At 67.0% G+C, this 43,885-nt stretch carries 47 protein-coding genes, 1 tRNA gene, 1 other RNA gene and 3 pseudogenes; 28 read left to right on the top strand and 24 right to left on the bottom strand.

The window, feature by feature from the left end; translation table 11 throughout:
- Window positions 1-401, top strand: a 401-nt coding sequence (locus tag C458_RS08190; RefSeq protein ID WP_008574751.1) for a DMT family transporter, incomplete at its 5' end; no start/stop codon positions are given.
- A 42-nt stretch (window positions 402-443) separates the two neighbouring features.
- Here C458_RS08190 and C458_RS08185 read toward each other — a convergent pair.
- Window positions 444-1,391: a DMT family transporter gene (locus C458_RS08185; protein WP_049896659.1), complete on the bottom strand. Its 948-nt coding sequence runs from the start codon at window positions 1,389-1,391 to the stop codon at window positions 444-446.
- A gap of 202 nt (window positions 1,392-1,593) precedes the next feature.
- Between C458_RS08185 and C458_RS08180 the strand changes: the two genes are divergently transcribed.
- Window positions 1,594-2,082 carry an Lrp/AsnC family transcriptional regulator gene (locus tag C458_RS08180; RefSeq protein ID WP_004041677.1) on the top strand — a complete coding sequence of 163 codons (489 nt, stop codon included), beginning with the start codon at window positions 1,594-1,596 and terminating at the stop codon, window positions 2,080-2,082.
- A 44-nt stretch (window positions 2,083-2,126) separates the two neighbouring features.
- Window positions 2,127-2,402 (top strand): hypothetical protein, encoded by a 276-nt coding sequence (locus C458_RS08175; protein ID WP_008574746.1) that lies wholly within the window; start codon window positions 2,127-2,129, stop codon window positions 2,400-2,402.
- Window positions 2,403-2,417: 15 nt separating this feature from the next.
- Here the strand turns inward: C458_RS08175 and C458_RS08170 are convergent, their stop codons facing one another.
- Window positions 2,418-4,526 (bottom strand): PAS domain S-box protein, encoded by a 2,109-nt coding sequence (locus tag C458_RS08170; protein ID WP_049896657.1) that lies wholly within the window; start codon window positions 4,524-4,526, stop codon window positions 2,418-2,420.
- 240 nt (window positions 4,527-4,766) lie between these two features.
- Between C458_RS08170 and C458_RS08165 the strand changes: the two genes are divergently transcribed.
- Window positions 4,767-5,150, top strand: coding sequence for an SHOCT domain-containing protein (locus C458_RS08165; protein ID WP_008574743.1), 384 nt, complete (start codon window positions 4,767-4,769; stop codon window positions 5,148-5,150).
- Between the two features lie 150 nt (window positions 5,151-5,300).
- Window positions 5,301-5,441 (top strand): hypothetical protein, encoded by a 141-nt coding sequence (locus C458_RS18415; RefSeq protein WP_008574740.1) that lies wholly within the window; start codon window positions 5,301-5,303, stop codon window positions 5,439-5,441.
- A 49-nt stretch (window positions 5,442-5,490) separates the two neighbouring features.
- On the opposite strand, the gene C458_RS08160 is transcribed toward C458_RS18415, so the two are convergent.
- Complete coding sequence (locus C458_RS08160; protein WP_008574738.1) at window positions 5,491-6,723, bottom strand: MBL fold metallo-hydrolase; 1,233 nt, start codon at window positions 6,721-6,723, stop codon at window positions 5,491-5,493.
- 85 nt (window positions 6,724-6,808) lie between these two features.
- Here C458_RS08160 and C458_RS08155 point away from each other — a divergent pair, with 85 nt between their 5' ends.
- Window positions 6,809-7,183, top strand: a complete 375-nt coding sequence (locus C458_RS08155) for a hypothetical protein (RefSeq protein WP_008574737.1) — start codon at window positions 6,809-6,811, stop codon at window positions 7,181-7,183.
- A 74-nt stretch (window positions 7,184-7,257) separates the two neighbouring features.
- Here C458_RS08155 and C458_RS08150 read toward each other — a convergent pair whose 3' ends face one another.
- The 4 genes from C458_RS08150 to rnpB form a co-directional block, all read right to left on the bottom strand.
- Window positions 7,258-8,490: a digeranylgeranylglycerophospholipid reductase gene (locus tag C458_RS08150; RefSeq protein ID WP_008574736.1), complete on the bottom strand. Its 1,233-nt coding sequence runs from the start codon at window positions 8,488-8,490 to the stop codon at window positions 7,258-7,260.
- 241 nt (window positions 8,491-8,731) lie between these two features.
- On the bottom strand, window positions 8,732-9,064 hold the full coding sequence (locus C458_RS08145) for a hypothetical protein (RefSeq protein WP_008574735.1): 333 nt from the start codon (window positions 9,062-9,064) through the stop codon (window positions 8,732-8,734).
- A gap of 84 nt (window positions 9,065-9,148) precedes the next feature.
- Window positions 9,149-10,294, bottom strand: a complete 1,146-nt coding sequence (locus tag C458_RS08140) for a zinc-dependent metalloprotease family protein (RefSeq protein ID WP_008577843.1) — start codon at window positions 10,292-10,294, stop codon at window positions 9,149-9,151.
- A 91-nt stretch (window positions 10,295-10,385) separates the two neighbouring features.
- An RNA gene (gene rnpB / locus C458_RS08195) (RNase P RNA component) lies at window positions 10,386-10,813 on the bottom strand.
- Window positions 10,814-10,963: 150 nt separating this feature from the next.
- Here rnpB and C458_RS08135 point away from each other — a divergent pair.
- On the top strand, window positions 10,964-11,566 hold the full coding sequence (locus tag C458_RS08135) for a TIGR00296 family protein (protein WP_004041686.1): 603 nt from the start codon (window positions 10,964-10,966) through the stop codon (window positions 11,564-11,566).
- A 93-nt stretch (window positions 11,567-11,659) separates the two neighbouring features.
- On the opposite strand, the gene C458_RS08130 is transcribed toward C458_RS08135, so the two are convergent.
- The 5 genes from C458_RS08130 to C458_RS08110 all read right to left on the bottom strand — a co-directional run bounded on the left by C458_RS08130 (window position 11,660) and on the right by C458_RS08110 (window position 16,717).
- A complete protein-coding gene (locus tag C458_RS08130; protein ID WP_008574732.1) occupies window positions 11,660-12,826 on the bottom strand; it encodes a nicotinate phosphoribosyltransferase in 1,167 nt (388 codons plus the stop codon).
- 77 nt (window positions 12,827-12,903) lie between these two features.
- Window positions 12,904-13,224, bottom strand: a complete 321-nt coding sequence (locus C458_RS08125) for a hypothetical protein (protein WP_008574731.1) — start codon at window positions 13,222-13,224, stop codon at window positions 12,904-12,906.
- Window positions 13,225-13,261: 37 nt separating this feature from the next.
- Window positions 13,262-14,707: an Hvo_1808 family surface protein gene (locus C458_RS08120; RefSeq protein ID WP_008574728.1), complete on the bottom strand. Its 1,446-nt coding sequence runs from the start codon at window positions 14,705-14,707 to the stop codon at window positions 13,262-13,264.
- A 45-nt stretch (window positions 14,708-14,752) separates the two neighbouring features.
- Window positions 14,753-15,196: a hypothetical protein gene (locus tag C458_RS08115; RefSeq protein ID WP_008574725.1), complete on the bottom strand. Its 444-nt coding sequence runs from the start codon at window positions 15,194-15,196 to the stop codon at window positions 14,753-14,755.
- Between the two features lie 90 nt (window positions 15,197-15,286).
- Complete coding sequence (locus C458_RS08110) at window positions 15,287-16,717, bottom strand: Hvo_1808 family surface protein (protein ID WP_008574723.1); 1,431 nt, start codon at window positions 16,715-16,717, stop codon at window positions 15,287-15,289.
- 152 nt (window positions 16,718-16,869) lie between these two features.
- Here C458_RS08110 and C458_RS08105 point away from each other — a divergent pair, with 152 nt between their 5' ends.
- Window positions 16,870-17,442 carry a cysteine hydrolase family protein gene (locus C458_RS08105; RefSeq protein WP_008574721.1) on the top strand — a complete coding sequence of 191 codons (573 nt, stop codon included), beginning with the start codon at window positions 16,870-16,872 and terminating at the stop codon, window positions 17,440-17,442.
- 58 nt (window positions 17,443-17,500) lie between these two features.
- Here the strand turns inward: C458_RS08105 and C458_RS08100 are convergent, their stop codons facing one another.
- Window positions 17,501-17,986 carry a PaaI family thioesterase gene (locus C458_RS08100; protein ID WP_004041693.1) on the bottom strand — a complete coding sequence of 162 codons (486 nt, stop codon included), beginning with the start codon at window positions 17,984-17,986 and terminating at the stop codon, window positions 17,501-17,503.
- Between the two features lie 237 nt (window positions 17,987-18,223).
- Between C458_RS08100 and C458_RS08095 the strand changes: the two genes are divergently transcribed.
- Together C458_RS08095 and C458_RS08090 are read left to right on the top strand one after the other, a co-directional pair.
- Window positions 18,224-20,809 carry a PAS domain S-box protein gene (locus C458_RS08095; protein ID WP_008574717.1) on the top strand — a complete coding sequence of 862 codons (2,586 nt, stop codon included), beginning with the start codon at window positions 18,224-18,226 and terminating at the stop codon, window positions 20,807-20,809.
- A 74-nt stretch (window positions 20,810-20,883) separates the two neighbouring features.
- Window positions 20,884-21,255: pseudogene (locus C458_RS08090) on the top strand (hypothetical protein); the annotation flags it as partial.
- 199 nt (window positions 21,256-21,454) lie between these two features.
- Here C458_RS08090 and C458_RS08085 read toward each other — a convergent pair.
- Entirely contained in the window at window positions 21,455-22,138 is a 684-nt protein-coding gene (locus C458_RS08085) for a helix-turn-helix domain-containing protein (protein ID WP_008574713.1), read from the bottom strand.
- 222 nt (window positions 22,139-22,360) lie between these two features.
- The gene (locus C458_RS08080) at window positions 22,361-23,272 is read right to left on the bottom strand and encodes a hypothetical protein (RefSeq protein ID WP_008574710.1); all 912 of its coding nucleotides are present in this window, start codon (window positions 23,270-23,272) and stop codon (window positions 22,361-22,363) included.
- Window positions 23,273-23,326: 54 nt separating this feature from the next.
- Between C458_RS08080 and C458_RS08075 the strand changes: the two genes are divergently transcribed.
- Window positions 23,327-24,013, top strand: coding sequence for a lipoate--protein ligase family protein (locus C458_RS08075; RefSeq protein ID WP_008574707.1), 687 nt, complete (start codon window positions 23,327-23,329; stop codon window positions 24,011-24,013).
- 88 nt (window positions 24,014-24,101) lie between these two features.
- On the top strand, window positions 24,102-25,391 hold the full coding sequence (locus C458_RS08070) for a dihydroorotase (RefSeq protein ID WP_008574706.1): 1,290 nt from the start codon (window positions 24,102-24,104) through the stop codon (window positions 25,389-25,391).
- Between the two features lie 24 nt (window positions 25,392-25,415).
- On the opposite strand, the gene C458_RS08065 is transcribed toward C458_RS08070, so the two are convergent.
- A complete protein-coding gene (locus C458_RS08065; protein WP_008574703.1) occupies window positions 25,416-25,868 on the bottom strand; it encodes a hypothetical protein in 453 nt (150 codons plus the stop codon).
- Window positions 25,869-25,994: 126 nt separating this feature from the next.
- Here C458_RS08065 and C458_RS08060 point away from each other — a divergent pair, with 126 nt between their 5' ends.
- A complete protein-coding gene (locus tag C458_RS08060) occupies window positions 25,995-26,522 on the top strand; it encodes a hypothetical protein (protein WP_008574700.1) in 528 nt (175 codons plus the stop codon).
- A 65-nt stretch (window positions 26,523-26,587) separates the two neighbouring features.
- Here the strand turns inward: C458_RS08060 and C458_RS08055 are convergent, their stop codons facing one another.
- Window positions 26,588-27,340 (bottom strand): DUF5806 family protein, encoded by a 753-nt coding sequence (locus C458_RS08055; protein ID WP_008574697.1) that lies wholly within the window; start codon window positions 27,338-27,340, stop codon window positions 26,588-26,590.
- A 120-nt stretch (window positions 27,341-27,460) separates the two neighbouring features.
- On the opposite strand from C458_RS08055, the gene C458_RS08050 reads away from it, so the two are divergent.
- Entirely contained in the window at window positions 27,461-27,829 is a 369-nt protein-coding gene (locus C458_RS08050; protein WP_004041703.1) for a universal stress protein, read from the top strand.
- Complete coding sequence (locus C458_RS08045; RefSeq protein ID WP_008574696.1) at window positions 27,826-28,380, top strand: GNAT family N-acetyltransferase; 555 nt, start codon at window positions 27,826-27,828, stop codon at window positions 28,378-28,380. Before C458_RS08050 ends, C458_RS08045 begins: the two co-directional genes overlap by 4 nt.
- Before the next feature lie 51 nt (window positions 28,381-28,431).
- Here the strand turns inward: C458_RS08045 and C458_RS08040 are convergent, their stop codons facing one another.
- On the bottom strand, window positions 28,432-28,887 hold the full coding sequence (locus C458_RS08040; RefSeq protein WP_004041708.1) for a universal stress protein: 456 nt from the start codon (window positions 28,885-28,887) through the stop codon (window positions 28,432-28,434).
- Window positions 28,888-28,988: 101 nt separating this feature from the next.
- On the opposite strand from C458_RS08040, the gene C458_RS08035 reads away from it, so the two are divergent.
- Together C458_RS08035 and C458_RS08030 are read left to right on the top strand one after the other, a co-directional pair.
- Window positions 28,989-29,450 carry a universal stress protein gene (locus C458_RS08035; protein ID WP_008574693.1) on the top strand — a complete coding sequence of 154 codons (462 nt, stop codon included), beginning with the start codon at window positions 28,989-28,991 and terminating at the stop codon, window positions 29,448-29,450.
- Between the two features lie 103 nt (window positions 29,451-29,553).
- Entirely contained in the window at window positions 29,554-30,837 is a 1,284-nt protein-coding gene (locus C458_RS08030; protein ID WP_008574692.1) for a DHH family phosphoesterase, read from the top strand.
- A gap of 63 nt (window positions 30,838-30,900) precedes the next feature.
- Here the strand turns inward: C458_RS08030 and C458_RS08025 are convergent, their stop codons facing one another.
- From C458_RS08025 to C458_RS08015, 3 genes are read right to left on the bottom strand one after another with little or no spacing between them, the layout of a single operon-like run.
- Window positions 30,901-31,329 (bottom strand): DUF5807 family protein, encoded by a 429-nt coding sequence (locus C458_RS08025; protein ID WP_004041714.1) that lies wholly within the window; start codon window positions 31,327-31,329, stop codon window positions 30,901-30,903.
- Window positions 31,330-31,383: 54 nt separating this feature from the next.
- Window positions 31,384-31,821 (bottom strand): hypothetical protein, encoded by a 438-nt coding sequence (locus C458_RS08020; RefSeq protein ID WP_008574691.1) that lies wholly within the window; start codon window positions 31,819-31,821, stop codon window positions 31,384-31,386.
- A gap of 24 nt (window positions 31,822-31,845) precedes the next feature.
- Complete coding sequence (locus C458_RS08015) at window positions 31,846-32,235, bottom strand: 30S ribosomal protein S6e (RefSeq protein ID WP_008574690.1); 390 nt, start codon at window positions 32,233-32,235, stop codon at window positions 31,846-31,848.
- 154 nt (window positions 32,236-32,389) lie between these two features.
- Here C458_RS08015 and C458_RS08010 point away from each other — a divergent pair, with 154 nt between their 5' ends.
- The gene (locus C458_RS08010; RefSeq protein WP_008574689.1) at window positions 32,390-32,692 is read left to right on the top strand and encodes a rubrerythrin-like domain-containing protein; all 303 of its coding nucleotides are present in this window, start codon (window positions 32,390-32,392) and stop codon (window positions 32,690-32,692) included.
- A 96-nt stretch (window positions 32,693-32,788) separates the two neighbouring features.
- Here the strand turns inward: C458_RS08010 and C458_RS08005 are convergent, their stop codons facing one another.
- Window positions 32,789-33,883, bottom strand: a complete 1,095-nt coding sequence (locus C458_RS08005; RefSeq protein ID WP_008574688.1) for an aminopeptidase — start codon at window positions 33,881-33,883, stop codon at window positions 32,789-32,791.
- Window positions 33,884-34,033: 150 nt separating this feature from the next.
- Between C458_RS08005 and C458_RS08000 the strand changes: the two genes are divergently transcribed.
- The 10 genes and pseudogenes from C458_RS08000 (at window position 34,034) to C458_RS17820 (ending at window position 42,014) form a co-directional block, all read left to right on the top strand.
- On the top strand, window positions 34,034-34,906 hold the full coding sequence (locus C458_RS08000) for a RimK family alpha-L-glutamate ligase (protein WP_008574687.1): 873 nt from the start codon (window positions 34,034-34,036) through the stop codon (window positions 34,904-34,906).
- A 93-nt stretch (window positions 34,907-34,999) separates the two neighbouring features.
- Window positions 35,000-35,899, top strand: a complete 900-nt coding sequence (gene gnd / locus C458_RS07995) for a phosphogluconate dehydrogenase (NAD(+)-dependent, decarboxylating) (RefSeq protein ID WP_008574684.1) — start codon at window positions 35,000-35,002, stop codon at window positions 35,897-35,899.
- 173 nt (window positions 35,900-36,072) lie between these two features.
- The gene (locus C458_RS07990) at window positions 36,073-36,654 is read left to right on the top strand and encodes a 2Fe-2S iron-sulfur cluster-binding protein (RefSeq protein WP_049896652.1); all 582 of its coding nucleotides are present in this window, start codon (window positions 36,073-36,075) and stop codon (window positions 36,652-36,654) included.
- 197 nt (window positions 36,655-36,851) lie between these two features.
- A complete protein-coding gene (locus tag C458_RS07985; RefSeq protein ID WP_333782711.1) occupies window positions 36,852-38,318 on the top strand; it encodes an MATE family efflux transporter in 1,467 nt (488 codons plus the stop codon).
- A 62-nt stretch (window positions 38,319-38,380) separates the two neighbouring features.
- Window positions 38,381-38,453: transfer RNA gene (locus C458_RS07980), tRNA-Arg, on the top strand.
- A 173-nt stretch (window positions 38,454-38,626) separates the two neighbouring features.
- Window positions 38,627-38,864 (top strand): annotated as a pseudogene (locus C458_RS18715) (hypothetical protein).
- An 88-nt stretch (window positions 38,865-38,952) separates the two neighbouring features.
- On the top strand, window positions 38,953-39,714 hold the full coding sequence (locus C458_RS18710; RefSeq protein WP_239638739.1) for a hypothetical protein: 762 nt from the start codon (window positions 38,953-38,955) through the stop codon (window positions 39,712-39,714).
- Between the two features lie 169 nt (window positions 39,715-39,883).
- A complete protein-coding gene (locus tag C458_RS18705) occupies window positions 39,884-40,573 on the top strand; it encodes a helix-turn-helix domain-containing protein (protein ID WP_239638738.1) in 690 nt (229 codons plus the stop codon).
- 315 nt (window positions 40,574-40,888) lie between these two features.
- Window positions 40,889-41,278, top strand: coding sequence for a type II toxin-antitoxin system death-on-curing family toxin (locus tag C458_RS07970; protein WP_008574678.1), 390 nt, complete (start codon window positions 40,889-40,891; stop codon window positions 41,276-41,278).
- A gap of 508 nt (window positions 41,279-41,786) precedes the next feature.
- Window positions 41,787-42,014 (top strand): hypothetical protein, encoded by a 228-nt coding sequence (locus C458_RS17820; protein ID WP_192815235.1) that lies wholly within the window; start codon window positions 41,787-41,789, stop codon window positions 42,012-42,014.
- Window positions 42,015-42,055: 41 nt separating this feature from the next.
- Here C458_RS17820 and C458_RS18085 read toward each other — a convergent pair whose 3' ends face one another.
- Together C458_RS18085 and C458_RS18075 are read right to left on the bottom strand one after the other, a co-directional pair.
- Complete coding sequence (locus tag C458_RS18085) at window positions 42,056-43,015, bottom strand: hypothetical protein (RefSeq protein WP_152418122.1); 960 nt, start codon at window positions 43,013-43,015, stop codon at window positions 42,056-42,058.
- A 789-nt stretch (window positions 43,016-43,804) separates the two neighbouring features.
- A pseudogene (locus tag C458_RS18075) lies at window positions 43,805-43,885 on the bottom strand (integrase core domain-containing protein); the annotation flags it as partial.

The following is a 43,885-nucleotide window of genomic DNA, read 5'->3' as shown; positions in this document are numbered from 1 at the left end:
GGCCGTCCATCGGGACGCTCCCGCAGACCGCGTGGGCGATGGCGGCCGCCGCCGTCGGCATCCACGCCGCCAGCCTCGGTCTCGGCGAGTCGGTCGCGCAGGTCGCGTGGTCGCCGGAGCTCGTCGCCGCGATTCTCTACGTCGGCATGCCCGCGACCGCCGCGGCCTACCCGGTCTACTTCGCGCTCCTCTCGGAGGCCGGCCCGGTCCGCGGCAACCTCGTCGCCTACGCGATGCCGGTCGTCGCCACCGTCACCGGGTGGGCGTTCCTCGGCGAGTCCGTCTCGCCGGCGACCGTCCTCGGCTTCGGCGTCATCCTCTCGGGGTTCCTCCTCGTCCAGCGCGAGAGCGTGGCCCGAGTGGTCGGCCTCCGGGGAAGCGTCCCCGCGGAAGCCGAATAGGGGAAAAAGAGAACAGCACAGAACTCGAAAGGCGGACCGACTTCAGGCGGCGACCCGCCGCCGGACCGCGACGGCGACCGAGACCAGCGTCTGTTTTTTCATCGCCGCGAAGCCGAAGAAGATGGCTCCGAAGCCGACGAGCGCCGTCGTGTCGATGACGTGGCCGAGGAGCACCCAACTCATGAGCGCCGCGACCACGGGCTCGACGTAGCCGATGAGGTTGAGTTCGGTCGGGCCGAGGCGGTCCAGAAGCTCGAAGTAGAGGAGGAACGCCACCGCGCCGGAGACGAGCGTCAGATAGAGGAACGACGCGATGCCGACGGGGGCGAGTTCGATGGCCGAAAGCGACTCGCCGTTGGCGAGCGCCCAGCCGTGGAGCAGGACGCCGCCGCCGAGCATCGCCCACGCCTGCATCGACTGGACCGGGAGGTCCGTCCGGAGCGGGCGGGTGAGGACCGCGCCGAGCGCGAACGACACCGCCGCGAGGAAGATGAGGACGATGCCGAGTCCCTGCGCCGACCCGGACGATCCCGAGAACGCCGAGACCGGGTCGGCCACGAGCACGGCACCGGCGAAGCCGGCGAGCAGCCCGACCGTCCCGGTCTTCCCCAGCGACCCCCTGGTGAGGAGAACGGAGGCGAAGACCGCAGTCAGGATAGGCGAGAGGCTAATGATGATAGAGGCCACCGCGCCGGGGACGTGTTCCTGTCCGAGGTAGAGCAGGCCGTGGTAGGCGGCGATGATGAACACCGCGCCGATGGCCGTCGCGAGCAGTTCGTCTCTGGTCTCGGGTCGCCAGCGGTCGGTGGAGTAGCAGGCGTACGCCAGCATCACGAGGCCGGCGAGTTCGTAGCGGAGCGCGGCGAAAGAGAGCGTCGGGAAGAACTCCAGGCCGACCTCGATGGCGACGAACGAGGTGCCCCACATCGCCGCCAGCGCGACGAAAAGCAGGGGCGTCGTCGGAACGTTTCTCCAAGTGGTTCGCGTCATAGTCGAATCTGTTTCAGCTCTCAGAGACGCACGCTGTTAAATCCTTCTACAAGAGATTTGTTTTGAGTTGGAGATTAGAATAGATATTCTATATTTTACTGTATTAAAAACTCTATAATTCGTGAAGATTCGAGAGCCCGCGAGAGGTGGCGAAAACGGCGGACAGAACAAGGACTTACGTCACCGACCGCAACGGGAGGGTATGGACGAACGCGACGTGCGCCTGTTGAAGGCCATCGCGGACCTCGGGACGGGCAGTCCCGAGAAGCTACACGAAGCGACGGACATCCCCGTGTCGACCATCCACTACCGCCTGAACAACCTGAAAGACGACGGCGTCATCGAAAACGACCTCTACGACATCGACTTAGAGGCGTTCGGACTCGGCGTCACCGTGGTCGTGGAAGTACTGGCGGATTACAGCGGGTCGTACGAGGAAGTCGGGAACAAACTGCTGGAGATAGAGGGCGTCACGCAACTCTACTTCACGATGGGAGAGACGGACTTCATCGTCGTCGCCCATCTCGCGGACTCCGACCGCGTGGAGCGCCTCATCAGCGACTTCGAGGCGACGCCGGAGGTCGAGCGAACGAACTCGACGTTCGTCATCTCCTCGATGCGCGACAGCCACCGGGCGCTCCAGAGCTACACGCTGGAGACGCTCCTCGACGAGTTGGGTATCGAGGACTGAGAATCGGCCGGGGGAGTATCACGGTTGGCCACGTACGACCGACCATGGCGAACGAGGTGCGGACGTGGCTGGTCGAACGGACCTACTCGGACGACGAACAGAACATCATCATCCTCGTGTACGCGACCCCCGACGGGACGCGCTACCACCGGAAGGAGCGCTCGCTGACGAGTTTCGAGTCCGACGTGCGCGACACCTACGCCGCCGTCGACGTACCCGAGGACGAACTGGGCCGCGTTGCCGACGAGGAGACGAGGGAGTCGTACGCGGCCGCCGCGACCGAGATTGCTGAGTCCCACAAGCCGACCGACACGGTCTGAGACCGGGCGGTCGGCTCAGTCCGCCGACGCGAGCGGGAGCGAGACGACGACGACCGTGCCCGTGGGTTCGTTGTCCTCGAAGTGGACCTCGCCGCCGAACGAGTCGACCAGCTGGTGGACGAGGTAGAGTCCGAGGCCGGTCCCGGTGCTTTCGAGTCCCTTTTCGCCCTTGCCGAAGACCACCGACTTCCGCGCGTCGGGGATGCCCGAGCCGTCGTCGGCGATGCGGATGACCGCCATGCCGGCGTCGTCTACGGCCGCCGAGACGGTGACGACGGTGTCGTCGGCGTTGTGCTGGACGGCGTTGTTGAGGAGGTTCCCGAGCACCGACGCGATGAGCGGGTTCGCGCGCACCGCCACGTCCGGTATCTCGCCGTCGACCGCGAACGTGGCGTTGGGAAACGCCTCGCGGCGGACCGCGAGCTCGCGGTCGACGGCGCTGGCGAGCGACATCGGCCGGGTCTCGACGCCGCCGCCGCTCATCGTCTCCATCAGGTCGCGGGCGACCTCGGTTATCTCGGTGGTGTGGCGACCCGTCGAGAGGATGCGCGAGAGGATGTCCGCACCCTCCTCGTCGACGTGTTCTCTGAGTAGCTCCGCCCAGCCGACGACGACGGCCATGTCGTTGCGGATGTCGTGGCGGACGATGCGGTTGAGCGCCTCCAGCTCGGCGTTCGTCCGTTCGAGTTCGCGCTCGCGGGTGCGACGGGCGGTCACGTCCTGTATCGTCCCCCTGAGGGCCGCCACGCGTCCGTTTCGGATGACCGGCTCGCCGTGGGTGCGGACCCACAGCTCCGCCCCCTCGGCGGTCACCAGTCGGAACTCTTCTTCCCACGGAACGCCCTCGGACCGACAGCGGTCCAACAGCTCGCGGATTCGGTCCCGGTCGTCGGTGACGTAGAACTCGATGGCGTCGTCGACCGTCGGCTCGTAGTCGAGCGGCACCTCGTGGATGCGCTTCGTCTGGTCACTCCACGCCAGCGTGTCGGTCACGAGGTCGAGTTCCCAGCCGCCGACTTTCGAGATGCGCTGGGTCCGTTCGAGGAAGTCGCGGCTCCGTTCGAGTTCGTCCTCGCGCGCTTTCTGCTCGGAGAGGCTCTGGAAGACGACGACGTTGCGGTCGCCTTCGAGGGACGTGATGGAGAACCGAACCGGGACGAGGTCACCGTCGTCGCGCCGGCGAATCGCCACCTCGCCTTGCCACTCGCCGTCGGCTTCGAGCGCGGGGGGAATCGTCTCTCTGAGGCGTTCGAGTTCCGGCTCGTCGTGGAGGTGGCCCCAGCCCGTCCCGAGCATCGACTCGGGGTCCGAGTAGCCGCAGATGTCGGCCGCGGTCTGGTTGACGTACACGTGTCGGTCGTGCTCCGTGATGGTGACCCCGGCGTCGACGGCGTCGACCGCCTCCTTGAACGCCGCGAGGTCGCGCTCGCGTCGGCGCTCTTCGGTCACGTCTTCGACCGTCGAGATGAGTCGGTCCCGCCCCGAAATCCCGGCGACGGTGAGGCTGACGCGAATCCAGACGGTGCCGCCCGACGCGCCCTCGATGGGCCACGTGAAGACGGCTCCGCCCTTTTCGCGGGCGGCCTCGACCTCGCGGAGAGCGCGCTCGGCGTCGTAGCCGGCGATATCCGCGGTCACGTAGAGGGGACTCGTATCGATGACCGACTGGCGGTCGATACCGAGGATGTCCAGATAGTGCTGATTGATGTCGACGAGTTCGAGCGTTTCGAGGTTGCGAACCGCGAGGCCGACGTTGACGGCCTCGAAGAGCGCGCGGTAGTCGAGCGAGCCGACGGCGCTGTGGGCGGCGTCGTAGACCTCGCGGCCGAGCGTGTCGAGGTCGCGGTCGGCAGCGGTCGACCCCGCTACCGAGACGCGCGGGACGCCGTCGGCGCGGAGCGTCGAGGCGAGCGAGAGACCCTCCGCGTCGGTGACCCCGGCCGAGACGACGGCACAGTCGATACGGGCGCGTTCGAGTTCCGCGTGAACCGCGTCGAGGCTGTCGGCGGTCGAGACGCGGACATCGGTCGTCGCGTCACCGACCGAGTCGGGAAGCTCGTCGGCGAGACGCTCGCGAACGGCGGCGTCCTCGCTGACGACGAGGACGTGCAACCGACCAGGCATACCGGCGAGAGGACAGCGAGGTTCAAGTATGAACCGACAGCTGTCGGCGGGAAATCATGACCGGCGGAGAGCGCGAACGCCGCGCCCGCCCACGTCGAAGATTCCAAAGTGCGGGCGGCGAAAACCGGGGAAATCCAATCTTTACCGGCGTCGGAGCCGAAGGCCCGAAGCGACAATCGACCTAAACGGGGAGCGCGTACTGTCACCCGTGAGGCGGCACCCGCCGCCTCGGTGAACGCTATGACGACGACAAACGACTCGAGGCGACTCGCTGGTATCGTCCTGCTCGCGCTGGCCGCGCTGTTCGCGCTCCCCGCCCTCGTCGGGATGGCCGGCTTCGGCGGCGGCATGCCGATGGGCTGGGGCGGCGGCTGGATGCACGACACGTGGATGCACGGCGGAACCGGCGGGACCGTCCCGTGGTGGATGTGGGGGATGGGAATCCTCGGTCAACTGCTCGTCCTCGCGGTGGTCGTCGGCGGCGGCGTCCTCCTGTTCCGCGCCCTGCGCGACGGGGACGACGGGAGCGACGGCGCGCTCGACGAACTCCGCCGGGCCTACGCCCGCGGCGACATCGACGACGAGGAGTTCGACCGCCGCCGCGAACGACTCGACCGCGACTGACGCGTCGGAAATCGAGACTCTCCGGACGTTGCAGGCGAAACGAAGGGGTTCCCCCGGGAGGCGGTCGCGGGAAGTCGGCGCGCGGCCGACCCGCTGAAGACAGTGCGCACGCACCGCAACGACTATATTTATTTAGGCCAACCTAAAAACATGGCTTCGGAGGCATCCGACGGGAAGTTCCGTTCGTTTATCGGTCGGTTCCGGTCGCAGCGGACCCGACTCCGCGTGTCCGCGTGCGTCGCTGCGAGCCGGTCGATAACGGTTCCGGACGACGACGAGCACGCCGAATAGGTCGGTGGAGCGGTCGGTCCGACCCGCTGCGGGTCGCCGCCGGCGCGCCTCAGACCTCGACCGTCGCCCCGATTTCGGGAGCTTCGGCCTCGTAGCCGTCGGCGCGGAGCTCCCCGGTGAACGCCGCACAGCGGTCGCCGTGGTTGACGAACACCGGCGCGTCGCGGTAGTCGTCGAGGAACGACAGAAGCCCGTGGCGGTCGGCGTGGGCCGAGAAGTCGTACATCTCGGCGCGGGCGGCCACCGGGACGACGCCGCCGTTGAGTTCGCACCGGCCGCGTTCGACCAGTTCCCTGCCCGGCGTCCCCTCGACCTGATAGCCGGTGAGACAGATTTTGTTCGTCGGGTCGCCCCGAATCTCGGGGATGTACGTCATCGCCGGCCCGCCGGAGAGCATCCCGCTCGTCGTCACGATGACCGAGTTCTCCCGGGCGATGCGCTTTCGCTGGCCGTCTCGGCCCGAGACGATTCTGGCGTTCGACTTCGCCCGCTTGAGTGCCGCCGCGTCGCGGACGTAGTCGGGGTGGTTTCCGAGCATCTCCAGCACGCGGACCCCCATGCCGTCGACGTAGCAGTCGATGTCGTGGGCGTCGAGCACCATGAGAAGCTCCTGCGTCCGGCCGATGGCGAACGCGGGGACGACGACGGTGCCGCCCTCCCAGACGGTCGTCCGCACCGACTCCACGAACCGCTCTTCGACGGTCGCGCGGTCCTCGTGCTCCACGTCGGAGTAGGTGGACTCGCAGACGACCACGTCGGCGTCCGGGCGGGCGGTCGTCCCCGAGACCAACCGCTGGTCGTCGGTGTGGAAGTCGGCGGTGTAGAGCAGGCGGGTCTCGCCGTCGTCGACGAGGACGTGGGCGCTGCCGGGGATGTGGCCCGCGTTGTAGAACGTGACCTCGTGGCCGGCGGCCTCGAACGGTTCGCCGTAGTCGTGGTGTGCCGACTGCTGGGTCATTCGCCGGACGTGCGTCTCGGTGAACGGGCAGTTGTAGCTGCCGCCGTGGAGTTTGAGCGTGTCGCGCGCGAGGGTCCGAGCGAGTTCGTCGGTCGGCGGCGTCCAATGGACCGCCGGCCAGTCGTCGCCCGAGAGGAGCGAGGGGACCGTCCCGACGTGGTCGAGGTGGCCGTGGGAGACGACGACGGCGTCGGGCTCGACGGAGCCGACGGGGAACTGCGGGGGGTTCCCGGTCAGCATCCCGTAGTCGAGCAACAGCGAGTCGTTGACGAGAATCGCGCTGCGCCCGACCTCCTCGGCCCCGCCGAGGAACTGGAGTTTCATTGCAGGCAGTACCGACCGGAGGGGCTTTTGCTCGTCGGTCCGACCGCACTCGACGCTTTTCACGCCGGCCGCCGTCTCCCGAGGCGTGACCGGCTCCGACCCTGACCCTGCCCCCGACGCCAGTTCCGACGCCGACGCCGAATCCGACCGCGACGGCCTCGACGACCTCGAACGGCTGGTGACGACGCTCCACGACCGCCTCGCCGCGACGGCGACCCGCCCCGTCCGCGAGGACGCGAGCCGGTGGCTCGGCGAGGCCGAGGCCGTCGCGGGCGACCTCGCGGTCGGCTCGCTCCCGGACGACGAGGTGGTCCGGACGCGACTCGGCCACGTCGAACGCCTGCTGTCGAACGTCGATGAAACCGAAGACGAGGCGGCCGACGAACACGTCGCGTCGGCGCGGGCGGCGCTGACTGACGCGCTGGCGATACTCGGTGACGGCGGCGAAGGCGGCGAGTGAGCGAAGGCGAAACCGGGCGATGAGAGACGAGCGGGAACGCTGGGGACGGAGAGGCGCGCGCGTCGCCCGGCGGCTCAGTTCGAGAACCAGTCTTTCGCGGTGGATGCGAGAATGGAGAGGTCCTCGAACTTGAGCATGCGGAACATGGCGAGCGGGCTGCCGCCGTTCGCGGCGTCTAACTGCTCGTCGGGGAGGCGGTGGAGGTCTTCGAGTAGCTTGTCGTAGCGCTCGTTGGAGGCGCGGTAGAGCATCTCCGTCATGAACAGGCGGTTTTTGACCTTCGGCGCGACGCGGTCGTGCCACAGCTGGTCGTAGATGGCGAGCTCCGACGCCGAGGTGTCGCGCTCGGAGTTGGTGAGCGCGCGGTCGGCGGTCGCGGCCGCGACCCGGCCCGAGCGCATGCATTTGTCGATGCCCTCGCCCCACAGCGGGTCGACCGTCGGGACCGTGTCGCCGATGGCCATGAAGTTGTCCGTGCTCATGCGACCCGGAAGCTGGATGTGGGCGGAGCCGCGGTGTTGCTTGCCCGCGATGCGCTCCGCGTCCGCGAAGCGCGGGTCGGACTCGGTCCAGTACTGGAGGTAGTCGTCGATGGTGTAGCCCGACTTGGCGTTGTGGCGGTGGCCCTCGTTTTGGATGTAGCAGACGCCGACCTTCGCGGTGTCGCCGCCGGTGTGGAATATCCACGAGTAGCCGCCGGGCGCGATGTCGTGGTCGAGGCGGAGCATCATCGCGTCGGTGAGGTCGCCGTAGCCGTCGGGCGCGAGGTCCATGCCCTCGAACTCGTACTCGATGCCGATGGCCTGCTTCTCGCGGCGGAGGTCGCACACGTCGAGCGCCTTGGCGAGCGGCGCGCTCGGGCCGGTGGCGTCGATGACGATGTCGGCGTACACCTCCTCGTCGCCGTTGTATCGGACGCCGACGATTTCACCGCCCTCCATGATGGGCTTGGAGACGCGCGCGTCGAAGCGGTACTCCGCGCCGTCGGCCTCCGCCTCGTCGACGAGCCAGTTTTTGAAGTCGGCAAACTCGAGGACCGCACCGGGCTGGTGGCGGTGGTAGTGGTCGTTCGGGGACTCCAAGACGACGTCGTCGGTGAAGTTCATCACGACCTCGTCGGGGATGTTGAACGAGGCCATCGTCGACGGGAACGTCCCGGCGGTCGATTTGTTGCTTCTGGAGGGGAACTCGTCTTCGGACTCGGTTTCGAGGACGCACACGTCGTAGCCTCGGGCGGCGAGGTCTCGTGCCGCCTGTCCACCTGCGGGGCCCGCGCCCGCGATAATTACGTCGTAGTTGTCAGTCATTGTAGAGTAGGCATCACCGGTAGGGTTGGTCGTACGCGTTACACACCTGTTCTGTAACAAGCGTGTAATCTGCTTTGGTTTTGAACGGTCGGGAACGGGGGCCGTTCGACGGGATACGTCCTCGGAGGGACGACAGATGACCGCGGGAGACGGCGGCCGAGCGGGGGGTGGCCGCGGCGCACCGCTGGACAGCAGCGAAAACGACGACCGACAGGGCTGCAACGCGAGCGAGCGGCGACGTTCAGGCTTTCGGGATGCGGCGGACTTGGAACTCGCGGTAGCCGCCGTAGGCGGCTTCGAGCGCGCCGAGCCACCAGTTCCAGCGCGTCGCGGGGCCGCCCTCGGGCGCGTCGCGCATGTTCCGCACGATTTCGTCGCCCGTGAGCGGCGCGCCGCGGTCGGTCTCGGCCTGCCCCGAGTCCGCGAGGTCGCGGGCCTGCCGCGCGACGACCCGGCGCTCGGCGTCGGTTCCGCCGAACTCGGCGAGCGCGTCGCGGAACGACTCCTCGTCGAACGCGGGATGGGTGTCGCCGTGCCTGTCGGTGGGGGTCACGACTCTCTCTACGGGGGCCATGCCAAAGAAGGACTCGGCCGATTCGTCCGGGTGAGAACCCCCGTTTGCGGCGCAGAGCGCTCGGCTGGCGACGCGACGCCGGCGCTACGCCCACCACTCGCTCCGCCGCTCGCCGTACGTCGCGTTCCGGAACGGTTCGGGCTTGTCGTCGTCGGCCTCCGCGCCGAGGTAGTGGGCGGTCCAGTAGCCGACGTGCCAGCCGACGGCCTCGGTGTCGAGGTCGACGAGGACGACCCGGTAGCTGCCGTAGGTCTCTAACGCGCCGTCGCCGTCCGGGTCGTAGCCGCCGGCGATGGCGCAGGAGGCCGCGCCCGCGGCGCACGGCGAGGTGTCCGCGAAGGAGATGCGCACCTCGGCGTCCGCGGGGTCGTCGACGTAGGTGTAGGTGAGGTTGTCGGGCATCCCCGGCGCGCCGCCTTCGAAGTAGTCGAGCGCGTGGCGAACCTGCTCGCGGGCCGCGTCGGGGTCCGAGGCGTTCGTATCGTCGATGTGGACCGTGAAGTTCGGGTCGTCCCACGGAAACGCCTTCTCGGTCGCGTTCGTCCGCGGAAGCGTGTAGAGGATGCCCGTGGCGTTCATCAGGTCCGCGGGGTCGTCACCGTGGGCGAGTCCGAGCGTGTGACCGAGTTCGTGTGCGACGATATCGACCGTCGAGTCGTCGCCGTATCCGGTGCGGATGTAGACGGTCTCGGGGCGGTCAATCTGCCACGAGTCGGTGAGGTAGGGCGCGCAGCCGGCCGCGTCGTCCAGCCCGCTGCACTCCGGGATGTCGTCGGTAAAGCGGACCACGAGGTCCGGGTCGCGGGCGTCGGCGTCGACCTCGTAGTCGATTTCGTACTCCAGGTAGCGCGAGTCGTTCCCCTCCCAGAACGCCGTCGCCTCGCTCACGAGGGCGGCGTAGTCGCGGCCGTCATCGGGCGCTTCGACGGCGACGACGACCGGCTCGGACCCCCACGGCCCGTAGCCGGGCGCGGGCGTGAACGTCGTTGTGGGTTCGGGCGTCGGTGACGCGGTGGGCGCGGCAGTCGGGGTCGCGGTCGCGGTCGTCGACGGAGGCGAAGTCGTCGGGGTCGCGGTCGCCGCGGGCGTCTCGGTTGCCGAGTCGGTGGTCGGCGGCGAAGCCGGGGACGTGGCAGTCGTCGCTGTCGTCCCGTCGGTTCCCGGCGACACCGGCGCGGCACAGCCGGCGAGGACGACGAGCACCGCCACGAGGAGAGTCGAGCCGCGCATACCGAGACTGCGGCGGCGAACGGTCAAGAGCGTTTCCCGACGGCGCGAAAACGGCTCGACCGACAAAGCGGTCGCTCGGCGGTTCGAAAGCGGCTGAGAGGAGTAAGCCCCCTTCTGTTCGTCCCAGCATTCGGCTCAGCGTCCGCGTCCTTCTCGGGGCGAGCCCCCGAGGGCGCGACGGGCGAACCCGACGCGCCGTCCGAACTACCTTCGCGGCGCGGACTTGCACCGGTGAGGATTCGCCGTTCCATCCGTTCTCGACCGTCGGAGATGGCGACGCCACCTCATCCCTCTGCGGGTTAGCTCCCTTCCCTTACGGGTCGGTTCGCACGCGGCCGTGACGGCCGCGCCGGCGACGGCGGGGCCGTCGCGCGCGCATCATCGGTCGGGTCGAGCGGTCTCGTTTCTGTTCCAGCGCCAGCCGTCTCCGACTCCGGGCTTGCGCCCGGTCACCCGTTCGGACGGTGGGGGGACTTTCCTCATGCCCGTCTCGGGCACGGGAACTGGGCTCTCTCTGCCGACCTACCCTAGTCAGGTCGGTCGGATAAGCGGTTCGATTAACGGGGTCCTACCGGGGTTTAGCCGCACGTTATGTTGCAACGAAACTACATAACAACAGGATAACATCCGAGGGAAGCGTTGAAGTCACCACAGAACTTGAATGGTAATATGTCCGAGGCGCAGACCGTACACCTCACCTACGATGATGGGGCGCGGGCGGTCGAACTAGCGCGGGAATCGGTCGAATCGTACGTTCTTCACGGGCAGAGAGAACAACCGGGCAGCATGCGCGACGCGTTTTACGCTCGAACCGGGGCGTTCGTCCGCATCAAGTCGACACGGGGGCGCGGTCGACTGCGGGGCTGTGCGGGCGCGTATCGGGGGAAAGACCAACTCGGTCACGCCATCGTCGACGCCGCCATCAAGGCCGCGTCGGGCGACTCCTGCCAGACCGAAATCGAAGCACCCGAACTGCCGAACCTGAACATCTCTGTCTGTATCGTCAACAACTACACGCTGACTAACGACCCAGTCGCAGACATCGAACTCGGCACCCACGGCATCGCCATCGACGCCGGCGGCACCCACGGCTGGATGTATCCGACGCTACCCGTCGAACTCGGCTGGTCGAAAGAGGAGTTCCTCACGAACGCCTGCCGCAAAGCCGGTCTGTCGCCGCTGGCGTGGCAGGACGACGACACCATGATTACCCTGTTCGAAGGACAGGTCTTCCGCGAGCGCGACGACGGCGGGAGCGTCGAAGCGCTGTAAGTCGTCGCGACGACAACTCGACTTCTCGGAGGGAGGGCTACGACCGGCGAGCGACGGCTCCGGGCGTCGCCGCCGCAAAACGAGAACGCGTGCTTACTCCTCGCTGACCCCGCCGAATCCGACCAACTCGGCGTCTTCGCTGGCCCGCGTCGCGGCCGCGTCGATGTCGAAGTCGAACTCGGAGACGACCTCGCCGTCGCGGATGAGCGGTTCGAGGAGCGACTCACCGTCGGTCGGGCCGGGCCGCCCGCGGAGGCCGACGTGGTGGCCGCCGTCGGCCGTGCGGTAGACCTCTTTGACGCCCGAGAGCTTGCCCCGCTTGGCCGCGGGTTCGCCGTCGACCTCGACGATGTCGAGCGCGAAGTCCACCGGGTCGGCGTTCGAGATGTAGCCGCCGACGCCGAAGCCCTCGACCACGTCGCGGAGGTGCCGAAGTTCGGCCGGGCCGAGACCGCCGCTCACGAAGATATCCACGTCCTCGTGGCCGCGGGCGTCGAGTTCCCAGCGGACCTCGCGGACGATGTGACGGAAGTCGCCGCGGCGCGAGGAGGTGGTGTCGAGGCGGACGCTGTCGAGGTCGTCGCCGAGCGTTTCGACCGCCTGGAGCACCTCCTCGGTCTCGTCGCCGTAGGTGTCACAGAGGGCGACCCGCGGCACGTCTTCGTCGACGGCCTCGTCGAACGCGCGGAACGCCTCGGCCTGATGGCCGCGCCCGAAGGCGATGAGGAGCGCGTGCGGCATCGTCCCCGACGCCTCCTTCCCGAGAACCTCGCCGGCGGCGACGTGCGAGAAGCCGTCGAGGCCGGCGACGAGGGCGCTCCGCTCGACCATCGCGGCGATGGCGGGGTGGACGTGTCGCGCGCCGAACGACAGCACCGTCGAGTCAGGGGCCGCCGTGCGGGCGTCGAGCGCGGCCGTCGCACAGCCCGAGGCGTGCGAGAGGAAGCCGAGAAGCGAGGTTTCGAGCCGGGCGAACTCCAGATAGTCGCCCTCGATTCGCATCACGGGGCCGCCGTCGAACAGCGTGCCCTCGGGCATCGCGTCGACGTCGATATCGCGGCCGGAGAGCAGTTCCGCGGCGTCCTTCACGCCGGCGAACAGCTCGAAGTCGCCGTCGGGGAACTGGTCGGCCGTCACCTCGGCGACGACGCGGGGGTTCTTGCCCGCGTGTCTGAGGGTCGCCTCGGTCCGCTCGAAGTAGGCGTCGGTCGCGACGCCGTCGCGGATGGCCTCGGGACCGACGATATCGAAGTCACTCATTGGCGCGGATTCCACCCGGCCGATGAAAAAGCTGTATAATCGGTCACGTACGTCGAAGACGAATTCTCTTCAACGACTCAGCAGACGGCGATTGTCGCGTCGTAGACCGTCCCGTTCTTGCGGACGTAACTGGGTCCCGGCGACCACGGCCGGTCGTCGAGCGAGATCATCGAATCCGAGGCCAGCGCGTCGTCGAAGGCGGCCTGTTCGGCGGGCGTGAGCGACTCGTAGGCGACTGGTGCCGCGTCGGGTGGAACGTCGTCGGCCGGGTCCACATCGAGTTGCGACGGGCAACTGTTCGACCACGGAACGAGCGACCCGGTGGCGAAGAGGAAGGCCGCGACGAACAGGACGAGCAAAGAGGCGACGAGCGCGAAGCGACCGAGTCGGCTGGGCATACGGAGAGACTGTCAGTCAATTCACAAGTGCTTTCTCCTAGCTTCGCTGGTGAACCTCGTCCAACTGTTCCACCGTCGGCGCATTGACGACCGTGACCGTGTTCTCCTCCCTCGTCACCTGGTAGGCATCCGCGAAGGGGCCGTCGTCGACGCGGTAGATGTCCTCGCCCGCGACCGACGCGTTGAGGCTGCGTCGGAGCGTGTCGTTCACGTACGCCCGCTCGAACTGCTCGGCGTCCGCCTCGGTGTCCCAGACCGTCCGCCAGACGTAGCCGCGCTCGTGGGGGTTCGCCTCGTACGTCTCGTCCGACGCCGGGCGGTAGGGAACCACCGCGTCGCCGGCCCAGCCCTCGGAGGGTTCGGCGGTGTAGTTGTACGGCGAGTACGCGCCGGGGTCCCGTTGGAGGCCCGCCCGGTCGACGGCGCGGTGCTTCCAGAACGTCGCGAAGATGGACGCCTCGCCGACCGTGTCGGCGGCGGGGTCGGTGTCGTAGCGCGTCCACGCCGCCGACGAGCGGTCTTCGACCGTCACCTCGACCGGGCGCTCGTCGGGGTAGCGGTTCGGGTGGAGCACCTGCTCGGTCGAGGTGGGGCGGTCGGCGTAGGCCGCGTCGACGGCCGCCCACCCGCCGCGGTCGCGCAGGTCCGAGACGAACGTCGGCCCCTCGCTGTACGGCGTGTAGATGGTGATGAACACCGGGTAGTCGACCGACCCGCCGCCCGAGCCGCTGCCCGAGGGCCGGGGGACGCAGTCCCAGTCGGCCGCACAGCGGGCTTCGTACAGTCCGTCGACGTAGCGGGCGTCGCCTTCGACCAGCCCGCTGTGGGCGAGTTGGGCGTCCTGCGTCGACGGCGAGCGGTCCAGACCGAACTGCTGGTCCTGTGCGGCGTGGACCAGTTCGTGGGCGAGCGTCCGACGGTCGATGGTCGGTTGGCTGTCGTCGCTCACGACGACGATTCGGTCCTCGGAGGGGTCGTAGTAGCCGAGTACCACGCCGCCGTACAGTTCGTCGAACACCTCGTCGATGGTCCGGTCCTCACCGACCAGCAACAGCGCCTCCCACACCTGGTCGTTCCAGTCGCCGTGGACCGGGTCGGTCGACGCGTCGGACTCGTTTCGGAACTCGGCGCGCGAGACGACCTCGACCGGCACTGACTCCTCGAACTCCAGTTCGCGGACGACCTCGACGCGGGCCATCGTGCGGGCGACGAACGCCTCCATCTCGGAGTCGTTCAGGCCGTCGGACTGGTCGACCGCGATGGACTCGTTGTACCAGTAGCCGGCTTCCCAGCCCAGCCGGTCGGTCGGCGGGTCGTCGGGCCACGACCGGTCGGCATCCGGGCCCGGGTCCGGGTCCGGGTCCGCGCCCCCGACCGCGGCGTCCGAGTTGTCGCTCGCGGCGCTCGGGTCTGCGACGGGGGCGGCACAGCCGGCGACGACGAGCAGAACTGCGGAGAAAACGGCGGCGAGGCGGCGGTTCATAGCCAATTCACGGGCGGGAGACGAAAAAGCGTCCCGGCGCGGGGGTCAGCAGATGGCGACCACGGAGGTGTACGTCTCGTTTTCGTACCTGACGTACGGTCGCTCCACCCAGAACTCGTAGGCGTCGGTCCGCTCGGAAAACGACGCGGCGTCGGCGCTCTCCGCGGAGGTTGACCCGCCGACCGCCGCGTCGAACTCCGCGCGCCGCTCTGTCGAGAGGTTCGCGTAGTCGAAGACGGTCGCGTCGCTCGGAACCTCATCCGCGGGGTCGACCGAAAGCGTGGCGTTGCAGTCGAAGTACCGCTCGTCGGTTTCCGTGGTAGTCGCCGAGTCGGTCGGTGTGGGTTCCGCCGTCGTCGTCGCAGTCGCCGGCTTCGTCGTCGCCGACGGCGACTCACCCGACGTGTCGATAGTCGGGACACCGACACAGCCGGAGAGAACGATAAGCGCGGCGAGCGCCGCCAGCGGGAGGGCTCGAAAGCGGGCCATATCACGCGGGTCGGCGTCGCCCCGCGGCAAGTGTTTTGTGACCGGGAGGGCGAAATAAGACGGAAAATCCGAGTGAGACGCGGAGCCGACTCAGCCGGCGAGCCCCGGTCGAATCTCGTCCACGTCGGCGGGCGTCGGCCCGTTGACGACGACGACGCGGTCGCCCGTGCGGACGACCCGGAAGGCGTCGTTGAACGAGCCGTCCGCGATGACGTAGACGCCGTCGTCCCGCTGGGCGGCGTCGTGGGCGCTGAGGATGTTCAGGTACGCGTCGTGGAACTCCCGCGCGTCGTCGTCGGTGTCCCACTCAGTCACCCAGACGTAGCCGTAGTCGGTCTCCGCGCCGGCCGCGTTGCGGTAGGGGAACAGGCGGTCGTTCGCCCAGCCGTTCGACGGTTCGGCGTCGTAGTTGTACGTGTCGTACCGCGAGTTCGTGTCGAGGATGGACTGGACGCGGACGGTCTCCGCGCCGGACGTGCGGGCCTGATACCAGAACATCGCGAACATCGACGCCTCTCCGACCGTGTCCGAGCCCTCGACGCCCTGGTCGGGGAAGGTGGTCCAGCCGTTCGTCCCCTCGTCGACGAAGGAGATGGGACGGGGCGATTCGTCGGTGACGTGGATGGTCTGTTCGGTGGACGCCGGCGGGTCGCGAAGGGCGTCGTTGACGGCCTCCCAGCCGCCCCGCTCGTAGAGGTCGTGGACGTACACCGGGCCGTCGGAGTACGGCTGGTAGATGGTAATCAGGACGCCGAGGTTCGGGCTGCCGCCGCTGTTTTCGGTGTCGGGCGTGGCGACGCAGTCCCACGTCCCGGCCGCGCACCGCTCGCTGTACTGTCGTTCGACGTAGCTGGCGTCGCCCTCGACGACGCCGTCGGTGGCGAGGTCGCCGTCCTGCGTCTCGCTGCGGAATCGGGCGTCGGTCAGGTCGAACCGCTGGTCCTGTGCGGCGTGGACCAGTTCGTGGACGAGCGTGGCGTTGTCGATGGTCGGCTCGCCCGGGGAGTCGGTGACGATTTTGATTTCGCCGTCGGACGGCGAGTAGAAGCCGAGGACCGAACTCCCGGTCGTCTCGGAGATGGCGCTCGCGCTCGCGGTCGACTCACCGGCGATGAAAAGCGCCTCCCACACCTGGTCGTTCCAGCGGTTGTACTCGGAGTCCGAGGCGGCAGAGCCGCCGGCGTTGGCGCTCCGGTAGTCGTCTCGGGAGACGACGCTGACGGGGACGCGCTCGTCGAACTCCAACTGCCGGAGCTGTTCGACGCGGGCCATCCCGCGGGCGACGTACGCCTCCATCTCGGAGTCGTTGAGGCCGTCGGACTGGTCGACGGCGATTGGCTCGTCGTACCAGTAGCCGTTCTCCCAGCCGAGCACGTCCTGGTCGGGGTCGTCGAAGCCGTCTCTGTCCGGGTCGGGGGTCGCGGGCGACGCATCGCCGCCGGGCGCGGCCGTGGGGGCGGCACAGCCGGCGAGAACCAAGAGTACGGCGGCGAAAACGGCGCGGAGACCGGTGGTTCGCATATCGTACCCTTAGACTCCGGAGTGAAGTACCTTGTCGGGTTCAGGCGTCGAATCGAACCGGCGGACCGCGATGCGGTTCGGGCCGGTCGCGCCGGGCGGGGCGAATCTGACCGGCGCGTACTGTTTTGGTCGTCCCGGCGCAACCCACGAGCATGGCACTCGACCCGACCCGAACCGCGGTGGTCGTCGTGGATATGCAGAACGGCTTTTGTCACCCCGACGGGAGCCTGTTCGCGCCGGGAAGCGAATCCGCAATCGAGCCGGTTGCGGACCTCGTCGCAGCCGCCCGCGACGCCGGCGCGCGCGTCGTCTACACCCGCGACGTGCACCCGCCGGAGCAGTTCGACGACAACCACTACTACGACGAGTTCGAGCGCTGGGGCGAACACGTCGTCGAGGGGACGTGGGACGCCGCCCTCCACGACGACCTCGACGTGCGCGACGAGGACCTCGTCGTCGAGAAGCACACCTACGACGCGTTCTACCGGACGCAGTTGGCGGGTTGGCTCGACAGCCACGGCGTCGACGACCTGCTCATCTGCGGCACGCTGGCGAACGTCTGCGTCCTCCACACCGCCGGGAGCGCCGGCCTGCGGGACTACCGGCCGATTCTCGTCACCGACGCGCTCGGCTACATCGAAGAAGCGCACAAGGCGTACGCCGTCGACCACGCCGACTGGCTGTTCGGTGAGACGGCGACGCTCGCGGACGTGGCGTTCGAGTAGGCCGACGGCCCCGCCGACCGTGGTCAGACCCTCGGCGTCGCCCGGCGGGGGCCGCGTCTCACTCCCGAAAGAGCCGATACGCGCCCTGTCCGGTGGCGACGGCGTCGTTCCAGTCGCTCGACGGCGACTGCCGGGCGGCCACGTCCGAATCCTCCTCGGGGTCGGTGCTGACGACGGTGATGGTGCTCACGCCGACCGAGCCGCCGGCGCGGACGACCTCAGCGACCGCGGTCAGGTCGCCCGACGCCCGTCGCAGGTAGTTCACGTTGAGGTTGATGGTGGCGACGCCGCCGGCGAGCGGGTCGTCGAGCATCGTCCGGAGGGCGATGCCGCCCGCGGTGTCGATGAGCGTCGCCGCGATGCCGCCGTGGATAGTCGGCGGCGACACGGTGTTGGTGAGCTTCTCGTCGTACGGGATGGTCATCACGATGCGGCCGCGCTCGATGGCGTCGACGCGGGTGTTGAGCCACGACAGGTAGCCGTGTTCGTCCTCGATGTGTCGCTGGACGATTGCCGCGGCCTCGGCGGGAAAGTCGTCGGCCATATCACGAACGAGTGTGTCAAATAGTATGTAACCGACGGTCGGTGGCAACCCCGGCGGCCCCGCGAGCAGCGCGAGCAGGCGGTCGCCTCGCCGGCCCTGCGAGCAACGAGTGGGCCGCACCGAGGCGACTACGAGCGGGAAACCGACCGGCGAGTGAGCCGAGCGGACGGGAGCCGTGGAGCACTTGTCAATCCGGTGGTGAGTGAGGTATATACAGTTTCACGGACTGGTACAGGTATGAGCGACACCCGCGTCGTACTGGTCGACGAGTGCCCCGACGGCCTCGTCGACGCCCTCGGGCGACGCGGGTTCACGACCGAGACGTGCGCCGACCGCGGCGTCGCGTTCAGTGTCCTCGACGCCGGAGTCGGCGGCGTCGTCGTCCGCGGCGCTCTCGACGCCGAGTTCGTCTCCGGCGTCCGCGACCGAATCGGCGTGGTCCCGGTGTTCTTTCTGACCGAAAGCGCCCCGGAATCGGCCCACGACGCCGCCGACGGCGCAATCGCCATCAGCGACCCGGAGACGCCGGAAGCGGTCGTCTCGGTCGCCGCGCGGGTCGAGCGGGCCATCGAGTTCACGCAGTGGGCGTCTGCCGGGCGGAACTCGGACTCGCTGTATCGGACCGTCGTCGAACAGAGCCACGACGCCATCTTCGTCGCGCAGGACGGCGAGTTTCGCTTTTGGAACCGCCGGCTGACCGAGCTCACCGGCCTGCGCGACGGCGAACTCGCCGAGCGGTCGGTGTCGAGTATCGTCCACCCCGACGACCGCGAGCGGGCCGCCGCCATCGCCACGACGCGACGGCAGGGCGGCGACGCACCCGCGAGCTACGAGATTCGTCTCGTCGACGCCGACGGCGCGGCCCGCGAGTGCTCGACGAACGTCAGAGAAATCGACTACCACGGCTCCGACGCCGTCCTCGTCTCGATGCGCGACGTGACCGAGCAGCGGGCCACGGAAGCGCAGTTCCGCGGGCTCGTGGAGCTGGCTCGGGACCTCGTGACCCTCGTGGGAACCGACGGGCGAATCAAGTACCAGAGCCCCTCGGTCACCGAGGTGCTCGGGTTCGACGAGGACGAACTCGTCGGAGAGCACGTCGCCGACCTGATTCACCCCGACGACTGGGACCGCGTCAAGGCCGTCTTCGAGCGCGCGCTCCGGACCGGGGCCGACGGGACCGACCCCGTCCGGTACCGCCAGCGGAACGCCGAGGGGTCGTGGACGTGGCTCGAATCCGTGGGGAGCAATCAGGCCGACACCTCGGTCGACGGCTTCGTCGTCACCTCGCGGAACGTGACCGAACAGCGGAGCTACGAGCAGCGGCTCAAGCGCTACGAGACCATCGTCGAGAGCATCGGCCAAGGCGCGTACGTGGTCGACGAGGCGGGTGTCGTCCAGTTCATCAACGAGGCCGCGCTCTCGCGGACGACCATCCCCATGTCGACGTTCGTCGGCCGACACGTCTCGGCGCTCCGCGACGCCGGCTATCTCGCCGCCGACCAGTACGAACGCGCCCAGTCCGCGCTCGACGCCGTCCTCGGCGGCGAGAGCGAGCGCGAGCGGTTCGAAATCGAACTGTCGTTTCCCGAGGAGAACTACGTGGCCGAGTTCACCGTCTCGCCCATCGTCGACGACGGCGGGGAGGTCGCGGGCGCGGTCGGCATCTCGACGGACGTGACGGAGCGAAAGCGGTACGAACAGCGGCTCAACGCGCTGCACGCGTCGACCCGACGGCTGACGGGGGCGACGAGCCGCGAGGAAGTCGCGGAAATCGTCCGCGAGGCCGCCACCGAAGTCCTCGACTACGCGATCAGCGGCGTCCTCCTGTACGACGAGTCGCAGGACGCGCTCGTCCCGACGGCGTTCACCGACGAGGCGTGGGACGTGTTCGGTGACGTGCCGCCGATTCCGCGAGGGGCCGGGCTGACGTGGGAGGTGTTCGAACGCGGCGAGCACAACCTCTACCGGGACGTGGACTCGAACCCGCGACGGTTCGTCCTCGACGCCGGGGTCAAAGAGGAACTCATCGTGCCGATTCCCGACCACGGCGTGTTCTTCGTCGCGTCCCTCGGCGACGACTCGCTGGCCGACCAGCGCATCGCGTTGGCGAAGGTGTTGGCCGCCAACACCCGCGCGGTCTTGGACCGGGTCGAACGCGAACAGCTCCTGCGGCGGCGCGAGCGCGAACTCGCCAGCCAGAACGAACAGCTCGAATCGTTCGCGTCGGTCGTTTCGCACGACCTCAAGAACCCGCTGAACGCGGCGATGGGCTATCTCGACCTCGCCCGCGAGCGGTACGACGGCGACGAACTGGACCGCGTCGCCGACGCCCACGAGCGGATGTCCGGCATCGTCGAGGACATGCTGGCGCTCGCGCGCAACGGTCAGACGGTCGAGGAGGCGGAGCGACTGTCGCTCGGGGCCGTCGCCGAGGCGGCGTGGACGACCGCCGCGAGCGACGCGCCGGAAGCGACGCTCGTCACCGACGGCGAAGTCCCGGTCGAAGCCCACCGCGGGCGGCTCAGACAGCTCCTCGAAAACCTCTTTTCGAACGCGATTCGCCACGGCGGCGACGACGTGACCGTCCGGGTCGGCCCCCTCGACGACCGCGCCGGCTTCTACGTCGAAGACGACGGCCCGGGGATTCCGCCGGACGACCGCCCCCGCATGTTCGAGGCGGGCTACACCACGAGTTCCGAGGGGACCGGCTTCGGCCTCAGCGTCGTCATGAGCGTCGTGAACGCCCACGGCTGGAGCGTCTGGTTCGTCGAGAGCGACGACGGCGGCGCGCGGTTCGAAATTACGACCGAAAGCGACCGCTGACGGGCCGAGAGTGTCGCCGCCGGCGGCAACACTAATTGCGGTCGTCCGAACGGAGCGCCATGGAAACACCAGACGAGACGCGCTATCTCGCGCGGCTGACGGGCGTCGAGAGCGACGACTTCGGCCGCGAGTCACAGGCGGCGTTCGACCACCTCGGCGTCAGTCGGTTCGCGGGCCACGGCATCGAGGAGGCGCACCTCGTCGACGAGGCGGGAACCGCGACCGTCGGGGTCCCCCGGACGGACGACCCGGTGTTGACGACGAGTTCGGGCGACCACTTCAACGCGGGCCTCGGGCTCGCGCACGTCCTCGACCTCGGTCGCGCGGAGTCGCTCGTCGTCGGCAACGCCGTCGCGGGACACTTCGTCAGAACCGGGTCGCCGCCGACGTACGACGAACTACGGGCGTTCGCCTCGGGGTATCTCGATTACTTCGACGCCGCTTAAATACCGATTGTCCACACAAGGGTCAGATATATTACTAGAATCGGCGTACCGATATGCGTCGGTGGCACCCCCCACACGGGCGCACCGCCGGAGAGCCGCGAGTCGCGCCGTTCCGGCGGCGAAATCGACACCCGCCGTGGCATCTCGCGCCCGGTTGCCGCGCCCCACCACGGTCCCGTTTTGACGCATCATCGGCTCTTCACTCGGACCGCGAACCGCGGTCGAGGTCGTCTATCGTCGACCCGACGAGGTTCCGGAGCGCCCGACGAAGCCGCTGTGAGAGCGCCTGTTCGGTGATACCCAACCGGCTCGCGATGTCGTCGAGACCCGCCTCTTTCGGCGTCTCGAAGTAGCCCCGTTCGAAGGCGAGCCGAAGCGCCGTCAGCTGTTTCTCCGAGAGGCCGGTGTCCGGGGGGTGACGCTCGTCGAGGCGGGCCGGTTCGACGCGGCGCACGTCGATGTCGATATCGCGGGAGAGACAGGCGTCGTGGAATCGGGTGGTCAGCTCGTTCGACGGGAAGTACACCGACAGCGACCAGCCGTACCTCGTACCGACCATTCGCCGGACGATGCCGTCGCACTCGCGGATGGCCGAGAGGATGTCGCCGTCGCGGGTCGCCCACTCGCAGCGGTAAAGCCGTCCCTCGGGTCCGTCCGATATCGGTTCGAAGCGCTCGATGCTCGCGTGGTCGTCGAGCAGGTCGTCGAGCGCCTCGCGGTCGCTCCCGCGGGCGACGAAGTAGGGAACCGGCTCGTCCGTCACCGGGATACCGCCGACGAACGTGAGTTCGAACTCGGGGTCCTCGAACGTTCCGTCGGGCGAGGCCCCGGCCAGCGGGTGGCCGAGTTCGACCTCGTACCCACTGGCGTGGTCGCCGGTCATCGCAGCGCGGAGGCAGCGGCTGCATCGAACACCGAAGCGACGGCACACGCTCGTATGTCGGATCTCACGAACGGAGAAAAATACGGGCGACCGAAGGATATTTTTTGCGGAGACTAATCCTTTCATAGTAAAGGTGTTTAAAAATGGTGTCACAAAGTGGAGGTGTCGGGCAGTCGCGCCGGAGAGGATTTAAAAAGCAGTTTCATGACACTTCTGCCGCCGTCAGTCGAGTCGAATCGGGTCGGCGCTGGGGCGAATCTCGACCGACACCTCGTCGCCGGTGGCGAAGCCGTGACCGGGACAGACGAGTTTGCTCCCGAAGTCGACGCGAGACGCGAATAGTGACAATCCAGTGATTCGAACGCCGTCGACGAGCACGTCGAAGTCGGCCCACGGAACGTCGCGGCCGGCCGCCCGGCCGACCCGCTCGCCGAGGAGCGACAGCGATTGTCCGTCTTCGACGGGCGAGAGCGCGCCCCCGAAGCCGTAGTGGGCGAGGCCGCCGTCGAGGACGACGCCCTCGTCGCTGGCGAGGCCGACGAACTCGCCGGGGGCGACCCCCGCGTCGGCCCGCGTCGGTGCGTCGAGGACGGCGAACGTCTCGGCCGTCTCGACGACGGTTCCCGTCCCGTCCCAGTCGAGCGGCGAGACGGTCACGTCGGGCGACACCGGGAGCGACCCCCGAGCCCGGTGGTGGTTCGCGTCCGCGGGGCGGAAGCCGACGTGGACGTGGTTCGAGACCCACGGCGCGAAAAAGCCGGAGCGGACGAGCCGTCCCAGCGAGTCACCGACCGCGACCTCGTCGCCCGCGTCGACGCCGGGATCGACGTGGAGGATGCGCGCGGCCAGTCCGTCGCGGGGGTCGTCGTCGGGGTCACCGAGCCAGCCCAGTCCGGTGGCGTCGGCGTCGACATCGACGAGGATGAGGTACTCGTCGTCGTGGGCGTAGGGCTTGTTGGGCGCGCGGACGGTCCGCGTCTCTCGGACGACGCCCGCGACGGGCGAGCGGGCCACCGGGTCGTCGGCGGCGACGTAGAGGTCGATAGCACACCCGCTGTCGTGGGCGGGGTACGGCGAGTTGTAGAGCGAGAAGCGCTCGAAGCGCGAGAGCGTCGGCCGCGGCAGTCGCAGCATGGTCGTCGGGACGGGACGGGTGCGCTTAGGTACGTCGGGGTGTTTCTCTCGGGTATGCGCGTCATCCGCGGTCGCGGGCCCGACCGGGAGGCGGACCGGGCGGTCACCGCGGCCATGCTCCGCGAGGTGGGCGAGACGGACGAGCCGGCGTTCCGCGCGTGGACGCCGCACCGACAGCTCGCGTTCGGCAGGCGCGACACCCGCGCCCCGCGGTACGACGAGGCCGTCGCCGCCGCCGAGGAACGCGGCTTCCCCGCTATCGAGCGCTCCGTCGGCGGCCGCGCCGTGGCCTACACGGGAACCACCGTCGCGTTCGCCCACGCGGTTCCCCTCGACGACGCCCGGAGCGGCCTCGACGCGCGGTACGAGGGCGGAACGACCGCCGTCGTCCGCGCCCTGCGGAGCCTCGGCGTCCCCGCGCGGCGGGGCGAGCCCCCGGCGTCGTACTGCCCCGGCGACCACTCGGTCCAAGCGGGCGGGAAGCTCTGCGGCCTCGCCCAGCGCGTTCGAAAAGAGAGCGCGCTCGTCTCCGGCGTGGTCGTCGTCACCGACCGCGACGAGATAGCCGACGTGCTCGCGCCCGTCTACGAGGCCATCGACGTTCCCTTCGACCCGGATTCGGTGGGGAGCGTCGCTGACGCCGGCGGCCCGGCCAGTTCCGACGCGGTCTGCGACGCCCTCGAAGCCGCCTTCGTTGGCGACGCGGTGACGCGCGTCGAAAACGCGGCCGACCTCGCGTGAGCGACTGACTGCGACCGCTCCCCGAACCGCCGGCCCCGTCACTCCCCGAACCGCCGGACTTAGCACCCGGCGCGTCGCACCCCCTCGTATGCGAATCGAGAACGCGACGCTGGCCGACGGCCGCGCCGTCGACGTCCGCGTCGAGGACGGAACCGTCGAGGCGGTCGGTGACCTCGACCCCGTCGCCGACGAGGAGACCGTCGACGCCGAAGGGAACCTGCTTCTGCCGGGCGCTATCGACGTACACGTCCACTTCCGCGAACCGGGATTCGAGCACAAGGAGACGTGGGAGACCGGCGCGCGGAGCGCCGCCGCGGGCGGCGTGACGACCGTCGCCGACCAGCCGAACACGGACCCGACGACGACCGACGGCGCGGGCTTCGACGCGAAGGCCGAGCGCGCCGCGAACGCCTGCATCGACTACGGCATCAACGGCGGCGTCACCGCCGACTGGGACCCCGACAGCCTGTTCGAGCGCCCGCTTTTCGCCCTCGGTGAGGTGTTCCTGGCCGACTCGACCGGCGACATGGGCATCGAGGCCGACCTGTTTGCCGAGGCCGCGGAGCGCGCCGGCGAGGCGGGCGTGCCCGTCACGGTCCACGCCGAGGACGCCGACCTGTTCGACGAATCGGCCATCGAGGGCGACCTCGGCGGGGTCGGCCGCGACGCCGACGCCGACGCGTGGAGCGCCTACCGGACCGCCGAGGCCGAGGCGGTCGCCGTCGAGCGGGCCGTCCGCGTCGGCGGCGAGACCGGCGCGCAGATTCACATCGCCCACACGAGCACGCCCGAGGGCGTCGACGCCGCCCGCGACGGCGGCGCGACCTGCGAGGCGACGCCGCACCACCTGTTTCTGTCCCGCGACGACCTCGACGAGTTGGGCACCTACGGCCGGATGAACCCGCCGCTCCGCTCCGAGGCGCGCCGCGAGGCCATGTTCGAGCGCCTCGCTGACGGCCGCATCGACATGGTCGCCACGGACCACGCGCCGCACACCCGCGAGGAGAAAGAACGGACGCTTTTGGACGCCCCGAGCGGCGTCCCCGGCGTCGAGACGATGGTGCCGCTGCTCCTCGGCGCGGTCGTCGCCGGCGACCTCACCGCCGAGCGCGTCCGCGACGTGGTCGCCGCGAACCCCGCCGCGGTGTTCGACCTGCCGCGCAAGGGTCGCATCGAGGCGGGCGCCGACGCCGACCTCGCGCTGTACGACCTCGACGCAGCCCGCGAGATTCGCGGCGCGGACCTCCACTCGAACTGTGACTGGACCCCGTTCGAGGGCCACACCGGCGTCTTCCCCGAGTGGACGATGCTCCGCGGCGAGTTCGTCTGGGACGGCGACGAGTTCGGCGCGGTCGCCGGGGAGAACGTCCGCGACTGAGCTGCCCGCGGCCGAGATATACCCTCAGACCCGCGCGGCCGCGACCTGCGCGCCCTTCCAGCCGACGCCGACGAGCACCGCGAGCGGCGCTGTCAGAGCGACCAGCGAGACGACCGACCCGGCGAGGCCGCCGAGGCCGCCGAGCGCGGACGACAGGACGACGGTCGCGAGAAAGCCGCCCACGGCGAGCGCCGGGGCGACCAGCGCGTACGCGAACAGCCAGCGCTGTCTGCGAGTGAACCGGACGCCGTATCCCGGTCCCGGCGGGATGAGCAGGCCACCAGCGAGGAGGACGAAGCCGACGACCCCGAACACGAGGAGGAAAAAGCCCGCGAGCCCGTGGGCGAAGCCGTCACTTCCGGGCGGCGTCGGGGGCATCGTGACGGCGGTCCGCCAGACGAACGCGAGAAGCGCGGCTCCGGTCCCGGCGACGGGGAGTTGGAGCGACCCGAGGACCGCGCGGAGTGACCAGCGCATCGGGCCGACTGTCGGCGGAGGGACAGATAGCAGTTCCGCCGCCGGGTGTCGGGACCCCCGCCGGACCGGACGAACCCGACGCAAGCGAATCTTTTTCCCGTCCGACTCCCCGAGGGAGTGACACGCATGACCGACGAGCGGACGCCGCCGCGAGGCCGCGACCCGAACGCGGACGCCGACGAACCGCACGCACTCGCGGGACTGCTGTCGTTCTGGGAGACTGTGGTAGAGGACGCCGAGGCGACCGCGGCCGAGTACGAAGACGAGGGCTGGGAGACGCTCGTGCTCCATCCCGGCGACGTGTCGGTGTTGCCGCCGGCGAACCTGCCGGAGGCGACGGAGCGCGTCGGCTTCGACGTGCTCGTCCCCGGAAGCGAGTTCGAGTCGCTGTCGTCGTGGGTCGAGTCGGCCGAGTTCGACCGCTACGACGTGTACCGCGCCCGCGAGGACGACACCGTGTTCGTCGTCTCGGTCGTGCAGGACGCCGCGGCGTCGAAGGCCGTCGTCGTCCCGCTGTACTACGAGTTGGGCGAGGTGGACGCGATGGCGACGAAGGCGCGAAAACAGGACGAACTCCGGCTCTACGTTCGGCCGGTCGAGGCGGACCGACGCGTCGAGTTAGTCCAGTCGGAACCGGACCCGCTTTTCCCCTGACTTCGAGTCGGCGCGGCGTCGGTCCGGGGGAAAAACCGGTGCGGAGTCGCACGGACCGCGGGGCGTCACTCCTCGTCAGACAGTTCCTCTTGCCGCAGTTCCGTGCTCGCCTCGCGGACCTCGCGCATGACGCTCGAAATGCGCTCTTCGGCTTCGAGTTCCTCTTCGACCGAGAGGTCGACGCCCTCGACTTCGAGCAGGAACTTGGCGATTTCCGTCACCTCGTACATCATCTCGTCGAGTTCCTCGGCCGTAAAGAACCCCGACATCGCGCCGTAGAGGAACGTCGCGCCCGACTTCCGGACCTTGTCGCGGAACGCAGACCGGGCCTGATTGACCGCTTGCGGAGTGTAGGTATCGGTCATGAAGGGGACGAGTTCGGGGAGGTTGTTCCCGATTTTCGTCATCTCGACGCCCGTCTCGGTCCGGAAGTCCGCGCAGAGTCGCGCGATTGCCCACTCGCGGGCCGTCACGTAGGTCCGCTCGCGGAGGAAGTCGTTGACGCGGTCGTACTGCGCGCCGTCGACCTTCTTGAACCGAGCGTACTTCTGTACGTCCTCGGGAATCGCGTCGTCGGCGTCAGCTCCGGCGTCTGGACCGGCGTCGCCGGCCTCGGACTCAGTCGCGTTTTCGGCGTCGGCATCGGCTCCGGCGTCGTCCGTCGGTTCCGCGCCCGCAGTCTCCGAGTCGGTGGCCGGGTCTGCTGGCTCCGTGTCCCCCGCCGCTTCGTCCGCCGCCGCTCGCGGGTCCGCGCCGGGGCGAGCCGTCTCCTCGGCGTCGCTCGCGCCCGTCTCGAACTCGTCGGACTCGTCTGTCATACCGCGGGCTACCGCGGCACGGCCGAAAAGGGTTCCGCGATGTTCGGTCCCCCGCCGACGGGGATGTCGCCCCCCGTTTCCGGGTAAGGGTTTTCTATCGCGCCCGCGAGATTGGGAATCATGAAGGTACTGCTCGGAATCGGTGGCAGCGACGATTCCATGCGGGCGCTCGAAACGACGGTCGAACGGACGGCCGAGGTCGGCGACGACCTCACGGTCGCCATCGTCGACAACCCGTCCGGCGAGCGCTCGCGCGAGGAGATGGAAACGCGGGTGACGGAACTGCTCGACGAGCGCGGCGTCGACGCGACCGTCCGCGCGCTCGACGGCGACCCGGGGAGCGCCCTCGTGGACCTCGCCGAAAACGAGGGGTTCGACCAACTGGTGCTCGGCGGCGGCGAGACGAGCCCGATGGGGAAGATACAGATCGGCAACATCGCGGAGTTCGTCCTGCTGAACTCCCACGTGACCGTCACCCTAGTACGATGAGCGACCGAACGTTCTCCGACGCCGTCGCCGACCCGTACGACGCGCCGCCGCTGTCGTTCACCGACGGGGAAGACCGCACCATCGAGGTGCGCGCGCACGACGGCTCAGACGAGGAGTTGGAGGCGCTCGTCGAGATGTACGACGCGTTCGACCCCTCGGACCGCGCGCAGGGCATCCCGCCGGGCCGCGAGGACCGCATCCGCGACTGGCTGGAGAACATCCTCGACGAGGACTGCCTGAACGTCATCGCGTGGGACGGCGACGAGGTGGCCGGCCACGCGACGCTCGTCCCCGACGGCGACGCCTACGAACTCGCCATCTTCGTCCACCAGACGTACCAGCGCGCCGGCATCGGGACGCGGCTCATCAAGGCGCTGCTCGGCCACGGCCGGGAGGCCGGCGTGGAGAAGGTGTGGCTCACGGTCGAGCGGTGGAACCGCGCGGCGGTCGGCCTCTACCAGACCGTCGGCTTCGAGACGAGCGATGCCGAGAGCTTCGAGCTGGAGATGACCATCCGACTCGCTGAACCGCCGGACGACGAGGGCGGCTGAGGGCGGCGGCGAGCCGCGACAACGACCAACGATTCAGGATTCGGACAGGATTCAGACCGAAAGCACGGGCTGGCTGGCGTACAGGAGGACGTACTCGGCGGCCTTGGCGAGCACCTCGCCGGGGTCGCCCGAGACGGGCTCTCGGGGCACGACGATGAAGTCCGCGTCGAGTTCTTCTGCGGTGTCGAGGACGACGCTGCCGGGGTGGCGGAGCTTGCTCGTCCGCGAGAAGCCGTAGGCGACCGACGTGGTGACGGGTACGTCGGCGGTCTCTGCGAGCGCCGACACGGTGTCGGTGACGGCCTTGCTGTCCTCGGCGACGGCGTCCTCGTCGACGACGCCCTGCTCTATGGCGCGGACGACGTCCTCGCCGAGGACGTGGACGGCGTGGACCGCGGCGTCGTACTCGGCCGCGACGGCGGCGGCGTACTCCGCCGCGCGCGTCGCCTCCTCGCTTTGGTCGACCGGCACGAGAACGAGGTCGATAGAGAGCGGGCGCGGTGACATGTCCCCACCTGCGTCGGGGGACGACAAAAAACTCACCCCACGGTCCCGGCTGCCGGCCGCCCCAGACTGGTTTTATGCCGCCGCGCCGTGAACCCGGAGCCATGTTCGACACCATCGTCATCGCCACCGACGGCTCGGCGAGCGTCCGCCGGGCGGTCAGCGTCGCCGTCGACCTCGCAGAGCGGTTCGACGCGTCGGTCCACGCGCTGTACGTCATCGACGCCGGCGACGTGGAGACCGCGCCGGAGCGGCTCCGCGACGAGATGCGCGACGCGCTCACCGAACGCGGCGAGGAGGCGCTCGCGGAGGTCGAAGCCGCGACCGACCGCGAGGTGACCGTCGCGGTGCGCGAGGGCCGCCCCGCCGCCGAAATTTCGAACTACGCCCGCGAGGTCGACGCCGACGCCGTCGCCATGGGAACCCGGGGCCGACACGGCGAGAACCGCTTTCTCATCGGCAGCGTCGCCGAGCGCGTCGTCCGGACCTGTCCGGTGCCGGTGCTGACGGTCCGCCAGCTGGAGGAGGGGACGACGGACTCCCTGCTGAGCGACGAGGCGGCCTGAGCGGGCCGCGTGGCTCGGTTCGGTCGCGGCCCGCGGGACGTTCGGCGCGGTCTCCGCCGACGGAATCGGGAGGAGTTTTCCCCGTCGCGCCCGAGTTCGGCGTATGGAAGACGAGCTCATCGACAGTTCCCAGCTCTCGCTCCCCCGCAAGTCCGTGCTCCCCGGAGCCGGCTTCTTCTACCCCGAGTCGTTCGACGAGGAACGCGCCGAAGAGCGCGCGAAAGAGAAACTCGAAGACGCGTCGGTCGCGGTCGTCACCGACACCGACGCCGACGGCCTCGGCTGCGTCGCCCTCCTCCGGGAGGCCTACGACGCCGCCCTCGACGTGGCCGACTTCGAAGAACGCATCGAGGAGAAACTCGCAGACGACGAGGACGAGGACGAAGGCGACGAGGAACCCGCTCTCGCCGAGGAAGACGAGGAGGAAGAAGAGCGACCGAAGTCGCCGGTCGCGCTGATGGGGTCGAGTCCGTACTCGCTGGAGGACGACCTCCAGCGCGTGGCCGACTACGCCCCCGAGGGCGTCGAGGTGTACGTCTGCGACCTCTGTCCGGACAAGTTCGAGTACGTCGAGGAGGAACTCGCCGCGCTCGTCGAGACGGCGGGCGAGATTCACTGGTACGACCACCACCAGTGGAAGCCCGAGGTCGCGGAGGCGCTCCGCGAGGCCGGCGTCGACCTCGTCGTCGGCGAGTCCGACGAGGAGTGTTCGACCGACGTGACGCTCCGCGAACTCGACTACGAGTTCGACGAGCGATTCGCTGAACTCGCCGCGGTCACCCGCGACCACGACCTCTGGCTGAACGAAGACGAGCGGAGTCAGGACCTCGCGGACTACGCCTACTGGACCTCGAAAGAGGAGTACGTCGCCGTCGTCGGCGCGTACGGCGCGGACCTCCCGCCGGTCGTCGAGGAGTACATCGCCCACCGCCGCGTCGAAAAGGAGAACCTCATTCAGGCCGCCGTCGACCGCGCCGAACTGAAGACCGTCGGCGGCTGGACGGTCGGCGTCACCTACGGCCGCTGCTCGCAAAACGAGGTCGCGGACGCCCTCCGCGAGGCGGGCGCGGACGCGGCGGTCGTCGTCAAGCCCGCCGGAAGCGCCTCCATTCGCGGCTCCGACGACTTCGAGCGCTGTCACGAGGTCGCGGACCTCGTCAACGGCGGCGGCCACCCGAAGGCCGCCGGCTGTAAGCCCGACATCTACGACGACATGCTCGACTACGCCCACCACTGGACGACGCAGGGCGCGACGACGAAGCGCGTCATCCTCCGGGCGTTCGAGCAGGTCGCAGACGCGGTCGCGGAGGCGGAAGCGGAAACCGCGGCCGACGCGGAAGCCGACGATGACGCCGAAGACGACGAAGGCGTCGAGACCGAACGGTAACGTCGGACGCGACTCGGAGAGCGAAGCCGAATCTGAAAACCAGCGCCGAACACGGTCGGTCGATTACGCGTCGTCGACGACCCAGCGGTCGGAGTACGTCGTGCCGCAGGTACACTTGGCGTAGGCGTGGACCACGTCGCCCTCCTCGTAGATGCCGCCGACCTCCTCGTTTTGTGCCTCGGCGAAGGAGAAGATGAACTTCACCTCGTGGTTCTCCTCGGCGGCCGCCTCGGGACAGGTGCCGCCGCTGAGGTCGTCGTCGATGTCGCCGTCGTTGCCCATGGCGGTCTGGGCGAACTCCATGGCGTCCATGCCCGTGCCGGCCGCGAAGGCCCGCCGGCCGTCGTCGCCGGGGACGACGAGCACGTAGCCGTTGTCGACTTCGACGCCCATGTTCGGGAGTTTGCCTTGGCTGTCGAGGTACTCGTGGGTGAGATAGAGCGCCACGTCGTCGAGGCGCTCGCCTGCGAGATACTCCGTTACCTTGCTCATACCCCGCCTAGGGCGGTCGGCGCGTAAAAGCGGCGTGTCTCGGAGTCCGACCGGTCACTCGTCGGACAGGCCGAACTGCTCGGCGATGCTCGAAAGCGAGTCGTTCGGGCGTTCGGTGATGCGGTACACCTGCCGGACACCCGGAACCCGGAGGCCGTACTGGTAGCCGTCGTCCAGTTCGTCGAGTTCGACGGCGTCGCCGTCGGCCCGGTCGTGTTCGCGGCACCACTCGACGAGTCGGTTCTCGCCGTCGTTCGGGGTGCGCGCGAGGCGCTTGTTGTCGTACGCGCCGCGAATCACGAGTCCCGAGGCGTCGGCCGAGAGACGGGCGTGGTAGGCGGTGCCGCCGAGGTGGAGGCGGACGAAATCGCCGTCGGCGGCGAGCACGTCGTCGGGGACGCGCAGACAGGGGCGGCGGGTGCCGCCGCTGCGGGCGATGTTCGCGCGGAACGTCCGGACCGACGGATGGTCGGAGGGCAGTTGCTCTGGCACGGGGAAGAGAGGAGTGAGACGGCGTTATTCGTCGTCGCCCTCACCGAAGGCGGCGGCGACGTCGCCCTCGCCGGCGACGACCTTCGCGTTAATCTGGACGGTCTCGTCGGAGACCTCGCGACCGCGGACGGTGACGCGCTTGCGCTCGCCGTCGCGGGACGGCTGGTAGCCGATGCCGTCTTCGGCGAGGATTTCCTTGAGCGCGCCGCCGGGCACGTCGGGGTGCATCGGTCGGCCGGCCTTGTCCGAACCGCCCGTCAGTTCGAGCGTGAAGCCGTCGAGACCGACGGCCGCGCCGTCGACCTCGTCACCGAGGTCGCGGCCGAGGAATCGGTTTGCGTCCTGTCCTTCGACGTCGACTTGGTAGGTCGCACCGGAGTCGGGGTCGGCGACGACGACCATGAATTCTGCCATGCGCGGATGAAAACGGTCGCGGATAAAAAGTACGTCGAAAGCGCGTCTCGGGGGCGCACCCACCGAATCGGGGTGAAACGGCCGAATTCGGCGTCGTCAGGGAGAACGGAGAGCCTAGGTAAGAGTTAACATTCAACATAGCGTACCCCGTAACATGAGCAAGGATATCGACACTCGTGGGGTCGTAGCCCTCGTCAAAGCCAAATCGAGGGCGCTGGTCGGCCCCGAGCCGACGGACCTCGTCGAACGACGCCCGGCGGAGTTGGTCGAGCGCCGGACAGAGGCGTTGGTCGAGGCGGAGCCGACGACGCTCGTCGAACCCCGGCCGACGACGCTCGTAAAACAGCGACGCCACGAATGTCCTACCTGCGGCTACAAATCCGAAGAGGCCGTTCACGAACGAATCTGCCCGGAGTGCGGCGGGACGCTTCGCAACGCCGGCACGGGTCGGGACTGAGTCGCAAGCGGCGGAGTCCACGAGGAGGCACAGACACGACGTTCGCGGTGGTTCGTGCTCGCCGCGCCGAGAGGACAGAGACGGCGCTGCGGCGGGTTAAAACCCGTCTTCCCACCGGAACGTGCCGTTCCGCTGGACGACCTCGCCGTCGACTTCGATGCGCGAGTCCTCGCTCATGTCGGTTATCATGTCCGTGTGGACCGCGGACTGGTTGCCGTCTTCGCCCTCCGGGAGACACGCGCCGTAGGCTCGACCGACCGCGAGGTGGACGGTGTCGCCCATCTTCTCGTCGAAGAGGATGCTGTCGGTAAAGCGGTCGATGCCGCGGTTCATGCCGATGCCGAGTTCACCGAGTCGGCGCGCGCCGTCGTCGGTGTCGAGGATGCCGGCCAGCGCGTCCTCGCCCGCGGCCGCGGAGAAGTTCACGACCTCGCCGTCCTCGAACGTCAGGTGGACGTTCTCGACGCGCTGGCCCTCCAGCGTCATCGGCACGTCGAAAAACACCTCGCCCTCGACGGCGTCCTCGACGGGCGCGGTGAACACCTCGCCCGACGGGAGGTTGTGGGAGTCGTAGGCGACCGACGCCGCGGAGTTGACGGCGGTCCGCCCCTCGATTGACATCGTGAGGTCGGTGTCGGCCTTGACGATGCGGACCTCCGACCCGGCGTCGAGCACGTCTTTCATGTTCGCCATCTCCTCTGCGAGTGCCGACCAGTCGCGAAGAATCGCGTCGTAGACGAAGTCGGCGTACTCCTCGAAGGACATTCTCGCCTGCTGGGCCGCCGCGCGGGTCGGGTGAACCGTCGAGACCCAGTCGGTGTCCATGCGCGCCTCTTTGACCTCGCTCGTGGCGCGGCCGTAGGCCTGTCGCGTCTCGGTCGGTACGTCGGCGGTCGCCGCCGTGTTACGGGTGCCGCCGAGGAAGAGCACCGAGTCGGCGGCCTCGTAGAGGGCGAGTTCGTGTTCGGGGAGTTCGAAGTCGCCGTCGTGCGCGCGGAGGTACGCCCGCTGGACCTCCTCGGAGGCGTAGGTCGTGACGACGTTCGCGCCGCGCTCGCCGAGGGCGTCGCCGACGGCGACCGCGAGGTCGTGAGCCCCTTCACCGACGGAGACGACCACGTCGTCGCCGGCCTCGATTCGCGCGCTCCAGTCGACGAGCGTCGCGGCGTGCTCGTGGATGCGTTCGTCCATACGCGACCCTCGCGCGGGGCGGTGAAAACGTCGGCGGCTGCGGGCGCGAGGCCATCCACCGCGACCTCGCTGCGGGCCGACGCGGGGGGGTTCGGCGGACGTGCCGAGCGTTACAGAACCCTTATCGCCCGATATTTACCATTCTCTCCCGTGACTTCCATCGCACTCGCCACTTCCGAGGACCTCCCGGGACTCGTCGACGACGACGCCCCGTTCCTCGCGGCGCTCCGGGAGCGAGACGTGTCGGCGGAGCCGGTCGTCTGGTCCGACGAGTCGGTCGACTGGAGCGACTTCGACGCCGTGGTCGTCCGGTCGATTTGGGACTACTACCGGCATCCGAGGGCCTACGCCGCGTGGGTCGACCGCCTCTCCGACGCCGACTGCGCGGTGTGGAACCCGCCGGCGACGCTGGACTGGAACAGCCACAAGTTCTACCTGCGGGATCTCGCCGACGCCGGCGTCTCGACGCTGCCGACCGAGTACGTCGAACGCGGCGGCGACGTGTCTCTCGAAGCCGTCTTCGAGACGCGGGGGTGGGACGAACTCGTCGTCAAGCCCGCCGTGAGCGCGGGCGCGTTCGAGACGAGACAGCTGAGCCGCGCGGAGGCCGCCGACGCCCAGCGATGGGTGGACGACCTCGTGGCGGAGAAGGACGTGCTAGTACAGGAGTTCGCGCCGGACATCGAAGACGGCGAGTGGTCGCTCGTCTTCTTCGGCGACGCGTTCAGCCACGCGGTGGTCAAGCGCCCCGAGCCCGGCGACTACCGCGTCCAAGAGAAACACGGCGGGAGCGTCCACGTCGAGGAGCCGAGCGAGACGCTGCTCGACAACGCCCGGCGCGTCGTCGACGCCGTCTCGGCCCACCTCGGCGGCGATCCGCCGCTGTACGCCCGCGTCGACGGCGTGGAACGCGGCGACGACTTCCTCCTCCTCGAAGTCGAACTCATCGAACCCGAACTGTTCTTCCGGACCGACGACGCCGCCGGCGACCGACTGGCCGAGGCGCTGTTGGCGCGGCTCTGAGCGGGCGGCCGGCTCCGGCGGTATCTCCTCGGCGGACGGCCGCGCACGCGCCAAACCACAACCACTACCACCCCCCGCGGACGATGCCGACGCATGCAACTAGGCGTCATCGGCCTCGGCCGGATGGGGCGCATCGTAGTCGACCGAGTGCTCGATGCCGGGCACGAGGTCGTGGCCTTCGACCTCTCGGCGGAAGCCGTCGCGGCGGCCGCCGACGCGGGTGCCGAACCCGCGGACAGCGTCGCCGACCTCGTCGACCGGCTCGGCGACGACAAGCGAATCTGGCTCATGGTCCCCGCGGGCGACGCGGTGGACGCGACGCTCGACGACCTCGACCCGCACCTCGACGGTGACGACGTGGTCGTCGACGGCGGCAACTCACACTTCGAGGAGTCCGTGCGGCGCGCCGAGGCGTGCTCGGCGGCCTACCTCGACTGCGGAACCTCCGGCGGCCCCGCCGGTGCCGAACTCGGCTTCTCGCTCATGGTCGGCGGCCCGGAGTGGGCCTACGACGAGCTGTCTCCCGTCTTCGACGCCGTGGCGACCGGCCCCGCCGGCCACGGCCACATGGGCGACTCCGGCTCCGGCCACTACGTGAAGATGGTCCACAACGGGGTCGAGTACGCGCTGATGCAGGCGTACGGCGAGGGCTTCGAACTGCTCGCCGAGGGCCGCTACGACCTCGACCTCGAATCGGTCGCGCAGACGTGGAACAACGGCGCGGTCATCCGCTCGTGGCTTCTCGAACTCTGCGAGGAGGCGTTCCGCGAGGAGGGAAGCGACCTCGGCGACGTGGACGACCACGTCGCGGGCGGCTCGACGGGCACGTGGACGGTCCAGGAGGCGCTCGAACAGGAAGTCCCGGTCCCGCTCATCTACCAGTCGCTCGCCGAGCGGTTCGGCTCCCGCGCCGACGACCGCTTCTCCCGCCGCCTCGCCAACCGGCTTCGGTACGGCTTCGGCCGTCACGAGGTCGCGCGGAAGGACGACTGAGACGGTCGTCCCCGGCGAACTGCCCCGGCGCGACCGCGACGACCGCGACAGACACCTCGGCCCTCGATATTGTGGGAACCCGCGTGAGACCCGCGTCTCGGCGGTGAAATCGACCGCCCGCGGGTGCCGCCACAATCACAATTTCCTTAACCCCTCCCTCCATATCCGCCGGTATGGCAGTCATCAGTCTGGTGGGTGTCGGGGCCGGATTGGTCCTGGTACTCCTCGCCGTCGCCCTGCACTACTCGAAGGGCACCGGCTGGGAGCCGACCGCCGACATCACACAGGAGGTCCTCGAACGCCGCGCGGCGACCGTCGCAGAGACCGACTTCCCCGAGCCGATGAACCGCTCTATCGGGGGCGGCGGCGGCGTCGCCGCGGTCGGTGGCGGCGAAGAGGGCGCCGAACTCGAAGGCGAGGAGGCGGAAGAAGAGCCGAGCCCCGCCGACATGCCCGAAGACGAAGTCGAGTACTTCGAAGTCGAGTTCGTCAAGCAGGGCGAGACCATCGAGCTGGCGAGCAACGAGACGGTGCTCGACCAGGGCGAAGACGCCGGGATGGACCTCCCCTACGCGTGCCGGCAGGGTTCCTGTGTCTCCTGTGCCGCGAAGATTACCGACGGCCCGGCCGAAGAGTACATCACGCACCACACGCAGGAGACGCTCTCCGACGAGGAGATGGACAACGGCTACACGCTGACCTGCGTCGCCTACCCGAAGGCCGACTTCGCCATCGAGACCGGCGAAGCGCCGTAACGCGACGACCGCAACCACCCACCTTTTCTCGCGACGCCATCCGTTCGTGAGCCGTCATCGCCGCTTCTGCGAATAGCTCCCGCATCGTCGGATGCGGTCGGTTACGCGGGAATCGCTCCCGCCCGCCGCCGACGGTCTCCTCGGGCGACGACGCCTATCGACGCTTTCAAACGGTCTCCGCGTGTCTCACCTGTTCAGTGTCCCTCCCCGAAGGAGGTTCCCTCACCGAAGGCGACCTCAAACGGCCGATGTTCGAACTGGCGTGGCCGATTATCGTCACCGAACTCCTCCAGGTGGCGTACAACCTCGCGGACACCGTCTGGCTCGGCCGGCTCTCGACCGACGCCGTCGCCGCCATCAGCCTCGCGTTTCCGCTCATCTTCCTTCTCATCTCCGTCGGGGGCGGCTTCACCGTCGCCGGCAGCACGCTCGTCGCGCAGTACACCGGCGCGAAAAGCGAGGGCTCCGCCGGGACCGTCGCCGGACAGACGCTCACGTTCATCACCGTCATCGCCGTCGTCGTCGGCGTCATCGGCTTTTTCGCCACCGACGCGATGCTCGGCGTCCTCCCGAGTTCGGAGGCGACCGCCGGGCAGGTCATCCCTCTCGCCGGCGACTACATGCGCGTGTTCTTCCTCGGCCTGCCGTTCCTGTTCGGCTTCTTCGTCTTCTCCGCGCTCATGCGCGGCTACGGCAACACCCGCGCCCCGATGGTCGTGATGTTCATCAGCGTCCTCATCAACGTCGTCATCGACCCGGTGTTCATCTTCGGCTTCGACGCCAACCCGCTGTTTTCGATGCTCGGAGTTGAGGGCCTTCAGGCCGAACTCTTCGCCGCCACGGGTTTCGACGGCTTCAAAGTCGCCGGCGCGGCGTACGCGACGGTCCTCTCTCGCGCCGTCGCCACCGTTATCGGCATCTACGTCATCTTCGGGACGAGCGCCGGCCCCGACGTACAACTCGCCGACTTCCGCCCGCAGTTCGAGTACATCAAGCAAATCGTCGATATCGGCGTCCCGAGCGCCATCGAGCAGTCCGCCACCGCCCTCGGTTTCATCACCCTCACCGCGATGGTCGTCACCTTCGCCCCCGAAGTCGTCGCCGCGTTCGGCCTCGGCAACCGTCTCACGTCGCTCGTGTTCCTCCCGGCGCTTGGTCTCGGCCGGGCGACCAACACCATCGTCGGCCAGAATCTCGGCGCGGGGAACCCCGACCGCGCCGAGAGCGCCGTCTGGCTCGCCGCCAAGGTCGGCGCGAGCGTCATGCTCGCCACCGGCGTGCTCGCGTACGTCTTCGCCGAACCCGTCGTCGCGTTCTTCCTCCAGACCGGGACCGCCTCGGCCGCCCAAACCATCGACCTCGGCGTCGAGTACGTCCGCATCCGGGCGTTCGAGTTCGGCTTCATCGGCGTCCTCCAAGTCGTCCTCGGCGCGTACCGCGGCGCGGGGAACACGAAGACCGCCCTCGGTTTCTCGCTGTTCGCGCTCTGGCTGGGCCGCGTGCCCATCGTCTACCTGCTTTCGTTCCAGTTCGGCTTCGCCGAGACGGGCATCTGGCTCGGAATGGCCGTCGGACAGATTCTCGGCGCGATTGCGGCCACGGCGTGGTTCACCCGCGGGACGTGGAAACACAGCGTCGTCGACGCCGACGCGACCGGAACGTAATCGGCCGCCGGCGCGGGTTCCACAACGGTTTTACGTCGGTGCCGTGTAGCTCTCTCCGCTGAGGGCCCGTAGCTCAGTGGACAGAGTGCTTGGTTCCGGACCAAGATGTCGCGGGTTCAAATCCCGTCGGGTCCGTCCAAATTTTTGGCGTTTTCTATATGTAGAAAACGTCCGACTCACGACTGCTACCGGCTGGTCTCGTCGCGGGTATATATATTCGCGAGCGGGGGCCGAAAAAGAGTCCACCACGAAACGGAACGCGGGTTGCCGCCGTCTTGCGGTCTGGCGGGACAGACGGGGTGGTCTGCATGATGCTGCTCGACTCGGAGAGCCGAAAAGAGCAGTTGCCTCAACTGCGGGTCACACGTCACCCGCGACTTCCGCCGCGTCTACGGTGACCGCGAGGACCGCGCGCACCGCTGTCACGAGTGCGACACGCTGGTTCGCCTACAGCGCGGTTCCGCGGGCGGTCTCGACGTTCCGATTCCGGACCCGTGGGACGGTGCTCCCGGTCGGCACGGCGGTGACCCGGAGCGGTGGCAATGACGGTTCGCTGTCCGTCCTGCAGTCGTGAGAGTGACTGCATCTTCCGCTGTGAGTACTGCGGCCGCGATCTCGCGGAGGAGGACCGGCGGTGAGTTCCGTCGCGAGCGCGCCCCACGAGACGCGCGGCGATCTCCTCTACGGCGAATACGGTTCGTCGCCGTACTGGGCGGTTCGTCAGCTGTACAACCACATCGACGGCGGTATCTCGAAAGTCGAAGTGGAGGTTCCGCGCCTCGAGGAGGACGGAACCGAGACGTGGGAAGTCTCGATGGGCTTCCACCAGTCGGGTCTCTCACCACGCGAGGCAGACACGGTGAACTCGCTTCTCGAGTACGACATCAACGCGTACGGTGAGGGAGAGCGGAAGCTTCCGGTCTGTGTGCAGCCGAGACTCGCGTGGTCCGACGAGAACCGACCTGACAGCGTCCCTGCGACGCTTGGGCCAGCCACGAACGTCAAACTGCAGAACGTCGTCAATCTCGAGTTAGACGAGATCCCGCACGTCTTCAAGTGGGTGATGCGCCGAGTCTGCGAGAAGGTCGGGTTCGACTGGTCGCGCAAGTACTTCGCCGAAGACCCACACAAGTTCTCGACGATAACCCAGCACGAACGCTACCTTCGGATCGACCGCGATCAGGCGAAGAAACTGGTTCGACGCGACGGCGTCTTCATGCGCCTGTTCATGCTCTCGGCCGATATCGAGGGTTCGCACGTCGTCTACGATTCGAACAACGAGGATGTAGTCGGCTACAACCACCAGCTGCGACTCGATCGGTCGGCAATCACGGATCTCTCAGCACCGTCCTCGAGGACTGCAGCTGAAGCACTACCACCCGCAGTACGTCCGTGAAAGTTCGGACGGTGATCCGCTGTACCATCCGAAACTCGGCGCGCTGTACAAGAAGAACCTGAACCGCGATCAGGCGGTCGCGTGGGACGACCGGCACGATCTGGTTGGTGACCTGGAAGAGAAATTACTGAACGTCCTGTCGTGGGCGGACATCCCGACCCGACCGGGAATGTGGTTCGTCTCGGACGACCACTTCAATGCGGTCGCGTCCGGCCGGACTATCGCGATGTGGGACGACCCGACCCCGCAGATCGAAGCGTCTCAGGACTCGGTCATCATGCGCACGCTCTCGCGGCTCACCGACGCGGACCACGACGTGCTCGAGCACTTAGCACTCACCGACGGTGGGACGAGAGTCGGTGAGTTGGAGGATGCGACCGGCTGGTCTTCCACGACGATCTACCGTGTTCTGCAGCGGCTCTCGGGACTCCTCGAGAACGACGGCGGAGTCGTGAAGTGGGTCTCCTCGAAGATAGCGCAGGAAGTGCGCGAGCTGGTGAGCATCGCTGACGACGTGGTGGACTCGGTCGCCGGTCGGATCGAGAACGTACTGAACGTCGACCCCCGCGACCTGGAGCGGTCTGGTCGTGCGCTGCAGAACTGGCTGAACCGCTACGGCGCGGAAATCGTCGCTGGGATGGACAACCGAGACGACCGCGTACGGATTCGTATCCGGACAGTGCTCACTCAGTCGAAGAACTCCACGGCGACCGGCGAGTACCTGCCCGACGTGCTGGAGGAAGGATACAGCGCGTGGTGCGACGCCGGTCTCGACTCCCGGCGGTTCCTCAACGCGATTGTGACCTATGACCGGGCGTACGGTCCCGTGCAGAACACGGTTACTCGGAAGCACCTGTAGCCGGTGGCCCTCTGAGTGGCAACGCTCTCGGTCGGTTCCTTCTTTTATATACTACTCCGCTGTTTTCGGCCGAACCCTGTTTTCGGGTGGAGTCTCGATTCTCCGTGAGCGACCGTGCTCGAGGAGATCGAGCGGGTGCTGTCCCGCTCGGCGGGAAAGCCCCCTTAGGGAGTGTGACTAACGTCACAACTGTGGAAAAATAACCTTCCGCCTCCGCGCTCCAGTTGATGCACGCGAAGGGGGGCTCGGAACGTCGCGCCTATTCGGGCGACGCGTAGCGCCCCATTTATATTCAATTACTGTAGACTCGGAGTAGTGAGCGACGAACTCCCCACCGCCAAAGAGATCTTAGCGACTCACGAGCTTGTGGAAGAGCATTGGGATCTCAAGTATCGTGGGACGCGCGTCGCTGCCCCGAGGTTGAAATTCAAACGGCTACTCAGAAGAGTTTCAGAGTCCGAACCGGTGTACCCCCGCGCCGCTGCACTTCTGCGCGAAATCGCAACGGAACACTACTTCGAAGACGGAAACAAGCGGACTGCATGGCTGACGATGCGCGACTACTTGGACCGCCACGGGGAGAAGCCAGCAGACACAGGAGAGACTGCGGTACAGGTGATGAAGCGAATTCGCCGTTTCGACACCGAAGAACTCGCTATCTGGCTGGAAACAGGAAATCTCGATCACGATAAACTCGAGCCGTGAACCACGGAAAGACTCAAGCCGATCTACTTCATTGATTTATTCAATCAATGAGTCTCTCTCACCCCGACGAGGAATCCGACGACCACGAAGAGCGGATTGCTCGGTTCATCGAAGAGGACTTCGAGCTGCTCGACGCGCTTCACGAGTAACTCCCGAACGAATTTCCTCACCTGTTTTGAACAGCAGTAGAAGACTGAGCGGCAGCTGTTTCCAGAACCAGTCGCGTCTTTCAGAGTGACCTTTGACCCACGTCGATCTCGCAGCCTCTCGAGCACCGGCACACCCCAATTCGAGTCCTCACCGAGGACCGACCACCACCGGAACCCCGCCAAATCGAACCATACTGTAAGTAATTATACGCCGCCAGGGGGGTGTGTGGTGGTGGTCGTTTCTCGAAGTGTACGCGGCCTAGTAATTTCACGGTCTATACCGACCACGGCCTGTATTCGTAATAGGTGACTTTGGAGATAGAACTAAGTAGGGTTGGGTGGCCGGTGAGGTGTCAGCAATGGTATTCCGAAAGCTCCGAAACCACGACGGCACCCCGCTTGTTGCACTCGACCGTGACGATCTCGTCCTCGACGGCGTCATCGTTGCCGATGAAGACGAACGCGAAGAACAGAGTATGCACGTTCAACGACTCGGCAAAGGAGTCTACGTCGTTCGGCCGGTGCCGGAGGACGGCCCAATCCAGCCGCTCCACGAGACTGAGCTGCTGCAAGGGTTGGTCAACTAAAATCATCCTCGAGAAACGATTTCTGATCCAATATTCAAATCCTACTTATCGTACAGATCTAGAATATGCTCTTCTTGAAATCCCATCCCAAGAATAATACGCTGAATCTGTTCATCTTGGTCGGCCTTGAGATTCGTATCGAGAACAGCTAATATGATGCCTGAAGATAATGCTCTTAATAGACTCATATGAAAACTTATGAATTCAAGAATACGATCCACACTGATTGAATATTCTTGTCCATCTACAGTAAATGTCATCGGCGGAGGGCTTTGACCGTCTACTTCACCAAAGTCAACCCGGTAATCTGCATGGGCTATTGAATTTCTGATAGAGTTAGCATTTGGATGTCCAGATATACCCATGAAATCTGCAATATTCGTGTCAGTTCCCTTGAATTCTATATCTTTGGCAGAGTTTTCATCTTGGGATAAGATCACCAGCGCGTTGAGAACATAGTCATACGCGTCGTTAAGATCTCGTGAATCTGCGGTCCCTCGCAACTGATTCATTGCGTCGATTGCTTCACCTTGCAAATTCTGGAAATATTTTTTATCTCCGTTTGAAAGATAGAGTCGATCTCGCCAATTCTCAGGATCTCCTTGATGGGATTTGCACAAGTCAATCAGAGTAGCAAGTTGATACCTGTGTGGTCCTTCTAATTCCTGGACAAGCATTGGTGCAAATAGGTGGATTGCAGTCCTTTTAGTGACGTAGCCAGGGCCACCCTGATTCTCAAGCCAGCTCATCCATTGATTAAACAGTATATGATAGAACTTACTCCGATCAAAGAATGTCGAAAGAGAAGTAACTAATTCATCTGAAGTAAACGGGTCTCTGAACTCTTTAGGGGCGGTTTTGGCTAAATATAGTGGTACAAGCGCAGAATCGGTCACTACCCTTTGGTGCCATTCATTCCTGAAATTAATAGACCAGATCGGATCGAGGATCTTTTTCTCTATTGGTGATTCAATAAAGCCGATATCATCCAGTTCGCTCATCACCCCTATATGTCATTTGTAAATAATTAATCTACTGATTACTGGGTGAGTGACTCGATGGATCCGCATCCCACGCCGTGACTCTCCGGGGTCAGACGCGAATGTATACAGCATCGTCGATGTATGCACCTATGCCGAACTTGTTGATAGCAACCGTGCATAGATTCGAACCAGGTTGCAGGGTAGCTGTCACAGTTGCAGCCACCGTTCGCTCAAAGTACTAAAAGGACCGACGGTTCTTCACCTGAAATACACGCAGAACAACCCCTGGTGCATATATTTCATATCTTGATTTGGTGCTAGAATATTTGTCTGAGTAATTCAAGTAACCGCTCACGGAGCGCGATGACTTCAGACTTAAGCACTTCTCCAGATTTATGATGCGCCATCCACCGTCTCTCTGCTCCATTCATACTCTCAATCTTTGAGATAGTCTTCTGGTCGATTTCGGCGTTGGCTTTCAGCTCAGAAACCACAGTATTTCTGCCCTTGGCGAAATTGTATAGGTTCCCATCCTTCTCTCTTTCAATGATATCGATTCCACAATCATCTTCCAAATATGCTATCGCAGCCCATTCAATTGCGTGTATATATGAACTGAGCGCCGGATGAAGTAGGTCGGCTTTCAGACATTCGTCACCTTCAGACAAGTGATCGAGAACTTCTGAACCGTACTTAGAACCAGCAAGCTCAGTAGTAATTTCCGGATTGAGTTCGGCGAGCGAAAGATCTGTTTTCGAATCCTGACGAGACTTCAGTCTTCTAATGAAATCCTGTAACCGGCACTGTCTAGTTAACCTCCTGAGCTGGCGTTCTTTCGTCGAGCGACTGATGCGGTCGCTGAAAATTATAGTAATGAACGAACACTGC

The organism is Haloferax sp. ATCC BAA-644 (assembly GCF_000336975.1).
Classification (GTDB): Archaea; Halobacteriota; Halobacteria; order Halobacteriales; family Haloferacaceae; genus Haloferax; species Haloferax volcanii.
This window is presented reverse-complemented; position numbering and strand designations above follow the sequence as displayed.

Excerpts from the sequence above, each read along its gene's own strand:
- C458_RS08025 (WP_004041714.1), bottom strand. The coding sequence starts at position 31,329 with ATGAGCAAGGTAACGGAGTATCTCGCAGGCGAGCGCCTCGACGACGTG.
- C458_RS08180 (WP_004041677.1), top strand. The coding sequence starts at position 1,594 with ATGGACGAACGCGACGTGCGCCTGTTGAAGGCCATCGCGGACCTCGGG.
- C458_RS08005 (WP_008574688.1), bottom strand. The coding sequence starts at position 33,883 with ATGGACGAACGCATCCACGAGCACGCCGCGACGCTCGTCGACTGGAGC.
- C458_RS08185 (WP_049896659.1), bottom strand. The coding sequence starts at position 1,391 with ATGACGCGAACCACTTGGAGAAACGTTCCGACGACGCCCCTGCTTTTC.
- C458_RS08065 (WP_008574703.1), bottom strand. The coding sequence starts at position 25,868 with ATGCGCTGGTCACTCCGCGCGGTCCTCGGGTCGCTCCAACTCCCCGTC.
- C458_RS08125 (WP_008574731.1), bottom strand. The coding sequence starts at position 13,224 with ATGCCCAGCCGACTCGGTCGCTTCGCGCTCGTCGCCTCTTTGCTCGTC.
- C458_RS08070 (WP_008574706.1), top strand. The coding sequence starts at position 24,102 with ATGCGAATCGAGAACGCGACGCTGGCCGACGGCCGCGCCGTCGACGTC.
- C458_RS08010 (WP_008574689.1), top strand. The coding sequence starts at position 32,390 with ATGAGCAAGGATATCGACACTCGTGGGGTCGTAGCCCTCGTCAAAGCC.
- C458_RS08095 (WP_008574717.1), top strand. The coding sequence starts at position 18,224 with ATGAGCGACACCCGCGTCGTACTGGTCGACGAGTGCCCCGACGGCCTC.
- C458_RS08140 (WP_008577843.1), bottom strand. The coding sequence starts at position 10,294 with ATGCGCGGCTCGACTCTCCTCGTGGCGGTGCTCGTCGTCCTCGCCGGC.
- C458_RS18415 (WP_008574740.1), top strand. The coding sequence starts at position 5,301 with ATGGCTTCGGAGGCATCCGACGGGAAGTTCCGTTCGTTTATCGGTCGG.
- C458_RS08175 (WP_008574746.1), top strand. The coding sequence starts at position 2,127 with ATGGCGAACGAGGTGCGGACGTGGCTGGTCGAACGGACCTACTCGGAC.
- C458_RS08130 (WP_008574732.1), bottom strand. The coding sequence starts at position 12,826 with ATGAGTGACTTCGATATCGTCGGTCCCGAGGCCATCCGCGACGGCGTC.
- C458_RS08085 (WP_008574713.1), bottom strand. The coding sequence starts at position 22,138 with ATGACCGGCGACCACGCCAGTGGGTACGAGGTCGAACTCGGCCACCCG.
- C458_RS18705 (WP_239638738.1), top strand. The coding sequence starts at position 39,884 with ATGTGGTTCGTCTCGGACGACCACTTCAATGCGGTCGCGTCCGGCCGG.
- C458_RS08035 (WP_008574693.1), top strand. The coding sequence starts at position 28,989 with ATGTTCGACACCATCGTCATCGCCACCGACGGCTCGGCGAGCGTCCGC.
- C458_RS08040 (WP_004041708.1), bottom strand. The coding sequence starts at position 28,887 with ATGTCACCGCGCCCGCTCTCTATCGACCTCGTTCTCGTGCCGGTCGAC.
- C458_RS08120 (WP_008574728.1), bottom strand. The coding sequence starts at position 14,707 with ATGAACCGCCGCCTCGCCGCCGTTTTCTCCGCAGTTCTGCTCGTCGTC.
- C458_RS08170 (WP_049896657.1), bottom strand. The coding sequence starts at position 4,526 with ATGCCTGGTCGGTTGCACGTCCTCGTCGTCAGCGAGGACGCCGCCGTT.
- C458_RS07990 (WP_049896652.1), top strand. The coding sequence starts at position 36,073 with ATGGCAGTCATCAGTCTGGTGGGTGTCGGGGCCGGATTGGTCCTGGTA.
- C458_RS08080 (WP_008574710.1), bottom strand. The coding sequence starts at position 23,272 with ATGCTGCGACTGCCGCGGCCGACGCTCTCGCGCTTCGAGCGCTTCTCG.
- C458_RS08115 (WP_008574725.1), bottom strand. The coding sequence starts at position 15,196 with ATGGCCCGCTTTCGAGCCCTCCCGCTGGCGGCGCTCGCCGCGCTTATC.
- C458_RS08145 (WP_008574735.1), bottom strand. The coding sequence starts at position 9,064 with ATGGCCCCCGTAGAGAGAGTCGTGACCCCCACCGACAGGCACGGCGAC.
- C458_RS08030 (WP_008574692.1), top strand. The coding sequence starts at position 29,554 with ATGGAAGACGAGCTCATCGACAGTTCCCAGCTCTCGCTCCCCCGCAAG.
- C458_RS08165 (WP_008574743.1), top strand. The coding sequence starts at position 4,767 with ATGACGACGACAAACGACTCGAGGCGACTCGCTGGTATCGTCCTGCTC.
- gnd (WP_008574684.1), top strand. The coding sequence starts at position 35,000 with ATGCAACTAGGCGTCATCGGCCTCGGCCGGATGGGGCGCATCGTAGTC.
- C458_RS08150 (WP_008574736.1), bottom strand. The coding sequence starts at position 8,490 with ATGACTGACAACTACGACGTAATTATCGCGGGCGCGGGCCCCGCAGGT.
- C458_RS08160 (WP_008574738.1), bottom strand. The coding sequence starts at position 6,723 with ATGAAACTCCAGTTCCTCGGCGGGGCCGAGGAGGTCGGGCGCAGCGCG.
- C458_RS08015 (WP_008574690.1), bottom strand. The coding sequence starts at position 32,235 with ATGGCAGAATTCATGGTCGTCGTCGCCGACCCCGACTCCGGTGCGACC.
- C458_RS08050 (WP_004041703.1), top strand. The coding sequence starts at position 27,461 with ATGAAGGTACTGCTCGGAATCGGTGGCAGCGACGATTCCATGCGGGCG.
- C458_RS08045 (WP_008574696.1), top strand. The coding sequence starts at position 27,826 with ATGAGCGACCGAACGTTCTCCGACGCCGTCGCCGACCCGTACGACGCG.
- C458_RS08105 (WP_008574721.1), top strand. The coding sequence starts at position 16,870 with ATGGCACTCGACCCGACCCGAACCGCGGTGGTCGTCGTGGATATGCAG.
- C458_RS17820 (WP_192815235.1), top strand. The coding sequence starts at position 41,787 with ATGGTATTCCGAAAGCTCCGAAACCACGACGGCACCCCGCTTGTTGCA.
- C458_RS08055 (WP_008574697.1), bottom strand. The coding sequence starts at position 27,340 with ATGACAGACGAGTCCGACGAGTTCGAGACGGGCGCGAGCGACGCCGAG.
- C458_RS08075 (WP_008574707.1), top strand. The coding sequence starts at position 23,327 with ATGCGCGTCATCCGCGGTCGCGGGCCCGACCGGGAGGCGGACCGGGCG.
- C458_RS18085 (WP_152418122.1), bottom strand. The coding sequence starts at position 43,015 with ATGAGCGAACTGGATGATATCGGCTTTATTGAATCACCAATAGAGAAA.
- C458_RS08110 (WP_008574723.1), bottom strand. The coding sequence starts at position 16,717 with ATGCGAACCACCGGTCTCCGCGCCGTTTTCGCCGCCGTACTCTTGGTT.
- C458_RS08135 (WP_004041686.1), top strand. The coding sequence starts at position 10,964 with ATGTCCGAGGCGCAGACCGTACACCTCACCTACGATGATGGGGCGCGG.
- C458_RS08060 (WP_008574700.1), top strand. The coding sequence starts at position 25,995 with ATGACCGACGAGCGGACGCCGCCGCGAGGCCGCGACCCGAACGCGGAC.
- C458_RS08100 (WP_004041693.1), bottom strand. The coding sequence starts at position 17,986 with ATGGCCGACGACTTTCCCGCCGAGGCCGCGGCAATCGTCCAGCGACAC.